Raw genomic sequence first — 55555 nt, 5'->3', positions numbered from 1 at the left:
GCTGCTGCTGGTGCCGGGCGCGGCGGCGCTCACCGTCCCGCTGGTGGCGGGCGGGCTGCTCGCGGCCGCGGGCAGCGCCGCGGCCGCCACCGGGGTGCGCTGGCACCGGCTCGTCGCCGCCGAGGCCCGCACGTCCGCCGCGCCGCCGCTGGACGAGCACAGCCGGACGGCGGCCCGCGCCCTGGCCCGGCTGCGCTACCAGACGTCGGTGGTGTCCGGCTGGACCACCACCGCCAAGCTCGCCGCCGGGCCGTGGCTGCCGGTGGCGGCGGAGGCGGCGCTGACCGGCAGCACCACGGAGGCCGAGCTGCCGCTCGGCGTGCCGGACATCGTCGAGGGCATCAAGCACCTGCTCCCGGCGCGCGGCCCGGCCCTGGTGACGATCGACGAACTCGACAAGATCGAGTCTCCCGAGGAGGCGCGCGCGTTCCTCAACGAGATCAAGGGCATCCTCGACGCCCGGGGCGTCTGCTTCCTGCTGTCGATGTCGGAGGACGCCATCGCCCGCTTCGAGCGGCGCGGGCTGCCGTTCCGCGACGTCTTCGACAGCGCCTTCGACGAGATCCTGCGCGCCCCGCTGCTCGACCACCACCAGGCGCTGTCCATGCTGGACAAGCGGGTCATCGACGTGCCGCTGCCGTTCCTGTCCCTGGCCTACTGCCAGTCCGGCGGGCTGCCCCGCGACCTGCTGCGCGCCGCCGACCGGATGCTCGCCCCGGCCGGCGGGACCGGTCCGGCCGCGGGCGCCGGGGCCGCCCGCGACCTGGCCGCCGTCGCGCGGGAGGTGGTGCACCGCGACCTGGCCGGCAAGATCACGGCGATCAGCTCGGCGATCCGGCCCATCGTCGTCGAGCCCGACGTGTCCGAGGTGCTGCGCTGCCTGCGCGACCTGGACACCTGCGACGGCGCCGGCCTGCGCGGGGCGGGCCCCTGTTTCCGCGACCCGCACTGGCTGCAGCCGTTCGACCGGCTGCCCCCGCTGCTCGGCGCCGACGCCCAGGACCTGCCGCAGCGCCGGGAGCTGTCCCGCCTCACGGTCGAGCTGCTCGGCTACTTCTACTACTGCCGCACGCTGCTGGAGCTGTTCGACGTGGGCACCGACGCGGCCGCCGACCGGCTGGGCGCCGCGCTGCGCGCCACCGGCGGCGGGTGCCTGGACCAGCTCGCCCGGGTCCGCCAGACGTTCGGCGTCAACCCGTACGTGGCCTGGCGGCAGCTCACCGAGCTGCGCTCGTCGCCCGCGGTGAACCTGCTGCCGTTCCCGCTGCCCGGCTCGCTGCTGCCCGCCGCCGCGCCGCCGCCCGGCCGGCGGGCCGGGCCGGCGGCCGGTCAGCCGCCCGCGGCCGCCGCCCGCGGCTGACCCGCCAGCGGCGGGCCGCCCGCCCGCTCGTAGCGCACCGCGTGCGAGTGGCCGATGCGCCGGCCCGCCGGCAGGGTGCGATTCGTCGTCCACAGCAGGGTGCGCATGCGGTCGTTGCGGACCGCGAGCAGGTCGGCCGCCGAGTCCAGCGGGACGCCGGTGCGCCGGCACCACACCTCGACCGCGCGCCAGTACGCGTGCAGCGCCGACCACGCCGCCGCGGAGCGCTGCCCGAGGCCCGCCACGACGCCGCGCTCGCCGGTGAATGCGGCGTCGTCGTGCGAGACGAGGTGCTGCAGGTTCTCCAGGAACGTCAGCACGACGGGGTGGGCGGCCGGGTCGGCGAGCAGCTTCTCCGCGACCGCCAGGGTGTCACCGAGCCTGCCGCCGGCGCGCCGCGCCGCGTGCACCGCCGCGAGGCGGCACAGCTCGGCGTCGGCGGCCTCCCCGGGCAGCCGCGGCCCCCGCGCCGCCATGAGCAGGCGGCGGGCGGGGGTCGCGCGGGGCCACGACAGGGTCGGGGTGTGCCAGGAAACTGCCTTCCAGTTCATCGATGCGAATCCTGTCACCCGGTGTCCGGTTCAGCGCCGCCGGGGACCGCCGCGGGCGCACGCCCGCCCGTCCCGGTCACGGTCGAGGCCCAGCGCGTCGCGGCCGCGCACGGTGAGCGGCAGGTAGTCGCGCTCGCGCAGCCACGCGCACGCGTCGGTGACCTCGGCGGGCAGCCGGCGCGGCACGCACTGGCCCGGGTCGCCGTAGTCGCGGTCGCAGCCGTCGAACCCGCCGGCCACCGCCGCGCCCTTCGGCACGGGCACCCGCGCGGCCGCCCGCGCGCCCGGGGTGGCGGCGAAGTCGTGCACCCGCGGCGCCGCCCGCGGCGTGACCGCGCCCACCTGCACCCAGCGGGCCACCGACGGCACGCCCGCCGCGTCGGTGACGGTGAGCATGTACCAGCCGGGCGGGGCGATGTTCGGGTTGGCCGTCAGGTGCAGGTCGACGGTGGTGTCGTCCACGACGGTCAGCGGCAGGTCCACCGAGCGCTGGTTCGGGTCGGACGAGTGGGTCACCGCGGCGGGCCGGATCAGCTGCGCCCGGGCGACCGGGCGGTCCACCGTGACCCGCTGCGGCGCGCCCCACGCCCACTGCTGCGCGGCGACGCCGGTGATCCGCGGCCGGGCGCCCCGGTGCAGGTACGGCGGCGAGTACAGCGACAGCCGCAGCTCGAACGAACCGTTGCCGGGGTTGTCGCCCACGGACAGCACCCGCCCGTCTGGCAGCAGGATCGACGACGAGTGGTAGCCGCGCGGCACCGGGTCGGTGGCCATGCCCGCCTGGTAGGTGTCGGTGGCCGGGTCGAACATGGACGCCTCGAACACCGGTTCCGCCCGGTTGAACACCGCGCCGCCGGTCTCGAACACCTTGCCGTCGGGCAGGATCACCGCCGAGACGTACATCTTGCCCTCGGCCCCGGTCTGCGGGACGCCGCCGGTGCGGGTGCCCTGCGGCAGCAGCGGCCCGGGCGTGTAGCGCGGCTGCGGCGCCTTCAGGTCGATGAGGTCGGTGAGCCGGTTGGCCGGGATGGCATTCTGGTTGTTGCCGCCGCCCATGGTGAGCACCCGCTGGTCCTGCGCGGGCGGCAGCAGCACGCTGGCCGACTGGTCGCGCTGGTTCTTGTCCTGCAGGCCCGGCACGTCCACGATCGTCTGCGTCTCGTAGTCGTACAGCTTCGCGCCGCCGCCGGGCAGGTTGTCGCCGAACGTGTGGCTGCCGGTGTAGAACAGCCGCCCGTCCTGCAGCAGGATCATCGCCGGGTACAGGCCCCAGAACGACCACGTCTGCTTCGTCTCGGCCCGGCTGAGCCAGCGCTCCTGCGCCGCGTCGAAGTACTCGGCGATGACCGTGCCGCGGCTGTCCTCGCCGAGGCCGCCGAGGCTGATGACGTCGCCGTTGCCGAGGATCGTGGCCGACGGGTACCAGTGGCCGTCCTGCGGGTCGTTGGTCGGGGTGTAGCGGTTGGTGGCCGGGTCGAAGATGTACGACGCCTTCAGGCCCTGGTAGTCGGCGCCCTGCTGCGGGTCGGGGTAGCCCTTGTTGCCGCTGACCACCAGCACCCGGCCGTCGGCGAGCTGCACGTGCCCGGCGCAGAACAGGTCCTCCGGGGTGGGCACGTCGGTGAAGGTGCCGGCCACCGGGTCGAACACGGTGCTGCGGAAGTCGCCCGCCTCGAACATCTCCGGCGAGTTGCCGGAGCCGGCGATGAGCAGCACCTTGCCGTTGTGCAGCAGCACGCTGTGCACGCCGCGCACGGGCGACGGGTACGGCAGCACCTCCCACGACCCGGCGACGCAGGCGGCGCCGGCGGCGCACACCGGCTCGGGCTCCTCCGGGGTGGCGTCGACCATGGCGTAGTCGTCGGTGGTGACCGAGCCGACGCCGTACACCGACACGCCCCAGCTGATCCGGTCGGTGCCCGGCGGCACCTCGGGGGTGCGCACCTCCAGCGCCGCCCAGTCGCCGCTGACCGGCACCGTCATCAGGTCGGTCCAGTACTGCCAGCCGGTGGCGGTGTCGTGCCGGAACACGGTGACCGCCGCGTCGGGCGTGCTGGAGCGGTACCGGACGGACAGGTCGTACTGGCGGCCCGGCGTCACGGCGGGGGCGCAGTCGGCGTTCTCGACGGCGATGAGCTTGCGGTCGCCGTCGGTGCGGGCGGTGAGCGTCACCCGCACGGCGTGCCGGCCGGTGTACGCGTCGCCGACCACCTCGGTGCTGCCGGTGTTGTCGCCCCAGCCGCGGGCGGCCCAGCAGCGCGGCAGGTCGCCGTCGAGGATCTCCAGGCCGGGGTTGTCGAGCAGGTTGCCGGCGGCGAACGCGGCCTGCTGGCCGAGCAGGCCGAGCGGCACGACGACGAGGAACGCCAGCGCGAGGGCCAGCCGGCGGCGCGCGCGGCCGGGCCGCCGGTGGCCGCGGGGGCGCGGCGGGCGGGCGGGCGAGCCGAGGGCCCAGCGGCCGGGGCGGCTCACGGGGCCGTCACCCGGCGCACCTCGATGCGGTCGTCCCCGGCGCCGAAGACCGCCCGGGGGACCGAGTTCGCCACGGCCGCGTCCACTGTGGGCAACGTGCCCTCCTCCTGTCGCACGATGGGGCTGGTGACGACCCAGTCGACGTCGCGCCAGCCGTTGGGCAGCGTCGACGTGACGGCCGGGTCGAGGTCAGCCTTGTAGAACCAGATGACCCCGGTGCCGGGGGTGAAGCCCGCCTCGACGAGGTCGACCCAGATCGCGTCGTCGACGAGGATCCGGGTGTTCGCCCGGTCCGGGATCTCCCGCTCGATCCAGGCGACGGCGTCGGCGTAGCCGTCGTTGGCGGACGCGGTGGCGGCGCGGACGTGCCCGTCGGCCCACCACGGCGCGGCCGCCGCGACGGCCAGCACGACGACGGCCGTCTCGGCCAGGCGGCGCGACCACGGCCGGGCCGCCACCCGGTCGACGGCGGCGGACAGCCACGCGGGCGCGCCGAGGCGCAGCCGCAGCCGCGACGGCGGGCTCAGCCGCAGCCACCACGGCCGCTCCAGCGGCGGGCGGCGCCGCCCGCCGGCCCACGCGGCGGCCAGGCCGGCGAGCCCGGCGAGGCACAGCGCGAAGAACGGCAGCGCCTGGATGACGTACATGGCGGGCAGGTAGCCGCCGGGGCGCAGCGCCATCGCGATGAGGATGACCCCGGCCACCGCGGGGGCCCGCAGGCGGCGGCTGGCCAGCGCCACCAGCACGGCCGCCGCGCCGGCGAGCACGATGACCGGGTCGTGGTACAGCCACGAGTGCAGCAGCTGGTACGCGCCGTCGGCCGGGTCGAGGAAGCTGCCGGTGCCGGCCCGGTCCGCCACCTGGAACAGCAGCGCGCCGAGCAGCGACACGTGGTCGTCGCCCGGGAACAGCTCGCCGTTGAGCAGCGCGTACAGCGGGTACAGCGCGATCAGCGGGACGACCGTGCAGAAGAACGCGGTGAGCGTGAACTTGCGGGTGCTGCGGTGGCTGCCCTGCCACAGCGCGACGAGCAGCGCCGGCAGCACGATGGCGATGGTCTCCTTCGACAGCACCGCCAGCGCCGCGCAGATGCCCGCGGCGGCGTGGTGCCACAGGTTGCGCTGCGGCGAGCGGGCCAGCACGAACGCCGCCAGCATCCACAGCACCGCGAAGTTGTCCAGGTAGATCTGCCGCTGCATGGTGACGGCCAGCGGCGACAGCGCGAACAGCACGACGGCGAGGGCGGCCGTCCACGGGCGCAGGCCGTGCCGGCGGGCCAGCACGAACAGCAGCGCCGCGCTGAGCACGGCGACCAGCAGCATGACGAACCGGGCCGAGGCGACGGCCAGCTCGCCGGGCAGCAGCGCCGCCGGGATCCAGCGCAGCGCGGCGAGCTGCATCCACGCGAACGGCGGGTGGTCGTACCAGTAGGTGTAGTGGGCGAGGCCGTTGCCGGTGGCGACGGCCCAGCCCTGCGCGAGGTAGGTGCCCTCGTCGTCGCTGACCTGCGGGTAGTCGAGGATGTTCCAGCCCTGCACGAGGGCGACGACGGCGAGCAGCCCGGCGAGCAGCAGCCGCTCCCCCACCGGCCGGCGCACCGCCGGGGCGGGCGTCTGCGCGACGCGCAGCACGACGGTCTCGTCCGGCCCGGGCGTGCGCAGCACGACCGTCTCGTCGGGCCCGGGCGCGCGCAGCACGGCGGTGTCGGCCGCGGCCGGGGCGGTCAGCACGGCCGTCTCGTCGGCGGCGGGGGTGCGCAGCACCACGGTCTCGTCCGTCGCGGTCACGCGGCGACCTCCGTGCTATCGCGCGGCGCGGGCACGACGGCGGCGCGCCCGACGGCGGGCACAACGGCCGCTGCGGGCACGGCGGCGTCGCCCAGGTGCGCGCCGATGTGCCGGGTGAGCTCCCAGTCGTTGCGGCCGCGCAGGTGGCGCACCACCGCGCGCACCGCCGCGTACGACAGCACCAGCGTGTAGACGGGCGCGCCGACGGCGAGCAGCACGTAGTGCCGCAGCTTGATGCGCAGCCCGTACTGCACGCCGAAGTCGTGCAGGCCGACCAGCTCGAACAGCAGCGTCGCCAGGGTGGGGATGAACGGCAGGAAGGTGACCAGCGCGACCGCGGCGGGCAGGTCGAACGTCAGCGCCAGCACCAGGCCGAGCGGCGTGACGACCCCGCTGAACGCCTGCAGGAACGGCCCGGACAGCGTGTACAGCGCCAGCGCCCGGCCCCACACGGTCGGCAGCTGCTTCCAGTCGCCCTTCGCGAGCACCTGCAGGAAGCCCTGGTTCCACCGGGTGCGCTGCTTGACGAGCGCGCCGAGCGAGTCGGGCGTCTCCTCCCGGGTGACGATCATCGAGTCGTACGCGACGACGACCTTCTTGCCCCGGCTGCTCAGGCGCACGCCCAGGTCGCAGTCCTCGGCGAGGCAGTCGCCGTCCCAGCCGCCGGCGGCGCGCAGCACGTCGGTGCGCACGAAGACGGTGTTGCCGCCGAGCGGGATGAAGCCCTTCTCGGCGTGCAGGTGCAGCCTGCTGCGGAAATAGAAGAAGTACTCCAGGCAATTGCGCAGGCTGTACCAGCTGGAATGGTAATTGATCAGCTGGACGCCGCCCTGGACCACGTCCGCGCCGGTGGTCGAGAATGCGTGGTCGACGTGGTGCAGCAATTCCGGGTGCACCACGTCCTCGGCGTCGAAGACGCCGACGATCTGCCCGCGGCAGGTGGGCAGCGCGGTGTTCAGCGCCCGCGGCTTGTTCTTCACCGGGTGGTGGTCGACGACGACCCGCACCCGGTCGGGGCGCTGCCGGGCCAGCCGCTCGGCGACCGCCGAGGTGCCCGGGTCGTCGTGGCCGACGATGACGACGATCTCGTACTCGGTGTGGGTCGACTCCAGCATGCGGGTGACGGTGTGGGCGAGCACGCCCTCCTCGTGCCGGGCGGGCAGCAGCAGCGAGAACGACAGCTCGTGGTGCCGGTCGGGCTCCGCGAACCGGGTGCCCGCCAGCGTCTCGGGGGTGCGCCAGGCGTGCACCGTCCACCACAGGGTGACGGTGGCGATGCCCCCGACGAGCACGGACAACACGACGATGACGACGGACATGCAGCGATCTCCCCATCCCGCGCCGCTCCGGCCTGTCCCCGGCCGGGGGCGCACCGCACCACTCGGGCGGGCCGCCGCCCCATACGGCGCTCCCCGGCGACCGGTCGCCCTGTCCCGGCGACCGCCCACCCCCGACCGCGCCCGTCACCGGGCGCGATGCACCGTACACATTAGGCAGTCATCGGGCGCGGTGAAATTGCGGCCCGGTGACGGGGAGATGTCCGGCGCCCGGCGCGCCACGCCATTTCGGCGGCATTGCCGCGTCGCCGCAGGTCAGCCGGATCATTGCCCCGGGCGAATGGTTGAAGGGGGGCCAGAAAAGCGACGGAGGGATCTTGGTCACTGCCCGGTCCCGGCGGATTCCCGGCCGGCCGGGACGGCTGCCCCGCGCGGACCGGGACGCCCGGCCGACACGGTGTGGGGGCATCGTCCGGCACACCAGGGAGAAGCCATGCAGCCCTCGACCACCGTCCCCGTCCCCGCCCCGCACACCGCGCCGGTGACCCGGCCGCCCCGGGCCTGGGCCCTGACCGGCGCGGCCGGGGGCCTGACCGGGCTGGCCGGCCTGTTCGCGTGCGCCGAGCTGACCGCCCCCGCCGAGGGGCTGCTCGGCGACAACGCGGCGCTCGCCGCCACGCTGGCCGGGCGCGGCGGGTACGTGTGGGCGTACCAGGTCGTCTGCGCCGTCACCGCGCTGTGCCTGGCCGTCTTCGCCGCGGGCCTGCGCCGCTCGCTCGCCGCGCACGTGCCGGCCGCCAGCCTGCTGCCCGGCCTGGCGGCGGCGGGCGTGGGCGCGGTCGCCGTGCTGGTGCTGGTCGGCGGCGGGATCGCCACCGAGCTGTTCTGGGCGCTGGACGCCGGCGCCGACCCGGACGCCATCGTGGCGCAGCTGGCGGTCTACGACACCCTGGCGTGGGTGTGGGCGGGCGGTGGCCTGGCCGCGGGCGCCGTCGCGGTGGCCGGTTTCCGGCACGGCGCGGTGGGCCGCTGGTTCGCCGGGACCAGCGCGGCGCTGGCGGCGCTCGTCGGCGCGACGCAGCTCTACCCGGTGCAGTACATCGCGCTCGTCCCGGCCGGGCTGTGGGTCATCCTGGCCGGGGTGGTCTTCGCGGCACGGCCGCGGACGAACTGAGGAGACGCATGCGCGCGACGGTGGCGGGGCCGGTGGCGGGACCGGTGGTGGCCGGCGTGACCGTCCTGCTGGCCGCGGCCGGGGGGACGCTCGCGCTGGGCAACGGGGCGCCGCCGGCCGGGCTCGGCCACCTGCTGTCGGTGGCGGCGTGCGCGGCCGTCGGCGGCCTGGTGCTGCGGCACCGGCCCGGCCACCCGGTGGGGGTGCTGCTGCTCGGCTCGGCCGCCTGCTTCGCGGCGCTGGAGGCGGGCGGCCAGGCCGCCGTGCGCACCGGCGTGGCGGCGCTGGCCTGGCCGCAGACCTGGCTGTGGGTGCCCGCGAACGCGGGGATCGCCCTCGCCCCGGTGTTCTTCCCCGACGGCCGGCTGCCGTCGCCGCGCTGGCGGCCGGCGGCGATCGTGTTCGGTGTCCTGGCCGCGGTGGCGGCACTGACCGGGGCGCTGCGGCCCGGCCCGAACGACCAGGTGGCGACGAGCCGCGTGCCGAACCCGCTCGGGGTGGCCGGTCTGCAGCCGGTCGCCGACGCCGCCGGGGTGGCGTTCACGCTGGCGGCCGGGGCGGTGTTCGTGGCCGGCGGCGCCGCCGTGCTGGTGGCCGCGCACCGCGCGCGGGGGGTGCGGCGCCAGCAGGCCCGCTGGGTGGCGTACGCGCTGGCGCTCACCGCCGCGGTCGTCCTGGGCCGGCTGGCGGCGGGCCTGCTCGACGACCGGCCCGGCCGGGTGTGGCCCGCGCCCGACGGGCCGTGGGACGTGGCGGGCGCGGCCGCCACCACGCTGGTGCCGGTCGCGGTCGGGGTGGCGATCCTGCGGCACCGGCTGTTCGACATCGACGTGCTGATCGGCCGCACCGCCGTGTTCGGCGCGCTGTCGGTGGTGGTGGGCGGCAGCTACCTGGCGGTGGTGGCGGTGCTGGGGGCCGTGGAGGTGGGCGGCCTGCCCGGGTCGCTGGCCGGGGCGGCGGTCGCCGCGGTGCTGTTCGCGCCGGCCCGGCACCGGCTCCAGCGCCGGGTCAACCTGTGGCTGTACGGCGAGCGCGACAACCCGTACGCGGTGCTGCGCCGGCTCGGCGAGCGCCTCGACACCGTCCGCGAGCCCGGGGCGGTGCTGGCCACGGCGGCGGCGACGCTGCGGGAGGCGCTGCAGCTGTCGTACGTGGGCATCGAGGTCGCGGGCGGCCCGTCCTACGGCACCGGACAGCGCCCGGGGCGGGTCGAGGAGGTGCCGCTGGTCGTCGCGGCGGAGACCGTCGGCCGGCTGCTGGTCGGGCCGCGGCCGGGCGAGCGGGAGCTGGGCGGCCGCGACCGGCGCACCCTCGCCGACCTGGCCCGCCCGATCGCCGGGGCCGCGCACGCCGCCCGGCTCACCGCCGACCTGCGCCGCTCGCGTGAGCAGCTCGTCGTGGCGCGCGAGGAGGAGCGCCGGCGGCTGCGCCGGGACCTGCACGACGGGCTGGGGCCGACGCTGGCCGGGCTGACGATGCGCGCCGAGGCCGCGCAGGAGACGCCCGAGCCGGCCGCCGCGCGGCGCCTGCTGGACGAGGTGGTGGCCGACGCCCGCACCGCCGTGGCCGACGTGCGCCGCCTGGTGGACGGGCTGCGGCCGGCCGCGCTGGACACCATCGGGCTGGTCGCGGCGGTGCGCACCCACCTGGCGGGCTGGCCCGGCGGCGGCCCGGCGGTGCGGGTCGAGGCGGCCGGGGAGCTGCCGGAGCTGCCCGCGGCGACGGAGGTGGCCGCGTACCGGATCGCCGTCGAGGCCGTCACCAACGCCCGCCGGCACGCGGCGGCCGGCCGCGTCGCGGTGACGTTCGCGGTGGCCGGCGGCCGGCTGGTCCTGACGGTCGCCGACGACGGGCGCGGCCTGCCCGCGGACCGGCGCGACGGCGTGGGGCTGCCGTCCATGCGCGAGCGCGCCGCCGAGCTGGGCGGCGAGCTGACCCTCGCGGCGCGCCCCGGCGGCGGCACGGAGATCCGCGCGGACCTGCCGGCGGTGATGGAAGGATGACGCGGGTGGAGGCGATCCGGGTGCTCCTCGTCGACGACCACGCGCCGTTCCGGGCGGGCCTGCGCGCGCTGCTCGCCACCGGCGCCGGCATCGAGGTGTGCGGCGAGGCCGCGTCCGGCGAGGAGGCGATCGTCGCCGTGGAGGCGCAGCAGCCCGACGTCGTGCTGCTCGACCTGACGATGCCCGGCATGGGCGGGGTGGCCGCCACCGAGCGGATCGTGCGGGTCAGCCCGCACGTGCGGGTGCTGGTGCTGAGCATGGCGGACGACGACGACTCGGTGTTCGCGGCGCTGCGCGCGGGCGCCCGCGGTTACCTGCTGAAGGGGGCGCGGCGGGCCGAGATCATCCGCTCGGTGCGGGTGGTGGCCGACGGCGAGGCCATCTTCGGCCCTGCCATCGCGGCGCGGCTGACCGGCTACTTCGCCGGGCTGAGCCGGGCGGAGCCGGCGTTTCCCGAGCTGACCGCCCGGGAGCGGGAGATCCTCGGGCTGCTCGCCCAGCACCTGACGAACCCGCAGATCGCCGAGCGGCTGGGCCTGAGCCTCAAGACGGTGCGCAACCACGTGTCGAACGTGTTCGCCAAGTTGCAGGTCGCCGACCGGGCGCAGGCGATCATCCTGGCCCGCGAGGCCGGTCTGCGGCGGTAGGGCTCAGAAGTCGTCGGGGCGGGCCGGCACCGGCGCCACCGGGATGCGCACGATCGTCGCGGTCGCCTCCAGCGCCGCCTCCGCCGCCGCCTCGGCCGCCACGGCGGCCATGTCGGCGATGGTCATCCGCACGACGCCCCCGCGGGTCGCGAGGCCCCGGTCGGAGCCGTACGCCACCACGTCGGCGTGCTCGAGTTCGTCGGCCAGGGCCATCAGGCGCTGCTCGATCCGGGCGGCCAGGCGCTCGTCGAGGGCCTCGTGGTGCAGGGCGGGGATCTGGAGCGTCATGGGCACGTCGTCCTCTCACGCCGGTATCGAATCCGACGTTAGGGGCCGCACCGGGCCGGGGCGGACGGACCGGGCGGGTTCCACCGTGCGGGTGATGAGGGCGCGGCCGATACGGTGCCCTGATGGCATCGACCGCCGAGGGCCTGACCCTGCGCGACCTGGGCGCCCCGGTGTACCTGCCGGCGGGCGTGTTCTGCGTGGGCACCGGGGCGGTCGCGCCGGTGATCGTCCTGTCGGCCACCGGGCTGGGCGCGTCCCCGGCGGTGGCCGCGGCGGTGGTGGGCCTGCTCGGGCTGGGCCAGCTCGCGGGCGCGCTGCCCGCCGGGGCGCTCATCGCCCGGACCGGCGAGCAGCCCGTCATGCTGGGCGCCACCGGGCTGGCCCTGCCCGCCCTGCTCGGCTGCCTGCTCGCCGGGTCGGTGCCGCTGCTCGGCGCCGCGGTGTTCCTGCTCGGCGTGTGCGGGGCGGCGTGGGGCGTCGCCCGGCACGCCTACCTGACCGAGGCGGTGCGCCCGGACCTGCGGGCCCGGGCGATGTCCACCCTCGGCGGCGTCTCCCGGATCGGCACGTTCGCGGGGCCGTTCCTCGGCGCCGCGGCCATGCACGCGATCGGGCTGCGCGGCGCGTACCTGGTGGCGATGGCCTGCGTGGCCGTGTCGGCCGTGCTGCTGCGGCTGCTGCCGCCCGTGCCGCACGACCGGCCGCCCGCCCCGGGCGGCGACCGGCCCGGGGTGTTCGCCGTGGCCCGCGCGCACGCCCGCACCCTGCGCACGCTCGGCCTGGGCATCCTGCTGGTGGGGGCGCTGCGGGCGTCCCGGCAGACGATCCTGCCGCTGTGGGGCGCCCAGCTGGGACTGGACCCCGCCACGCTGAGCCTCGTCTACGGGCTGTCCGGCGCCGTCGACATGCTGCTGTTCTACCCGGCCGGACGGCTGATGGACCGGCGCGGCCGGCGGTGGGCCGCCGTCCCGGCGATGGCGCTGCTCGGGGCGTCGCACGCCGTGCTGCCGCTCGCGGGCGGCGTCACCGGGCTGGCGGTGGCCGCCGCGCTGATGGGCCTCGGCAACGGCCTCAGCGCCGGGCTCATCCTCACCCTCGGCGCCGACGTCTCCCCCGCGGCCGGCCGGGCGCAGTTCCTCGGCGTCTGGCGGCTGTGCGCCGACCTCGGCAACGGCGGCGGGCCGCTGCTCATCGGCGCGGTCACCGCCGCGGTGTCGCTGGCCGCGGCGGCGCTGACGATGGCCGCGGCGGGCCTGCTGGCGGCCGCCCTGCTCCACCGCTGGATCGGCGCGCCGGCGGCCGGCCTCCACCAAAAGTCATAGGACGGGTTCCGTCCCGGGACGGAAGCTTTCCCGGCCGCCGTTCGGCAGATTCAACGCCATGAGACACACGACCCGGCTCGTCGAGTCCGTGGCCGCCGCGGCGGTCATCCTGGTGGCCGTCCTGGCGTCGGCCGGGGCGTCCGGACTGGACGTGCGGCAGGCGGCGGTGGCGCTGCCCGCGTTCGCGGTGCTGAGCGCCGCCGCGTACGGCTTCCACGCCCTCACCTTCGACGAGTTCCGGCTGGCCGGCCGGCGTGCCCGCTCGGCCACGGCGGCGGGGCTGTCCGGCCCTTTTCGGCACTGAGCGTCACGACCAAAAGCCGCAGAACACATCGATCATCCCGAGCGAGCCGAACAACCGGTGAACCCTTCGGCGGCCCCCACCCGTATGCCCTGTCGACAGACGCGGCCGCGGACGGTGCGGCCGGGCTCGACCTCCGGGGAGTGCGGATGTTCCGGCTCATCCAGCTCTACGCCAGCGACGACCACGCCCTCGTCGATGTGGACACCGACGGCTACGCCAGCGAGCTGGCCGCCTGGGCGGAGTTCTACGCGACACCGATCAGCTTCTTCGGCGTCGGCCGCTTCGACGCCGAGGGCCGCCTGGTCGACATCACCGTCGACCCGGTCTGCACGGCGGCCGGCAAGTCCGGCCTGTGCCGCGGCGCCACGGCGGTCGTCGACACCGACGAGTACCACCCGCTGTGCGGCGACTGCGGCGCCTGGCACGACGCGATCAGCCTGCGCGAGCTGGCGAAGCGGCTGGGCGTGCCGGTGCACCCGGCCCGGCGGGCCGCCCCGGCGCACCCGCAGAACGGCGGCGACCCGACCCGCTCGCTCAGCCACCGGATCGCCCGCGAGCTGGCCACGAACGTCGCCGACGCGGCGTGGCGCCGGCACGTGTGCCGCGAGCTGACGATGATCCCGCGCGCCGTCAACGGCCTGTTCATCGGCGTCGGGGCGCTCAGCAACCGGCAGGTGCTGGACCTGTTCCCGGCGCTGCAGCAGCTGGCCGGCGAGCTGCCGGCGGGCATCCACGCCGACCTGCGCCGGGCCGCCGGCAAGCCGCGCTCGCCCGCCGGGCTGGCCGCGCTGCGCCTGGGCCTCGGCGCGAGCTGCCACTGACCGCCTCACCAGCTGCCGGACGCCCCGCCGCCGTCGGAGCCGCCGCCACCGAAGCTCGACCCGGAGCCGGAGCTGTCGGAACCGCTGGACCCGCCGCCGCTGGAGCCGGTGAACGTGCTGTGGTGCACGGGCGACCACGTGGGGGCGATCGCGGTGCCGTCGTGCCGGTGCGGGCCGGAGCCGCCGCCGCCCCGGCCCGCGGCCACGAGGATCAGCAGCAGCGCACCCACGCCGAGGAACACCAGCAGCACGGCGCCGCCGAAGGAGTCGGAGCCGCCGCTGTCGAACGGCTCGTCGTCGTAGTCGCCGCCCACCAGACCGTCGACGTCAGCGGCGGGTACGGGGTCCGATACCGGCGCCACGGTGGGGGCCTGGGCCTGCGCGGCCAGCGCCGTCAGGCGGGCGGCGCGCGGCACGTCGTGGCCCAGCGCCCGGCGCACCTCGTCGAGCCCGGCGAGGATGCCGGCCGCGCGGTCGCCGCGCCGGAACGCCGGGGTGACCACGTCGTCGACGATCCGGGCCGCCTCCGCGTCGGGCAGCCGCCGGGCCAGGCCGCGCCCGGTCTCCAGGCGCACCCGCCGGTCGTCGACGGCCACCACGAGCAGCACGCCGTTGTCCCGGTCGCGCTTGCCGACGCCCCAGGCGTTGAACAGCCCGGTGCTCCACGCCTCGATGGCCGCCTCGCCGGTGCTGGGCACGACGGCGACGGCGATCTCGTCGGTGGTGGCCTTCTCGTCGCGCAGCAGGATCGCGGTGACCCGGGCGCAGAGTGCGCCGCCCAGCACCCCGGCCTGGTCGACGCACCGCCCCTGGGCGCGCGGGTAGGCGGGCGCCGCCGCGGCGGGAACGGCCACGGCGAGCGTCAGCGCCACCGCCGCGAGCACGGCGGCGGACATCGAACGGTGTCTCATGCCGCGTATCGTGCGGCATGAGGTCAAGATCAGTTCTGCTGGATCTTGGTCTTGACCACCTCGGCCAGCTCCGGGGTCCACTCCATCGGCTGGTGGGCCTCGCGGGTGTGCAGCTCGACGTGGCGCAGCAGTTCGTCGCGGTCGGCCGCGGTGAACTGGGCCGGGCAGTCGTTGTTGAAGTCGCTACAGCGAATCGTCAGGGCCATGCCGGGTGCGTACCCGGCTCCGGCGCCGCGTAACGACGTGCGTCGGTTCAGCCGGCGAGCATCAGCTGCTCGACGCGGGCGGGGGCGAAGATGCCGTCGGCCAGCAGCAGGGCCAGCCCGACCAGCCCGGCGCGGGCCTCCAGCCGGGTGGGGACGATCTGCAGGTTCCGGGTGGCCAGCGGCAGCGAGCGCTTGTAGACCATCTCGCGGATGCCGGCGAACAGCTGCTCCTCGATGCGCACGAGCTGGCCGGTCACGACGACGACGCGGGGGTTGAACAGGCTCACCGAGTCGGCGATGGCGCCGCCGAGGATGCGCCCCGCGCGGCGGGCGAGCCGGACGGCGGTGACGTTGCCGGTGCGGATGAGGGTGACGGCGTCGTCGACGGTGGTGACGTCGAGCCCGGCGGCGCGCAGGTCGCGCACGAGCGCCCAGCCCCCCGCGTACGCCTCGACGCAGCCGGTGTTGCCGCACCGGCAGACCGGTTCGTCGTCGGCGTCGGCGACGTGCACCGGGATGTGGCCGATGTCGCCGGCCGCGCCGTCGGCGCCGCGGTGCACGTGCCCGTCGAGGATGAGCCCGGCGCCGACGCCGGTGCCGGCCTTGACCATGAGCAGGTGCGGCACGTCGGGGTGCACGGTGCGCTGCTCGCCGAAGGCCATCGCGTTGACGTCCTTGTCGACGAGCACGGGGCAGTCGTAGTGGGCGGCGAACCAGCCGGGGATGTCGTAGCGGTCCCAGCCGCTCATGATGGGCGGGCTGACGACCTGGCCGGTGCCGAAGTCGACGGGCCCGGGCACGTCGATGCCGACCCCGTACACCTCGGCGGGGGTGCGCCCGGCGGTGCGCAGCAGCGCGGCGAACATCTCCTGGGCGGCGGTCAGCACGCTCTGCGGCCCGTCGGCGACGTCGATCGTGCGCTCGGACTCGTGGCAGACGGTGCCGCGCAGGTCGCACAGGGCGGTGCGCATGCCGGTGGCGCCGATGTCGGCGACGAGCAGCACGCCGCGGGAGCGGTTGAAGGTGAAGCGGCTGGCGGGTCTGCCGCCGGTGGGGGTGCCCTCGCCGCTGGGCACGACGAGCCCGGCCGCGAGCAGGGCGTCGAGGCGCTGGTTGACGGTCGAGCGGGACAGTCCGGTCTGCTCCATCACGTCGGCCCGGGTGAGGCTCGACTGGGTGCGGAACATGCCGAGCACGTCTCCGACGCCGCCGGATGCGGTGGGGCTGGTCGTCACGGCAAGGATCGTATTACGACTAGGCGCAATACGAAAGCCCCAGAACTTTTGCTTGACATCCGTCAGAAGTCGGGACTGTAATCAGTCGTAACTCCCGCGTCATGCGTTCGACTTCATCCGGAAGGACCTCCCCCATGGCACCCCGCTCAGCGCTCATCGGCGGCACGACCGCCGCGCTGCTTCTCCTGACGACGGCCTGCGGCTCCGGCGAGGAGGCCGGCGGCGGCACCGCGACCGAGGGCGGCACCGCCAAGGTCGCGGCCGTCATCAAGGGCCTCGACAACCCGTTCTTCCAGTCGATGCAGCAGGGCATCGAGGAGCAGGCGAAGACCGCCGGGGTGCAGACCACCGTGCAGGCCGCCGCCTCGATCACCGACACCACCGGCCAGGCGGACAAGCTCTCCGGCCTCGCCGGGCAGGACTACTCCTGCTACATCGTCAACCCGATCTCCGGCACCAACCTGGTGCAGGGCCTGGCGCAGCTGGCCGCCAAGAAGAAGACGATCGTCAACATCGACAGCCCGGTCGAGGCCGCCGCCGCCAAGGCCGCGAACGCCAGCCCGGCCACGTACATCGGCACCAACAACGTCTCGGCGGGCAGCAAGGCCGGCGAGCAGATGCTCACCCTGCTGCCGGACGGCGGCAAGGTCGCCGCCATCGGCGGCATCGCCGGCGACGTCACCAGCGGCGCCCGGATCGAGGGCTTCACCCAGGCCACCACCGGCAAGCTGGAGCTCGTGCAGACCGTCGCGGCCAACTGGGAGCGCCAGGAGGCGCTGACCCAGGCCACCAACATCATGCGCGCGCAGCCGGACCTGAAGGGCTTCTTCGTCGCCAACGACGACATGGGCCTGGGCGTCGCCCGCGCGGTCGCCAGCGCCGGCAAGACCGGCCAGATCAAGATCATCAGCGTGGACGGCATCAAGGACGCCCTCGAGGCGGTCAAGGCCGGCCAGGTCGACGCCGTCGTGGCCCAGTACCCGTGGGCGATCGGCCAGATGGGCATGGAGGCCTGCCAGGCCGCCGCCAAGGGCGCCCAGCTGCCGGCCAACGTCGAGGCGCCGGTCGAGGTCGTCACCAAGGAGAACGCCGACGCCGCCATCGCCGCCACGCCGAAGCCGTTCGGCGAGTACGCCGACCCGTTCAAGGCGCTGCTGTCGTGACCACCACCGCCACCGTCGCGGCCAAGCGCGACACCGAACCGTTCAGCCACCGCCTCAAGGACGTCGGCTTCTGGGCCGAGTGGGCCGCCCTCGTCGGCCTGGTGCTGCTGGTGATCGTCTTCGGCATCGCCGACCCGACGTTCCTCAGCAGCGGCAACATCCAGTCCATGCTGGTGGCCGCCGCCATCCTGACGATCCTCGCGGTCGGGCAGACCTTCGTCATCGCCACCGGCGGCATCGACCTGTCCGTCGCGTCCATCATGACCTTCGCCGCGGTGGTGTTCGGCCAGACGTTCGCCGCCGGCTGGCCCCTCGCGGCCTGCATGCTCGCCGCGGTCGTGGCCGGCCTGCTGATCGGCGCGATCAACGGCGCCGTCATCGCCAAGGGCAAGATCACCGACTTCATCGTGACGCTGGGCGCGCTGTCGTTCGCCTCCGGCGCCGCGCTGGTGCTGTCCGACGGCAAGCCCGTCACCGTCATCAACGCCTTCCTGCTGCGGCTGTCCGCGGGCGGCGTCGGCATCCTCGGCTGGTCGGCGATCATCGCCGCCGTCGTCGCGGTCATCGCCCACGTGGTGCTGTTCCGCACCCGGTTCGGCACCCACGTGCTGGCCACCGGCGGCTCGTCCGAGGCCGCCACCGCCACCGGCATCAGCACCGCCCGCGTCAAGATCGCGGTCTACGTCATCAGCGGGACGCTCGCCGGCCTCGGCGCCATCCTGCTCATCGCCCGGGTCGGCGCCGCCGAGCCCGCCAGCAACACGTCCTTCCTGCTCAACAGCGTCGCGGCCGTCGTGCTCGGCGGCGTGAGCCTGATGGGCGGCCGCGCCACCATCACCGGCCCGGTGATCGGCGCCCTGCTGCTCACCGCGCTCACCAACGGCCTGACGCTGCTCGGCGTCTCGCAGTTCTACCAGCCCGTCGCCGTCGGCATCGTCGTGGTGCTGGCCGCCTTCCTGACGAGGTTCCAGCGATGACGACCAGCCCCGCCACCTCCGGCACCGCGATCGACACGCTCGTCACCGTCGACGACGTCTCCCTCTCCTTCGGCAGCGTGCGCGCCCTCGTCGACGTGTCGCTGCACCTCAAGCGCGGCGAGATCACCGCGCTGGTCGGCGACAACGGCGCCGGCAAGTCCACGCTGGTGCGCTGCATCTCCGGCATCCACCGGCCCGACGCGGGCACCATCTCGCTCGACGGCCGCGAGGTCCACTTCCGCAACCCGGAGGAGGCCCGCGAGGCCGGCATCGAGACCGTGCACCAGAACCTGGCGCTGGTCGAGGACCTCACCGTGTGGCAGAACCTGTTCCTCAACCGCGAGCTGGTGCACCGGTTCGGCCCGTTCGCCCTGCTCGACCGGCGCGGCATGCAGCGCAAGGCGCAGGAGATGGTGGCCGGGCTCGCCGTCAACGTGCCCGCGGTCAAGAGCCGGGTGCGGCGGCTGTCCGGCGGCCAGCGCCAGGCCGTGGCCATCTGCCGGGCCGCCGGGTTCAGCTCCAAGCTCGTCATCATGGACGAGCCCACGGCCGCGCTCGGCGTGCAGGAGACCGCCCGCGTCGAGGAGCTCATCCTGCGGCTGCGCGACGAGGGCCACGCCGTGCTGCTCATCAGCCACAACTTCGCGCAGGTCATGCGGCTCAGCAACCACGTGTGGGTGATGCGCGCCGGCCGCTGCGTCGGCGGCCGCCGCACCGCCGAGACGACCGGCGAGGAGATCGTCGCCCTGATCACCGGCGCTAAGAGCGCCTGAAAGGACACCCCATGACCAATCCCCTCGGCGTCCACGCCCTCGTCTGGGCCGGCGACACCTCCCCCGCCTCCGTCACGCACGCCGTCGAGCAGACCGCCGCCGCCGGCTTCGACCTGCTCGAGTTCTCCCTGCACGACTCGCTCAACCTCGACGTGGCCGCCACAAGGGCCCAGCTGGAGGCCGCCGGCCTGCAGGTCGCCTGCTCCCGCGGGCTGGCCTTCGACGCCGACGTGTCCAGCGAGGACACCGCCGTCGTCGCCCGCGGCGAGACCCTGCTGCACGACTCCCTCGCCATCACCGCCGAGATCGGCGGCCGGCACTTCACCGGCGCCCTCTACAGCGCGCTCGGCAAGTACGACCGGCCACTGTCGGCCGCCGGGCGGGCCAACGTCGTCAGCGTGCTCAGCGGCCTGGCGAAGGAGGCGCAGGGCAAGGGCATGACGCTCGGCCTGGAGATCTGCAACCGCTACGAGACCAACGTCATCAACACCGCCGCCGACGCCCTGCGCCTGGCCGACGACATCGGCGAGGACAACGTCACGATCCACCTCGACACGTACCACATGAACATCGAGGAGGACGACCTCGTGCGCCCTGTGCACCTGGTCGGCGACCGGCTCGGCTACGTCCACATCGGCGAGAACCACCGCGGCTACCTCGGCTCCGGGCACCTCGACTTCACGTCGTTCTTCCACGCCCTGCACGACATCCGCTACACCGGCCCGATCACGTTCGAGTCGTTCTCGTCCGCGGTGGTCGCCCAGGGGCTGTCCAACGACCTGGCCATCTGGCGCAACCTGTGGAGTGACGGCGCTGACCTGGCCCGGCACGCCCGCGCCTTCATGGCGAACCACCTGAGCGCCGTACCGGCATGACGGGCTTCGCCGACCTCGTGGCGCGCGCCCGCGGCCTGGCGGACGGCGGGCGCCGCGCCGTCCTCGGCGTCACGGGGGCGCCCGGCGCGGGCAAGAGCACGCTCGCCGAGAAGCTGGTCGAGGCGCTGGCGCCGCACCCGCCGGCCGGGCTGGTCCCGGGGCAGTGGGTGGCGCACGTGCCCGGCGACGGCTACCACCTGGCCGACGTCGAGCTGGACCGGCTCGGCCGCCGGGCCCGCAAGGGCGCGCCGGACACCTTCGACCCGCTGGGCTACGCGGCGCTGCTGCGCCGCCTGCACGACGACGCCGACGAGCTGATCTACGCGCCGGGCTTCGAGCGGGTCATCGAGCAGCCGATCGCGGCGTCGATCCCGGTGCCGCGCGCGGCCCGGCTCATCGTCACCGAGGCGAACTACCTGCTGCTGCCCGACCCGGCGTGGCGGCAGGTCCGCGCGGCGCTCACCGAGGTCTGGTACGTCGAGCTGGACGACGCCGAACGGCTGCGCCGCCTCGTCGGCCGGCACGAGCGCTTCGGCAAGGACCGCGACGCGGCCGTCGCCTGGGCCACCGGCACCGACCAGCACAACGCCGACCTGGTCGGCGCCACCCGCGACGCCGCCGACCTGATCGTCGACGCCGCGGTGCTCCCGCGGCCCGATTCCGCCGTAGTCTGAACGGGTGATCCCGTTCGGCACGTACCCGACGCCGCTGGAGACCGCGCCCCGGCTCGCCGGGGCGCTCGGCCTGCCGGAACTGTTCGTCAAACGGGACGACCTGATCGGGCTGGGCGCCGGCGGCAACAAGGTGCGCAAGCTGGAGCACACCTGCGCCGAGGCGGTCGCGGCGGGCGCCACGACGCTGCTGACCACCGGCGCGCCGCAGAGCAACCACGCGCGGCTGACCGCGGCCGCCGCGGCCCGGCTCGGCCTCGACGCCGTGCTGGTGCTGCGCGGCCGCCCGCCGAACGACGCGCGCGGCAACGTGCTGCTCGACCACCTGCTCGGCGCCACCGTCGTGTGGGCCGACGACCCGCTGCGCGAGGTGGGCCGGCAGGCCGCGGCGGTGCGCGAGCGCGGCGGCGTGCCGCACGTCATCCCGTTCGGCGGCTCCTCCCCCGCGGCGGTGCAGGGCTACGTCGCCTGCGCCGCCGAGCTGCTCGACCAGCTGCCCGACCTGTCGCACGTGGTGGTGGCGGTCGGCTCCGGGGCCACGATGGCGGGCCTGGTCCGCGGGCTCGGCGCCGAGCGGGTCATCGGGGTGGACGTGGGCGCCGTGCCGGACCCGCACACCACCGTGGCGCGCCTGGCCGGCGCCGACGCCGGGTCCCTGGACATCGACACCGGCCGGGTCGGCGCCGGGTACGGCACCCTCACCGGCGAGGTGGCGCGCGCCGTGCGGCTCGCCGCCCGCACCGAGGGCCTGCTGCTCGACCCCGTCTACACCGGCCGGGCCCTGGCCGGGCTCGCCGCCCGCGCCCGCGCCCGCGCCGGCGGGCTGGGGCGCACGGTGCTGCTGCACACCGGGGGCCTGCCGGGGCTGTTCGGGCACCCGTCGGTGGCCGAGCTGGCCTGAGGCGGCCTATCGTTGACACGGCAACAAACCGCGTCACCGACCGAACGGAGCCGCCCGTGCCCACCAAGCCCGACGTCATCTACACCGCCCGCGCCACCGCCTACGGCGACGGCCGCAGCGGATCGGTCACCAGCGACGACGACGTCATCGACCTCAACCTCGCGGTGCCGAAGGAGATGGGCGGGCCGGGCGGCGAGCTCACCAACCCCGAGCAGCTGTTCGCGGCGGGCTACGCGGCGTGCTTCCACAGCGCGCTGAAGATCGTGGGCCGCAAGCTCGGCGTCGACGTCGAGGGCTCCACCGTCACCGCCGCCGTCGGCATCGGCCAGCTCGGCCCGGCGTTCGGCCTCACCGTCGCGCTCGACGTCGCACTGCCCAACGCCGCCGACCGCGACGCCGCCACCAAGGCCCTCGAAGCCGCTCACGAGGTGTGCCCGTACTCCAGCGCCACCCGCGGCAACATCGTCGTCGACCTGAACCTCGTCTGACGTCACCCGGACGGGGCGGTGCGCCGCCGCCGCCCCGTCCCCGCCCGCCCACTACGCTGCCGCCGTGATCCGGACCCGGGGAGGCGTGATGCGCGCGCGATGGCTGATGCCCGCGGTGCTGGCGGTGCTGACGGTGCTGACGACGAGCGGCTGCGGCGAGGACCCGCCGCCCGGACCGCCGCCGGCCACCGCCGCGCCGGTGCTGTCCGACTCGCCCAGCGCGCCGCCCGTCACCGACGGCCGCGAGTTCGTCACCACCGTCCGCGAGGCGCTGCCCGACGTGGCCGCGAACCGCACCGACGACGAGATCGCCGCCCTCGCCACCGGCATCTGCACCGGGCTGGCCGGCGGCGACCCCGCCGACGACCTGGTCGCGACCACCCGGTCGCTGAACACGGCCGACGCCGAGGCCACCGACCACGCCACCGCCCGCGAGCTGATCAAGCTGGCGATCGACGTGGCCTGCCCGGAGCACGCCGCCCGCGCCACCGAGTTCTAGGTCGCATTCCCTTCAGGGTCTCCCCCGTCGGCCGATCGGCCGACCTGTTCCCGGCGAACCCGACCGTGGACAGATGTCCCGCGCAGCGCGCGAGCGCACGCTGGACATCTCGACGACGACGGCCCGGGAGGCAGCGATGACCATGCACGGGATGCTCAGCACCGTCGGGGCGGCCCTCGGCGGCATGATCGGCTGGGACGCCACGGCCGCCCCGCCCGCCGACGAGGCGTCGGTGCGCCGCCTGCTGGCCGACCTCGGCATCGCCGTCGGCGCCGACGGTGACCTGGCCCCGGCGCTGCGCCGGTTCCAGCGCCACGCCGGCCTGGCCGACGACGGCGTGGCCGGCCCGCGCACCGTGCACCAGCTGGCCCGGCACGCCGCCGAGGCCCGCGAGCTGACCGCGCTGCACCTCGCCGCCTGACCCGCGCGGCCACCGTCCGTGGATATAGTGATGACGCTCGTTGCAGCTCCGCTCCCCGCGAGGTGGCCGTGCCCGACCTGTTCCTCGGCATCGACCTCGGCACGGCCAGCAGCAAAGGGATCGTGACCGACGCCACGGGCGCCGTCGTGGCCCAGGCCGCGCGCCCGCACGGCATGGACCTGCCGCGCCCCGGGTGGGCCGAGGTGGACGCCGAGGCCGTCTGGTGGGGCGACGTCGCCGCGCTCAGCCGCGAGCTGACCGGCCGCGTCGGCGCCGACCGCATCGCCGGGATGTGCGTCAGCGGCGTCGGCCCGTGCCTCGTCGCCTGCGACGACGCGCTGCGGCCGCTGCGCCCCGCCATCCTGTACGGCATCGACAGCCGCGCCACCGCCGAGATCACCGAGCTGACCGATCGGCTCGGCGCCGACGCCATCGTCGAGCGCGGCGGCAAGGCGCTGTCCAGCCAGGCCGTCGGCCCGAAGCTGCTGTGGCTGCGCCGCCACGAGCCGGACGTGTGGGCCGCCACCACCCGCTGGTTCAGCTGCAGCTCGTACGCGGTCGCGAAGCTCACCGGCGCCTACGTGCTGGACCACCAGACCGCCAGCCAGTGCGACCCGCTCTACGACCTGCGGACCATGGACTGGGCCCGCGACGTCGCGGCCGGCATCACCGGCGACCTGCCCCTGCCCGAGCTGGCCTGGCCCGGCGAGGTGGCGGGCGCGGTGCACGCCGCCGCGGCCGCCGAGACCGGCCTCCGGCCCGGCACCCCGGTCGTCGCCGGCACCGTCGACGCCTGGGCCGAGGCGTACAGCGTCGGGGTGCGCCGCCCCGGCGACCTCATGCTGATGTACGGCTCCACCGTCTTCCTCGTGCAGGTGCTGGCCGGCCTGCGGGTGCACCCCGGCGTGTGGGCCACCGCGGGCGTCGAGCGCGGGCAGCTCACCCTGGCGGCCGGCACCTCCACCTCGGGCAGCCTCACCGGCTGGCTGCGCGACGTCACCGGCGGGGCGCCGTACGAGCAGCTCGTGCGCGAGGCCGCGGCGGTGCCGGCGGGCGCCGACGGCCTGGTGATGCTGCCGTACTTCGCGGGCGAGCGGACCCCGCTGTACGACCCGCGCGCCCGCGGCGTGATCGCCGGCCTGACCCTGCGGCACGGGCGCGGCCACCTGTACCGGGCGGCGCTGGAGGGCACCGCCCTGGCCATCCGGCAGATCCTGTCCTGCCTCGACGAGGCCGCGGGCGAGCCCGCCCGGCGCATCGTGGCCGTCGGCGGCGGCACCCAGGGCGGGCTGTGGACGCAGATCGTCAGCGACGTCACCGGCCGCGAGCAGCTGCTGCCCGCGCAGGCGGTCGGCGCCAGCTACGGCGGGGCGCTGCTCGCCGCCGTCGGCACCGGCGCGGTCGCACCGGAGACCGACTGGACCACCCAGGCGGGCACCGTGCGCCCCGACCCGGCCACCGCGGCCGTCTACGACGCGTTGTACGACACGTTCACCGAGCTGTACCCGGCGACGCGCACCCAGGTGCACCGCCTGGCCGACCTGCAGGAGCAGACCCCGTGACCGACGTCGCCGCGCACCGCGCCCCGCTGCTCACCTGGGTCGACGACGACGCCGGCGAGCGCGTCGAGCTGACCGCGGCCGAGCTGGGCGACGCCGCGGCCGCCACGGCCGCCCTGCTCACCGACGGCTGCGGGCTGGGCCCGGACGCCACCGCCGCCGTGCTCGCGCCGCCGCACTGGCAGACCGCCGCCGTGCTGCTGGGCGCGTGGGCCGCGGGCGTGCAGGTGTCGTACCAGGGCTGGGCCACCGCCGGGCTGGCCACCCCGCCGCCGGTGGACGTGTCGTTCGTGGCCGCCGCGCGCGCCACCAGCTGGCTGGAGCAGCCGCCCGTGGCCGAGCACCCGTTCGCGCTGTTCGGCGCGGCCGACGGCTACCGCTCGTTCGACGACGAGGTGCGCGCGTTCGCGGCGGCCCGGCCGCCCGCGGTCAACCTGCCCGCCGGGGCGGCGGCCGGCCCCGACGGCGTCACGTACCGGCAGTGGGGCGCGCTGGCCGCCGAGATCGCGGCGCAGCGCGGCTTCGGGCCGGGCGACGTGGTGCGCGTCGGCGCGGACAGCCACGAGCAGCCCGTCACCTGGCTGCTCGCCCCGCTCGCCGCCGGCGCTTCGGTGCTGATCGTCGCGGGCTCCGCCGACCCCGCCGCCGCGCTCGCCTGAGTCGGGTAGGCGGCAGCGGCGTATCGGCCGCCCGCGGCCGCCCCTCCTCCCCTGTGTCACGACAACCGTGCAGGGAGGTACCGATGGCAGAGGCACGAGGTTCCGAGGCACTGATCGCCCGGCTCAGCGAGCAGGACGGCATCACGGCCGAGTTCGCCGCCGACCTGGTGGCGGCGCTCGACGGCGCGCAGCCGCTGGAGCTGACCCGGCGCGGCGCCGGCGTGCAGTTCGTGTTCGCGGGCCGGGCCGACGACGACGAGTGGTCCGGCGCCGCCACCGCGCGGGTGCTCGGGCTGGGCCGCAAGCACGGCGTCCGGTTCGACCTCGACTGGTTCCCGTACGGCATCATCGAGCCGGACCTGCTGCTCGGCCGCATCCGGCTCGCCGAGAACCTCGCCGGGCCGCGGTGACCCTGCCGTGCCCGCGGCGCTGCAGATCCACCCGACCCGGCGGTGCAACCTGTCGTGCCGGCACTGCTACTCCGCATCCGGTCCGGGCGTCCGAGACGAGCTCACGCCCGGGCTGCTGACCGCGGCGGTGGCGGGCGCGGCGGCACGCGGGTACACCGCACTGGCCGTGTCGGGCGGCGAGCCGCTGCTCTACCCCGGGCTGCCGCGGGTCCTCGCGGCAGCCCGGCTGGCCGGCATGACCACCAGCATGGTGACCAACGGCCTGCTGCTCGGCACCCGGCGCTTCCGGGCGGCGGCGCCCCTGCTCGACGCGGTCGCCGTCTCCCTCGACGGCACCCCCGCCGCCCACGACGCGCTGCGCGGCCGCGCCGGCGCCTTCGCCCGGATGCGCGCCGGCCTCGGCGTGCTGCGCCGCGCGGGCCTGCCGTTCGCGCTGGTGCTGACGCTGACCCAGCACAACGTCGACCAGCTGGAGTGGGCGGCGGCGTTCGCGGCGGACCAGGGCGCGGGCCTGCTGCACGTCCACCCCCTGGAACAGTCCGGCGCCGCCGCCGTCCAGCTGCCGCACTCCACACCGGACGCCGTCGAGCTGCTGGTCGCCCGCGCCGAGGCCGACCGGCTGCGCGCCCGGCACCCGGGCCTGGCCATCCACGTCGACGCGGCGGCCCCGGCCGAGCTGCGCGCCCCCGGCGCCCTGCCCGACCCCCTGGTCGTCGAGACCGACGGCACGGTCTCGCCGGTCCGGTACGGCTTCCCCCGCCGGTACGCCCTCGGCAACCTGCACGACCGCCCGCTGCCGGAGCTGCTCGACGCCTGGGACGGCGAACCGCTGCGCCGCCTCGTGGCCGTCCTGCCCCGAACCGGGATCGTCAACGTGGCCGACGCGCTGTCCCGCCTGGCCGAGGCCGCTCAGCCCGCGGCCAGCACCTCGCGCAGCTTCGCCGCGAACTCCGGCGGCTTGCCCGCGTAGCCGAACTCGCCGCCGAGGAAGCCGCCGTGGTGGCTGGGGAACACCGTGGCCTCCTGGCCGAGCAGCGCCGCCGTGCCCAGCGCCGTGCGGGCGGTGTACGTGCCGGCCGACTCCTCGCCGACCGCGATCACGATGCGGGTGCCGGACGCGGCGAGCGCGGCCGGGTCGGGGCGGTAGTCGGTGACGGCCCAGGACGCCGTCGACAGCAGCGGGTCGTCGCGGGTGCCGTCGTCGTCGGCCGGCATGCCGAACATCGCCGGGTCGGGCGCCGGCTGGGCGAAGTAGTCGTCGGTGAACTCGCCCTGCCAGGACGTCATCGTGATGAACGCGGCCATGCCCGCCCCGCGACCCTTCGCCTGGTACGCCTCGTGGAACAGGCCCCGGGCGCGCTCGGCGGCCCCGGCGTCGGGCAGCACCGCGTTGATCGGCGGCTCGTGCGCCACGAGCGTGGCCACGTCGCCGGGGTGGGTGGCGACCAGCTCCAGGGCGGTGACGGCGCCGCCGCTGCTGGCGAACACGTCGACGGGGCCGGCGTCCAGCTCGGCGATGAGCCGGTGCAGGTCGGCGGCCTGCTGCTGCGGGGTGTTGTCGGTCCGGCCGTCGGTGCGCACGCTGCGGCCCAGCCCGCGCGGGTCGTACGTGACGACCGTGCGGTCGGTGAACTCGGCGGCGAGCGCGTCGAAGCCCTCCGCCGACATCGGCTGGCCGACCATGAGCAGCACGGGGCTGCCGCCGGCCGGGGGCAGCGGCCCGCGGACGTCGTACACCAGGTCGGCGCCGTCAACGGCGAGGGTCTTCGTCTGCTTCGTCGTCATGCCCCCGACCCTACGGCCGCGGGGGTCAGGTGTCCGCCGCCTCGTAGCGGCTGATCACCTCGACCTTCTCGGCGGACGCGGAGCTCTCGTCGAAGGTGAGGCCCAGCCACTCGTGCACCAGGTGCTTGGCCAGCTCGGGGCCGACGACGCGGGCGCCGAGGGCGAGGACCTGGCAGTTGTTCGACAGCACGGACCGCTCCACGGAGTAGCTGTCGTGCGCGACGGTGGCCCGCACACCGGTGACCTTGTTGGCGGCGACGGCCATGCCGATGCCGGTGCCGCACACCAGCAGCGCCCGGTCGGCGCGGCCGGCGGCGACGGCCTGCGCCGCGTCGAGGGCCACGTTCGGGTAGGCGGTGTGGTCGGCGGCGTCGTGCACGCCCACGTCGTCGACCACGGACACGCGGTCGTCGGCGCGCAGCAGCTCGGCCAGGGAGTCCTTGAGGGCGAGGCCGGCCTCGTCGGCGCCGACCACGATGCGCAGGGTCATGAGGGTGTCCCGAGGGTGGAGGCCTGGCGCAGGGCGGCGCCGGCGGCGGTGAGGGACTCGGCGAGGGAGACCGCGCCGGGGTCGAGGGTGCCGACGCTGCGGTCGGCGAGGCGGGCGGCGCGCCCGCGGCGGGCGCGCATGTCCTTCGTCGCCTCGGCGGCGGCCCGGGCGGCGGCGGCCGCCGCGGACCAGGCGTCGGTGACGCGGGCGCCGCCGTCGGCGGCGGTGCGGAACTCGCGGACGAACGCGTCCAGCGCGTCCACCATGGTCTTGTCGCCGGGCACGCTGCCGCCGAGCCGGATCACCGCCTCCCGGGCGGCCTCGAACGCGCCGGCCAGGTAGACCGCGCCGGGGCGGTCGTCGCCGGCGGCGCCGAGCAGGGCGCCGACGGTGGTCAGGCCGCTGCCCCACAGCGCGCCGGACGCCCCGCCGGCGGCGTCGGCGAACGCCATCCCGGCGGCGCGCAGCACCGCCGCCGCGTCGGGCCCGGCCCGGTCGGCGGCGTGCAGGGCGGCGTCCATGCCGCGGGTCATCGTGGTGCCGTGGTCGCCGTCGGCGGCCACCGCGTCCAGGTCGCCGAGGTGCTTCTCCAGCTCGTGCAGGCGCTCGCCCATGGCCGCCAGGACGGCGCGGGCGGTGCGCCCGGACGGGGCCAGCTCGCCGGCGGGCACGACGGGCAGCTCGGCGCCGACCTCGGCGGCGTGCGGCCCGAACGGCCGCGGCGCGCCGTCCAAGCCGGGCACCGGCCCGGGCCGGTTGTAGCCCGGGGCGGCGCACGGCGCCGACAGCAGCTCCTCCAGCTCGTCGTCGGTCCACACCAGCGTCACCGAGCAGCCGCCCATGTCCAGGGAGGTGACGAACTCGCCGATCTCCGGCTCGGTCAGCCGCACCCCGGCCTCGTGCAGGGCGGCCGCGACCGCCCGGTACAGGATGAACAGCTCCTCGTACTTGACCCGGCCCAGGCCGTTGACGAGCACGCGGGCCCGGTCGGCGGCGGGCGGGCGCTCGGCGAGCAGCCGGGCCACGAGCAGCCGGCCCAGGTCGTCGGCGGGCAGCAGCGGCATGGTCTGGATGCCGGGCTCGCCGTGGATGCCGAGGCCGAGCACCATCGTGGCCGGTTCGACGGTGAACAGCGGCTCGTCGCGGCCGGGCACGGTGAGCCCGTCGAACGCCACGCCGATGGTGCGGGTGGCGTCGTTGCAGTGCCGGGCGGCCCGCTCCACCTCGTCGAGGCTGTCGCCGCGGTGCGCGGCGGACGCGGCGGCGCGGAAGACGAAGAAGTCGCCCGCGATGCCGCGCCGCTCGCCGGCCCGCTCGGGCGGCGCGGAGGCGATGTCGTCGGTGACCAGCACGATGCGGGCGTCGATGCCCTGCTGCGCGCGGGCCAGGTCGGCGGCGAGCCCGAAGTGCATGACGTCGCCGGCGTAGTTGCCGAACAGCATGAGCACCCCGGCGCCGCCGTCGACGGCCCGGATGGTGCGGTGCGCCTGCTCGGCGGACGGGCTGGTGAAGACGTCGCCGCAGACGGCCGCGTCGGCGAGACCGGGCCCGACCAGGCCGGCGAACGACGGGTAGTGGCCGGAGCCGCCGCCGACGATGGTCGACACCCGGCCGGGCTCGGGCGCGCTCACCGACGCCACCGCCGACGTGCCGGGCACCCGGCGCAGGTAGCGGCCGTACGCCGCGCACAGGCCGTCGATCGTGTCGTCCTTGAAGGCGCGTTCGCTGTTGTAGACGTAGGTCATCGGATCCGCCCCCCGCTGTCGGTGTCGAACAGGTAGACCCGGTCGGGCCGGGCCGCGATGCGCCGGATGTCGCCGCGGCGCCAGTGCACGCCGTGCGGGGTCTGCACGACGATCCGGCCGTCCACGCCGGCCACCTCGACGGTGGCGAGCCCGAACTCCATGAAGTCCTCGTAGACGGCGACCTCGGCGGGCACGCCGGCCTCGTCGTCGGCGGCGGGGCGGGCGTCCTGCGGGCGCAGGCCCACGGTGACCGGGCGGCCGTCGTCGGCGTCGCCGACCGCGGTGCGCAGCGTGCCCTCCCGGCCGACGCGCACGTGCACGTCGCCGCCGCGCCGCTCGACCGTGCCCTCGAACAGGTTGATCTTCGGCTCGCCGACGAAGTCGGCGACGAACACGTTGGCCGGGTTGTCGTAGATCTCGTCGGGGGTGCCGAACTGCTCGACGACGCCCGCGTTCATCACGGCCATCCGGTCGGCCAGGCTCAGCGCCTCCAGCTGGTCGTGCGTGACGACGATCGTGGTGTAGCCGAACTCGCGCTGCAACACCTTCAGCTCGCGGCGCACCCGCTGGCGCTGGGCGGCGTCCAGGTGCGACAGCGGCTCGTCGAGCAGCAGCACCCGCGGGTTGCGGATGAGCGCCCGGGCCAGGGCGACCCGCTGCTTCTGGCCGCTGGACAGGCTCGCCGGGCGCAGCTCCAGCAGCTCGGTCATCTCCAGCCGCTCGGCGATGCGCCCGACCATCTCGCGGGCGCCCTTGACGCCGCGCGCCTTGAGCCCGTACGCCAGGTTCTCCCGGACGCTGAGCGGCGGGTACAGCGCGTAGCTCTCGAAGCCGACGCCGATGTCCCGCTTGCCCGGCGGCAGGTCCTGCACCACCCGGTCGCCGATCTTGATGTTGCCGGCGGTGACGGTCTCCAGCCCGGCGATCATCCGCAGCGTGGTGGTCTTGCCGCAGCCGGACGGCCCGAGCAGGGCGATCAGCTCGCCCGGCCGGATCTTCAGGTCCATGCCCTTGACGGCCTCGAACGGCTCCCGCCCGCGCGCCACGTACGTCTTGCGCAGGTTCTCCAGGGTGAGCGAGGCCGGCTCGGCGGTGGTCGTGGTCATCGGGCCCTCCCGGTGGCGGGTTCCTCGGCGGGGCGGCGCTGCCGCGGGACGCCCCCGCCGAGCCGCGGGGTGTCCTCGCCGGGCGCGCCGGCGGCGAAGACGTGCACGTCGGCCAGGTCGACGTGCAGGTCGACCAGGTCGCCCTCCTCGGCGGCGTGGTCGCTGGACGCCACCATGATCAGTTCGGTGTCGCCGACGTGGACGGCCAGCTCGACGAGCCGGCCGAGCCGCTCGGCGAGGTGCACCCGGCCGCGGACCGCGAGGTGCCCCGGGGCGGGGCGGTCGTCCGGGCCGGCGCGGTCGATGTCGCGCGGCCGGATGCCGAGCCGGACCCGCTCCCCCGCCGCCAGGTCGAGCCCGGCGGGCACCGGCACCGCGACCGCGCCGCCGGCGCCGGCGCCGACCAGGCTGCCGTCGTCGACGACGGCGTCGAGCAGGTTGATCTCGGGCTGGCCGAGCGCCTTGGCGACGAACGTGTCGGCGGGCTCGCGCCAGATCTGCTCGGGCGTGCCGACCTGCACGAGCCGGCCGTGCCGCAGCACGGCGATCCGCTCGCCCAGGTCGAGCGCCTCCTGGTAGTCGTGGGTCACGTACAGGGCGGTGGTGTTGGACTCCTCGCCGAGCTGCTTGAGCTCGGCGCGCATGGCCGCCCGCAGCTTGGCGTCGAGGTGGCTCAGCGGCTCGTCCAGCAGGTACACGTCGGCGGGGCGCACCAGCACCCGGCCCAGCGCGACCCGCTGCCGCTGGCCGTTGGACAGCTCGCGGGGGAACCGCTGGAGCAGGTGGTTGATGCCGAGCGTGGTGGTGACCAGCTCGATGCGCCGCTCCTGGTCGGCCTTCGAGTAGCTGCCGGTGCGCCCGGAGCGCAGCGGCGACGCCAGGTTCTCGAAGACGGTCTTCTGCGGGTACAGCGCGTAGCTCTCGAACGCCATCGCCACGTTGCGGTGGTACGGCTCCACGCCGGTCAGGTCGCGCCCGGCGATGGCCACCCGGCCGGCGTCGATGTCGACGAGCCCGGCCACGCTCTTGAGCGTCGTGGTCTTGCCCGCGCCGGACGGCCCGAGCACGACGAAGAACTCGCCGTCGCCGACCGACAGGTCCAGGTCCTCGACGCCGACGACCTTGCCGTAGCGCGTCGTCACCCCGGTGATCTCCAGCGTGGCCATCAGGCCTTCACCGCCCCGAACGACAGGCCCCGCACCAGGTAGCGCTGGATGGTGAGGGCGAGCAGCAGCGGTGGCAGGGCGCCGATGAGCGCAGCCGCCGCCGTGAGGTTGTAGTAGGCCTGCCCGCCGCCGCCGAGAAACTTGGTGACCGCGACGGTGACCGTGGTGGCGTTGCTGTCGGTGAGGATCAGCGGGAAGACGTAGTTGTTCCAGGCGAAGATGAACGCCAGCAGGGCCGCGGCGGCGATGCCGGGGCGCACCAGCGGCAGCGCCACCATGACGAACGCGCGCCGCCGGGTGTAGCCGTCGAGCAGCGCCGCCTGCTCCAGTTCGGCCGACAGGTCCTGGAAGTACGAGCGCAGGATCCACACCACCAGCGGCATGGTGACCAGCTGCAGGACCCAGATCATGCCGTACGTGGTGTCGAACAGGCCGGTCTGGTTGTAGATGACGAACAGCGGGACGACGACCATCAGCTCCGGCGCGAACCGGAACGACAGCATCTGGAACATCAGGTCCTCGCTGCCGCGGTACTTCCACCGGCCGGCGGCGTACGCGGCGGGGATGCCGATGAGCAGGCTCACCAGCACCGCGCCGCCGCAGTTGAGCACGCTGCTGACCAGGGCGCCGGCGAAGTCGACGCTGGTCAGGTCGGTGCCGCGCTGGCTCATCACGGTGCCGAAGTTGTCGAACGTCGGGCTGAAGGCGAAGTAGGTGGTGGTCTGCTCGGTGTCGGTCTTGAGCGCCAGCAGCACCATCCAGGCGATCGGGAACAGCGAGAACACGAACCAGAAGACGAGCAGCAGGTCCGCGCCGACGCTGCCGAGGGTCAGCCGCTTGCGGCCGGGCTTGATCTCGGTGGCCATGACTACCCCTCCGCCCCGGCGGCCCGGCGCTGCGCCTTGCCGAGCACGCTCACCAGGTACCGCGCGACCGCGAACACGAGGATCCAGAGCAGGAACATGTACGTGGAACCGCGCGAGTAGTTGAGGTTGGTGATGGAGTCCTCGAACGCGCCGACCTGCAGCGTGCGGGTCGCGTCGCCGGGGCCGCCGGCGGTGAGCACGTACACGATGTCGAAGATCTTCAGGCAGTCCATCAGCCGGAAGATGACGGCGACCAAAATGTACGGCCACATCATCGGCAGCATGAGCCGGCGGAACATGTAGAACCAGCCGGCGCCGTCCACCTCGGACGCCTCGAACGGCTCCTTCGGCAGCGAGCGCAGCCCGGCCAGCACGAGGATCGCCACGAACGGCGTGTAGATCCACAGGTCGACCAGGATCGTCGACCAGAGCGCCCGGTCGCGGCTGAGCCAGTCGAACGTGGAGCCGAGGCCGAGCACGTGGTTGAGCACCCCGAACTGGGGGTTGAACATGAGCTTCCAGATGACCGCGGCGATGACCGGCGCGATCATCAGCGGCAGGATCAGCACCTTCTCGAAGATCCGGCCGACGATGCTGGAGCGGTTCAGCAGCAGCGCGATGCCGATGCCGAGCACGGTCTCCAGGCCGGTGGCCACGAACGCGTAGGTGGCGGTGACCCGCACGCTGGTCCAGAACTCCGGGTCCGACAGCACGCTGCGGAAGTTGTCGAAGCCGACCAGCACCGGGTTGGGGTTGACCGCGGAGTAGTTGAGGAACGCGTAGTACACGCCCAGGAAGAACGGGTACAGGATGCCGATGATGATCGCGACCGCCGGCACCGACAGCAGGTACGGCCGCAGCCGGCGCCGCCAGCGCGGCACGACCGGGGGCGTGCCGTGCTGGGCGGGCCCGGCGGGCGGCGCCTGGCGCGAGGGGGCGGTGGTCGTCACGACGCGAGCTTCTTCGTGTTCGACTCGGCGAGCGCGTCCAGCCTCGCCTTCGCGTCCTGGCCGGCGTAGATGTCCTGCAGCGCGACGGCCCAGTCCTCGGTGGTCTCGAAGAACTTGGTCTGCGGCGTGAACTGGATCTTGGTCTGGTCGACGACCTTCTCGAACGTCTCCAGGTAGCCGGGGAAGCCGCCGAGGGTCTGCTTGAACGAGCCGTCGAACACGCTCTTGCGGGTCGGGTCGGCGAACGCGCTCTTGGTGGCGTTGCTCATGGCTTCCTTGCCGGTGGCCCACTGGATGAACAGCCAGGCGGCGAGCTTCTGCTTGCTGGCGGCGTTCATGGCCAGCGACCAGGTCCACAGGTTGGTGGCGTAGCTGCCGTCGGGGCCGGGCGGGCCGGGGTGCCAGGCGAGGTTGCCGGCCTCCTTGCTGGCGCCGGGGCGGTTCTTCGGGTACGTGGCGGAGTCGGCGTCGTACACCATGACGGCGTTGCCGTTGCCCAGGTCGCGGGTGGCGTCGGGGTACTCGTAGGTGGTCCACGAGGTGGGGCCGGCGGCCTTGGCGAGGTTCACCCACTTGCGGGTGAACTCGACGGCCTGCGGCGAGTTCATCGCGGCGACCAGCTTGCCGCCCTCGGCGGTGTAGTCCTTGCCGCCCTCGCGGCTGAACTGGGTCATGTAGCCGGGATGGATGGACGCCCAGCTCTTGGAGCCACGGAAGGCGATGCCGTACTGGTTCTTCGACCGGTCGGTGAGGTCCGTGGCGAGCTGGATCAGCTCGTCGAAGGACTCGGCGGGCTTGATGCCGCGCTGGTCGAAGATGCGCTTGTTGTACGCCAGCACGTTGGTCTCGAAGCCCCACGGGATGGCCCACTGGCCGCCGGTGCCCAGCGGGCTGCCGGGCTTGAAGTCCCACCGGGTGGAGGTGCGCAGGCCCTCGTAGATGTCGTCGAAGTCGTAGTCGGGGCTGGTCGCGGACGTGTTCTGCAGCCAGGGGTTGAGGTCCTCCATCCAGCCGGGCGGGCCGTATTGCCAGATGAAGTACGCGCCGGTCATGAACACGTCGTGCGCGCCGGTGCGGCCGGCCAGCTCGGTGTTGAGCTTGGTGAAGTAGTCCGCCTCGGCGACGAGGTCGGCCTGCACCTCGATGCCGGTGAGCGCGGTGAAGTCCTTGAGCAGCGGCTGGAACGCCTGCTGGTACGGGTGCGGGGTCTGCAGGATCTTGAGCTTGGTCCCGCTGGCCTTCTTCCAGTCGAAGCCACCGGTGACCTCGCCGGCGGCGTCGCCGGAGTTGTCGGCCGTCCCGCCGCCCACGCCGCAGGCGTTGAGCACGGGCAGGGAGGCGGCGCCGAGGCCGGCGGCGAGAAGAGAACGCCGAGTAGTCATGAGGGTCTCCTGGGGAGGGAGGAGGTGCTCAGGCGGGGATGAGGGTCACCTTGATCGACTTGGTGCCCTCGGCGACCAGATCGAGGCCCTGCTGGAAGTCCTCCAGGGGCAGCTGGTGCGTGCAGATCTGGTCCATCGGCAGCTTCCCGGACTCGATCATCCGGATGGCCGCCGGCCAGCAGTCCGGCCCGAGGTGCGCGCCGCGCACGTCGAGCTCCTTGTCGTCGCTGATGATGCTCCAGTCGACGCTGACCGGGTCCTTGAAGACGCTGTACTCGACGAAGGTGCCGAGCTTGCGCAGCAGGTTCAGGCCCTGCGGCACGGCCGACGGGTGGCCGGTGCCCTCGAGGTAGACGTCGGCGCCGTAGCCGTCGGTGAGGTCCTTGACGGCCTGCACCACGTCGGTCCGGGCGATGTTGAGGGTGACGTCGGCGCCGCACAGCTTCGCCAGCTCCAGCTTGGCGTCGGCGACGTCGAGCGCGATGACGCGGGCGGGGCTCTTGGCGGCGGCGCCGGCGACCATGCCGAGGCCGATCGGGCCGCACCCGGCGACGACGACGGTGTCGCCGAACCGGATGTCCGCGCGGTCGACGGCGTGCAGCGAGCACGACAGCGGCTCGGTGAACGCGGCGTGCGCGGGCGGCAGGTCGCGGCTCACCTTGTGGACGAGCGCCTCGGCCGGATAGACCATGTAGGACGCCATCGCCCCCGGGGTGCGGCGCTTGAAGCCGTACAGGTCGTGCGGGGCGCACATGTGGTAGTTGCCGCTGAGGCAGTAGCGGCACTTCCAGCACGGGACGATCTGCTCGCTGACGACGCGGTCGCCGACCGCCACGCCCCAGCGCGCGGCCGCCTCGTCGTCGATCTGCTCGATGGTGCCGGCGAACTCGTGGCCGGGCACCACCTCGGTCTCGGCCCACGCGGGCCGGTTCTCGTCGCCCCAGAACTTGGCGGCGCCCAGGTAGCACTTGAGGTCGCTGGCGCAGATGCCGACCGCCTCGACGCGGACGAGCGCCTCGCCGGGGCCGGCGACGGGCTTGGGGATTTCTTCCAGGCGGTAGTCGCGGGGTCCGTGACACACGACGGCCTGCATGGTTTCCGGCACTGAGTCCTCCAGGGGGTTCGGCGTAACGCCGTTGACTCACCGCTGTAACTGCCGTCACTCTATGGAGGGACTGAACATCTGTCCAGAACACTAGTGCAGGTATCTGAAAATCCGTTCCGAACGGATCTTCACCCGCACGGTAGAGTGCCGGGCCAGGAAGGGGTGCGCCCGTGGATAGTCTTGATCTCATGCGCGACCGCCTGGCCCTGCCCAGCGAGGGCCCCCGGTTCTCCCCGCAGCTGCTCTACACGGCCGCGACGCTGTACTACGTGGAGGACGCCACCCAGGCGGAGATCGCCGACCGGCTCGGCACCAGCCGGGCCACCGTCAGCCGGCTGCTGTCCGAGGCGCGCCGCCTCGGCATCGTCAAGATCGAGGTCATCGAGCCCGTCGAGACCGACACCGCCGCGCTGGCCGGGCGCGTCGCCGAGGCCCTCGGCCTGACCGCCGTGCACCTGTCCACCGTGCCCGCCGTCGCCGCCGCCACCCCGGGCGCCGCCCTGGCCCCCGCGGCCGCCGCCGCCCTCGCCCAGGCCGGCCTCACCCACGGCGACGTGCTCATCGTCTCCTCGGGACGGACCGTCTTCGAGGTCGCCCAGGCCAGCCTGCCCGCCCTGCCCGGGGTGCGGGTCACCCCCACCGTCGGCGGCCAGGACGACCCCAACGCCTGGTACCAGACCAACGAGATCACCCGCATGGTCGCCGCGAAGATCGGCGGCTCCCCCACCTTCCTGTACGCCCCGGCGCTGCCCGGCCCCGACCTGCACGGCCGCCTGCTCGAGGACGACAGCGTCCGCCGCGTCACCCACCTGTGGGAGCAGGCCCGCTGCGCCCTGCTGGGCGTCGGCGCCCCGCCCGCCACCCGCCGCTCCATCCCGGCGTTCGTGCCGATCCACGCCGTCGCCACCGCCGTCGGCGACATCTGCAACCACTTCTTCGACCGCGACGGCAACGACGTCCCGTTCCCCGGCGACGACCGCCTCATCGCCACCAGCCCGGAGCTGCTGCGCCGCATCCCGGTCGGCATCGCCGTCGCGGGCGGCCCGGAGAAGGTCGCCGCCATCGCGGCCGGCGCCCGCGCCGGCTACTTCAACCAGCTCGTCACCGACGTGCCCACCGCACAGGCCCTGCTGACCCTCGGAGTGACCGGTGCCCGCACCTGACCTGTCCGGCCGCCGCGCCCTCGTCACCGGCGCCTCCCGCGGCATCGGCGCCGCCGTCGCCGACGCCCTGGCCGCCGCGGGCGCCGCCGTCGTCCTGCACGGCCGCGACGCCGCCCTGCTGACCGAACGCGCCCAGGCCATCGCGGCCGCCCACGGCGCCCGCACCACCACCCTCACCGCCGACCTCGCCGACCCGGCCGCGGTCGAGCGCCTCGCCGGCGAGGCCTGGGACGCCCTCGGCGGCCTGGACATCCTCGTCAACAACGCCGGCATCACCTTCCCGGCCCTCGCCCACGACCAGACCCTCGCCGAGTGGGACACCACCATGGCCGTCAACCTGCGGGCCCCCGCCCTGCTGGCCGCCCGCCTCGGCGCCCGGATGGCCGACGCCGGCGGCGGCAGCATCGTCAACGTCTCGTCGCTGGCCGGGCTGCGCGCCCTCACCGAGCACTACGCGTACTGCGCCAGCAAGGCCGCCCTGCAGATGGCCACCAAGGTGCTGGCCCTGGAGCTGGGCCCGCGCGGGGTGCGCGCCAACTCCGTCTGCCCCACCGTCGTGCTGACCGAGATGGGTCAGCAGGTGTGGGGCGAGCAGGCCAAGGCGGCGCCGATGCTGGCCCGCATCCCGACGGGGCGCTTCGGGGCGCCGGCCGAGGTGGCCGCGGCGGTGGTGTGGCTGTGCTCGGACGCCGCCGGCATGGTCAACGGCGCGGAACTCGCCCTCGACGGCGGCTTCTCCGTCGCCTGACCGCCGCCCGGCCGGCTCTACAGTGCCGGGTATGACGGAGACCGGAACGGACTGGCGGGTCCTCGACGGCGTGGCGACGGCGTGGTTCGCCGCGCCGTCCCTGACCGCGGGCGCCGCGCTGGCCGGGCGCATCGGGCAGCTGACCGGCACCGCCGCGGTCGACCTGCGCGCGTCCGGCGTGCGGGTGCGCCTCGACGCGCCCAGGCACGCCGCGGCGGTGTCGGCGGCCGCGCGGGACGCCGGGCTGGCCGCGGACCCGGCCGCGCTGCAGCAGCTGAGCGTCGTCGTCGAGTCCGCCGACCCGGCCGCGGTGCGGCGGTTCTGGCAGCCGGTGCTCGGCTACGCGCCCGGGCCGGACGGCGCCGGGCTGACCGACCCGCTGCGGCGCGACCCCGCGCTGCGGATCCGGGCGTCGGACCAGCCGCGGCCGCTGCGCCACCGCGTCCACCTCGACGTGGTGCGGCCCGCCGCGGTGGTCGAGCGGGTGCGCCCGGGCGCGCCGTCGGGGCCGTACGGCGTGCGGCACGGCGACCCCGACGGCAACGAGGTCGACCTGGTGCCGGGCGGGGCGCTCGGCGAGGACCCCGCGACCGCCGACTGGCAGGCGGTGTTCAGCGCGATGGCGTGCTACCGCGTCGGTTCGCCGGCGCAGCAGCGCGACCTGGCCGCCGCCGTGGCGGCGCTGGCCGGCGACGCCGGCTTCCCGTTGCTGGTCGACCTGCGGCCCGGGCTCGTGGTCGTCGACAGCGGCAAGGACCAGTGGGAGGCCGACGCCCACGGCCTCGCGCTGGACTTCACCGCCCTCGCCGCGGACGTCCAGGCCGCCGCGCGCGACCTCGGGGCCGTCGCCGACCCGGAGCTGCCGCGCTTCGCCCAGCTGTTCCTCGACGCCGCCGACGTCGCCGCCGTGCGCGCGTTCTGGGCCGCCGCCCTCGGCTACACGCCCGACCGGCGGGCCGGCGCCACCGACATCCACGACCCGCGGCGGCTCGACCCGGTGCTGGTGTTCCAGCAGCTCGACGCCGCGGAGACGGACCGGCGCCGGCAGCGCAACCGCATCCACGCCGAGCTCGCCGTGCCGGCGGACCACGCCCGGGCGCGCCTGGCCGCGGCGGTCGCGGCCGGCGGCCGGCCGCTGGCCGAGCAGGCCGGCCGCGTGCGCATCGCCGACCCCGAGGGCAACGAGCTGGTGCTCGTCAGCGGGGCGTGACGACCTGGATCATGTTTCATGGATCCGGTTCGATGGGTAGTGAGCGGCCGCCGTTCAACCACTGAGGAGCCATCACACATGTCCGCCCAGGCCGTGCTCTACATCATCGCCATCATCCTGCTCGTGCTGGCCGCCCTGCCGATCACCGTTCCCCGCGTCTCGCTGGGCATCCTCGGCGCGGCGTTCGCGCTGGCCGCCTACGCCTGGCCGGTCATCACCGCCTGACCACACGCGACACGCGGGCCCACCCGGTTGTTCCGGGTGGGCCCGCGCACGTCAGGCGTCAGGCCTCGGGCGTCAGGCCAGGCCGAGCTGCTGCAGGCCCGTCAGGCTCAGGTCGGCCGGCCGCGGGCGGCCGGTCCAGCCGGCCTCGTAGTCCTCGGCGGCGAAGTCGCTCGGGCTGACGCCCGTGATGAACGCCTCGCCGCACTCCCGGGCGTACGCCGCGTTCTTGTCGCACCACGGGCTGGCCGGGATGTACATGACGTTGCCCCAGCCCTGCTGGTCCTGCACCGGCCCGACCGAGTGGATCATGTCGCCGTGCCACCAGACGGTGTCGCCGGGCTCGACCGCCGGGATCGGGGTCAGGGCCGGCATCAGCACCGGGTGCCAGCGCGCGCTGATGGGCAGGGCCTGGCCGTTGGCGGCGCCGCACAGGTCGTCGTCGGCGACGTCGTCCTGCAGGGCGCGCAGCAGCAGGTAGGCCATGGCGTTCGGGATGGGCACGACGTGCAGCACACCCTCGGTGGGCTGCATGTCCGACAGCGCCGTCCAGCCCTGGAAGGTGCGGAACGCCGAGCACATCACGGTCGAGTCGTACTCGTGGACCTCGGTGCGGAAGGCGCCGTCCCACGGGTCGTACGCCGCCGGGTCGCCGGCGAAGACGTGCCGGAAGACCTGCTGGTACGCGGGCAGCAGCCAGCGCTCGATCGAGCCGGAGTCGGTGTGCGCCGACAGGCCGGCCGAGTTGCTGCCGGGCTCGCGGCGGCGGACCCGGTCGGGGTACGCGGTGTCGCGGGTCGGGTCGAACCAGACGCGGCCCTCGGACTCGTGCTTCCAGAACGAGTTGAGGAAGCCGCGCACGTTCACCATGGCCTCGTCCTCGCGGGCCTCCATCTGCGGCTTCGACCAGTAGATGGGGAAGATCGACGGCTTGCCCGCGGCGAGGCCGCCGAAGATGCCGTCGTCGAGGTAGCGGTACTGCCCGGCGAAGTCGTTGCGCTCCAGGTAGTCGACGAGCTCGCGGTCCCAGCCCTCGGCGCGCTCGCGGCCGAACGTGCCCTTGACGACGGCGCAGCCGCGGCGGCGCACCGCCTCGACCTGCTCGGCGGGCACGGTGCCGGCGGCGATGTCGGCGTAGCGGACGACCGGCCAGACGTCCTCGCCCCGCTCGCGCTGCCGGACGACCTCGGCGACCTCGGCGCGCATGAGTTCCTCGGCGGCCTTGAACGCGACGGCGACGTCGCCGATGCGCTCGCGCAGCGCGGCCTTGGTCTCGCGGATGGCGGCGGGGACGTCGGCGGGGGCGGGGTGGGACATCGGGGACCTCCCGGAACGATTTGATTAGGTGACCTAACTAGAACATTGGTAATGTAGGCCGGGCGGGTCGAAGATCACAAGGGGTGGCCGTGAACGAGGTGCGCACCGCGGCCCGGCCGCTGCCGCAGACGGTGCTGCGCGAGGCCACCGACCGGCGCCTGCTCGACGAGACCATCCGGCGCGGCCGGGCCACCCGGGCCGAGCTGGCCGACGCCACCGGCTACTCCCGGCCGACCGTCTCCGAGGCGGTGAAACGCCTGGTCGCGGCCGGCCTGCTGGACGCCACCGGGCTGCAGGAGACCGGCCGGCGCGGGCGGGTCGGCACGTTCCACTCCCTCGGCGCCCGGGCCGGCTGGGTGCTCGCCCTGGAGCTGGACCAGTCCGGCCCGCACGCCCGCGCCGCCGACCTGGCCGGGCGCCCGCTGGCCGACCACCGCCGCCCGCCCACCGCGCCCGGCGACGTCGCCGCCCTCGTCGCGTCGGCGCGGGCCGTGGTCGCGGCGCTGACCGCCGAGGTCGGCCCGCACCGGGGACCGCTGCGCGCGGCGGGCGTCTCCGTCGCCAACCCCGTCGACCCGCGCACCCACGAGATCGTCGCGCTGCCGGGCACCCCGTTCCCCGAGGGCGTGCTCAGCCCCGCCGAGCTGCTGGGCGACCTGGGCGCGCCCGTGCTGGTCGACAACGACGTCAACCTGGCCACGCTGGCCGAGCACCGGGCGGGCGCGGCCGCCGGGGCGGAGAGCTTCGCGTACGTGTTCGTCGGCGCCGGCCTCGGCGTCGGGCTGTACCTGGGCGACCGGCTCGTCCGCGGCGCGCACGGGCTGGCCGGCGAGATCGGCTACCTGCCCGCGGCCGGGCCCGTCACGCTCGCGGGCGAGCTGGCGGCGGCGGGGTTCGGCCGGTCCGACGCCCCGTCCAACGACATCGCCGCCGCGCTCGCCGTGCTCGACCGCGGCCCGGCCGACCCGGCGCTGGCGCACCTCACCGGCGCGGTCAGCCGGGCCATCGCCTCGGTGGCCGCCGTGGTGGACCCCGAGCTGATCCTGCTCGGCGGGCCGGTCGGCACCCACCCGGCGCTGCTGCCGCCGGTGCGCGACGCGCTGCGCGGGCTGTTCCCCGGCCCCACCCGGCTGGCGCACGGCGCGCTCGGCACCGGCGCGCCGCTGCAGGGCGCGCTGCACCTGGCGCTCGACCACGCCCGCGCGGCAGCGGTGGCCCCGCAACCCTGATGGTGCATGCTGGCGGCGTGCAGGACGCGTGGCCGGAGATCTCCGCGGTGGTGGCGGCGGCGCCGTACCGGGTGCAGGTGCTCCCGGTCGACGCCGGGCGCGCCGAGCGGTGCCGCACGGCGCTGGGCCTGACCACGCAGTCGTGGCTGGGCGCGCTGGTCACCCACACCGGCGGGCTGCTCGTCGACCAGGGCTGGCTGCGGGTGCTCGGCGGCGGCCACGCCGGCCTGCCGGACGTGGCCGAGGCCGCCGACCCGGCCGCGCAGCTGCTGACGGTCGCCTACGACGTGCTCGGCGGGCGGTTCGCGTGGACCCAGGCGCGGCCGGACGCGCCGCCGACCGTGCACTACTTCGGGCCCGACGTGCTCGCCTGGGAGGACCTCGGCCAGGGCTACGCCGACTGGCTGTACGCGATGCTGGCCGGCTCGGTGACCGAGTTCTACGCGTCGCTGCGCTGGCCGGGCTGGGCCGAGGAGGTCGCCGCGCTGTCTCCCGGCGAGGGCCTGCACACCTCCCCGCCGCCGTCCACGGTGGAGGGCGCCGACCTGTCCCGGGCGGCGCGCCGGCCGGTGCCGCTCACCGGGCTCGTCGCCCACCACGGCGGCCGGGGCTGAGCGGGCCGCCCTCAGGCGGGGCGGGCCAGCACCAGGGTGGTGCGCAGGTCCATGGTGACCGAGCCGCCGAGCCCGTCGAGCATGCCGACCAGCCGGGCCTCGACCGCCGCGCGCTGCTCCGGCGACGCCCGCCGGTACGGCCCGAACGTGCGCACCAGCGCCAGGTAGCGCTCCGCCTCGAACACCGGCGCCCGGCGCGCGACGTGCGTGGTGACGTCGGCGAACAGCCCGCTGCGCGCGACGTCGTCGCGGAACCAGCCCTCGGGGCGCTCGGTGACGGTGGCGTCGACGGTGTGGACGGCGGCGAGCAGCGCGCGGCCGTGCGCCGGGTCGGCGTGGCCGTAGTGGTGGGCCACGAGGGCCAGCGTGCCGCCGGGGGCGAGGGCGGCGTGGGCCAGCCGGTTGCGCCGGGCCGGGTCGAGCCAGTGCCACGCCATCGCGCAGGCCAGCAGCGGCACCCCGCCGGGCGGCGGCGCCCAGTCCTCGAACGCGACGCCGAGCACCGTCGCGGCCGGGAAGCGCGCGCGCAGCACGGCCGCCATGCCGGGGTCGGGCTCCAGGCAGGTGACCGGCGCGCCCAGCCCGGCCAGCAGCGCGGTGCCCTTGCCGGTGCCCGCGCCGATCTCGGTGACCGATTCCGGCACCCCGCCGTGGTACGCCACGATCGCCGCCCGCAGCTCGTCCGGGTAGCCGGGGCGCACCGCGTCGTACTCGCCGGCGACGGGCCCGAAGACGCCGCTCACCGGGCCGCCGCCGGCCCGGTGCTGCCGCGCACCACCAGGCGCGGGGTGAGCACCACCTCGCGCCGCCGGGTGCGGCCGCCGTCGAGGCGCTCGACGGCCGCGGCGACCGCGTGCCGGGCCTGCGCCCGGGCGTCCTGGTCGACGCTGGTCAGGTCGACGTGGACGAGCCGGGCGAGCGTGCTGTCGTCGTACCCGACGATCGAGACGTCGCCGGGGACGTCGAGCCCGGCGCGCACGAGCGCGTCCTGCAGGCCGACGGCGCAGCGGTCGTTGCTGGCGACGACCGCGGTGGGCCGGTCGGCGGCGGCGAGCAGCGCGCGGCCGGCCCGGATGCCGCCCTGCTCGGTGTGGTCGCCGGGCACCACCCGGGCGGTCAGGCCCGCGCGGCGCACCGCGGCGCGGTAGCCGCGGCGCCGGGCGGCAGCGACCGCGCCGCGGCCGCCGTCGACGAACGCGATGTCGGAGTGTCCGAGACCGATCAGGTGGTCGAGGGCGGCGGCGACGCCCGCGTCGTCGGCGGAGCGCACCGAGTCGACGGCGTCGTCGCGGCGCCCGACGGCCACGACGGCCACCTGCGCGGCCAGCTCGGCGAGCCGGGCGGACGGCAGGTCGGGGCCGAGCAGCAGCATGGCCTCGCAGCGGAAGTCGAGCAGGGACGCGACGGCCCGTTCCTCGTCGCGGCCGGTGGCCAGGGTGGACAGCACAACCTCGTACCCTATGCGGTCCGCCTCGGCGTGGATCGCGTCGACCAGCTCGGCGTGGAACGGGTTGCGCACGTCGAGCAGCACCCCGAGCAGGTGCCGGCGGCGGCGGGCGAGCAGGCTGGCCGCCCGGTCGGCGCGGTAGCCCAGCTCGGCGGCAGCCTCCAGCACGCGGCGGCGGGTCTCGGCGCTGGGCCCGGGCTCGCCGCGCAGTACCAGCGACACCGACGCGGTCGAGACGCCGACCCGGGCGGCCACGTCGTCGAGGCGCGGTCTGGCACCCATCGCGACTCCTCCCGTCACGGCCTTGACACGCAGCGTGATCGACTCGGATGCTACCCGAACTTAAAGCGCTTTAAGAAGCGAGGTGCACCCCCGATGACCGAACCCTCCATCGGCGTGGCCGTGATCGGCGCGGGCATGGCCGGCCGCGCCCACGCCAACGGCTACCGCGCCGCCGGCACGGTCTACGACACCGCCCGCCCCGCCGCCCGCCTGGTCGCGATCGCCGACACCCACGAGCCCTTCGCCGCCGACACCGCCCGCCGCTACGGCTACGCCCGCGCCGAGACCAGCTGGCAGGCCGTCGCCGAGGCGGGCGACGTCGACGCCGTCAGCGTCGTCGTCGCCAACCCGCTGCACCGCGAGATCGTCGAGGGGCTGCTCGCCGCCGGCAAGCACGTACTCTGCGAGAAGCCGCTCGCGCCCAGCGTGGACGACGCCCAGGCCATGGTGGACGCCGCCGCCGCGCACCCCGGCCAGGTCGCCGCCGTCGGCTTCACGTTCCGCCGCTCCCCCGCGATCAACGCCATCCGGCAGGAGGTCGAGCGCACCCTCGGCCCCGTGCGGCACGTCGTCGGCAACTACTGGACCGACTACGGCCACGACCCCGGGCGGCCGATGAGCTGGCGCTACCTCGGCGGCCCCGGCTCCGGCGTGCTCGCCGACATCGGCAGCCACATGATCGACCTGGCCGAGTTCTTCTGCGGCCCCACCACCGGCGTGCAGGGCACCACGATGAGCACCGTCGTCACCTCCCGCCGCAAGCCGCTCGGCGTCGCCGTCGGCCACAAGGGCGGCGTCGCGCTCAGCGACGAGCGCGTGCCGGTCGAGAACGAGGACCTCTGCACCTTCACCACCACCTACGGCGGCGGCGCGGCCGGCACGTTCTCGCTGTCCAGGATCGCCTACGGGCACGCCAACACGCTGCGCCTGGAGCTGTTCTGCGAGCGCGGCACCGCCTCGTTCGACCTGACCCGGCCGGGCGAGTTCACCGTCGTCGACGGCGCGGCGCCCGGCATCCGGCGCATCTGCGTCGGGCCCGAGCACCCGTACGTCGCGGGCGGCCTGCCGATGGACTTCCCCACCGTCGGGCACGGCCAGAACGACTTCTTCGTCTTCCAGGCCCGCGCGTTCCTCGACCAGATCGCCGGCGTGGGCGACCTGCCGCCCGTGCCCAGCCTGGCGCACGGCCTGCACAACCTGCGCGTGCTCGACGCCGTCGTCGCCGCCACCGACAAGCCCGTCACCCTCTGAGCAGAACGGACCCCTCCCCATGAAGCTCGGCGCGTACACCGCCTGCCTGCACGACCGCTCCCTGGACGAGACCCTGAAGATCCTCGGCGAGCTCGGCCTGACCGGCGCGGAGATCAACGCGGGCGGGTTCGTCCCCGCCCCGCACCTGCCGATCGACGACCTGCTCGGCAGCGCCGGCGCCCGCGAGGACTACCTCGGCCGCTTCGCCCAGGCCGGCATCGCCCTCACCGGCCTCAACGTCAACGGCAACCCGCTCAACCCCGACCCGGCCGTCGGCCCCCGGCACGCCGCCGACCTGCACCGCGCCATCGAGATCGCCGCCCTGCTCGGCGTCGACCGCGTCGTCACCATGTCCGGCGCGCCCGCCGGCGAGCCCGGCGGCGGCGTCGTGTCGTGGGTCGTCAACCCGTGGGACAGCCAGTACCTCGACCAGCTCGACCACCAGTGGAACGACGTCGCCGTCCCCTTCTGGACCGACATCGACGCCCGCGCCCGCGATGCCGGCGTCAAGGTGTGCCTGGAGATGCACCCGCAGAACCTGGTGTTCAACCCGGCCACGCTGCGCCGGCTCGTGGAGCGCACCGGCGCCACCCACATCGGCGCCGAGCTGGACCCCAGCCACCTGTTCTGGCAGGGCATGGACCCCGTCGCCGTCGTCGAGCACCTGGGCGAGCTGGTCTTCCACGCCGCCGCCAAGGACACCCGCATCAACGCCGAGAACGTCAAGCTGTACGGCGTCCTCGACGACCGGTTCACCCGCTGGCCCGCCGACCAGCACCCCGTCGGCCTCGGCGGCCGCAACACCCTCAACCGCTGGCCCGAGGACCCCGCGTGGGAGTTCGTCGCCGTCGGCCGCGGGCACGACCAGGACTTCTGGGCACGGTTCCTGCGCGCGCTCGCCGCCGTCGACCCCGGCATGGCCGTCAACATCGAGCACGAGGACCGGGAGTTCGACCAGGTGGAGGGCCTGCGGCTCGCGGCGGAGAACCTGCTCGCCGCCGCCCGCGCCGCCGGCGTCTGAGCACACTGGACATTGACAGGGGTCCATCGCGCGCGGATGCTCGGCAAACGCTCTCCCCACCGAGGAGCATCCCATGCGCGTCCCCCGCCTCACCGGCGCCGCCCTCGCCCTCGCCTGCGTCGCCGCCGCCCTCGGCCACGCGGTCACCACCGCCCCCACGGCCGACGCCGCCGCCACCACCGCGGCCCCGCCGGCCACCACCGCCCGCACCGGCCTGCGCGCCGCCGACCCCAGCGTCATCCGGGTCGGCGGCACGTACGTCTCCGTGCAGTCCATCGACGACCACTCGCTGCACGTGCGCCAGGCGTCCACCCCGGACGGCCTCGCCGCCGCCCCCGCCCGCCAGGTCTGGTCCGACACCCGCGGCCTCGGCGAGGTGTGGGCCCCCGAGATCGTCCGCGACGGCGGCCGGTACTGGATCTACTTCGCCGCCGGCCGCGGCGCCGCCCACCGCATGTACGCCATCAGCTCCGCCTCCCCCGACACCGGCTACACCGCCGAGACCCGCCTCGCCCTGCCCGACGACAAATGGGCCATCGACGGCGTCCCGTTCGTCTTCAACGGCCAGCGCTGGTTCGTCTGGTCCGGCTGGGCCGGCGACACCGACGTCGAGCAGAACCTGTACGTCGCCCGGATGAGCGGCCCCACCACCGTCACCGGCGCCCGCCACGTCATCTCCCAGCCCCGCGAGCCGTGGGAACGCGTCGTCGGCAACCCGTACATCAACGAGGCCCCCGAACCGATCCGCGACCCCGACGGCCGCCTGCACGTCGTCTACTCCGCCAACGGCAGCTGGAGCGACCAGTACTGCGTCGCCGACCTGCGGCTGCGCGCCGGCGGCGACCCCGCGCACGTGTGGGACTGGTACAAGTCGAACGGCTGCCTGTTCGGCTCCCACGCCGCCACGATGATGCCGGGCTGGACCCCGACCGTCCACGCCGACGGCCCCGGCCACCACACCTTCGTCCTGCTCGACGGCGACATCGCCACCAGCCCGCCGGCCGGCCCCCGCTTCCCGCTGCTCTACCACGCGGTGCCGAAGGGCATGCCGTACTCATGGGCGAACCGCCACTGGCACACGGGCACGTTCTGCTGGTGGGGCGCCACCACCTACCGGCGCGCGAACGTCCCCGGCGCGACGTCCGACACCGGCTTCGGCCTCAAGTTCTTCGAGTGACGGCGCGCTCGACCCAGCGCCGCTGCCACGGTGTCTCCACCGCGCGCCGGTCGTAGCGGGCCCGGACCCACGCCACCGCCTCGCCGGGCGGCACCCCGTCGAGGACGGCCAGGCAGGCCAGGGCCGTGCCGGTGCGGCCGCGGCCGCCGCCGCAGGCGATCTCGGTGCGTGCGGTGGCGGCGCGGTGCAGCAGGTCGCGCAGGGCGGTGACGGCGGCCGGGCGGTCGGCGGGCAGGCGGAAGTCGGGCCAGCGCAGCCACGCCGACGGCCACGGCACGGGTGCCGGGGGTGCGCCGAGCAGGTACAGGCCGAACTCGGGGGGCGGGCCGGGCGGCAGGGGGCGGCGCAGGGCGCGGCCGCGGACCAGGATGCCGGACGGCAGGCGCAGCACGCCGGCGCCGTCCGGGTCCCACGTCACGGGTCCAGGGTAAGGCCGTGCTTCGTGGCCAGCTCGCGGACCCGGGCCAGGTTGACCCGGGCGGAGTCCTCGGCGCGTTCCTCCCAGGCGAAGACGCAGACGGTGGCGATGCCGTCGAAGCCGATCTCGGCGAGGGTGGCGAACATGGTGTCGAAGTCGACCTCGCCCTGGCCGACGTCGAGGTGCTGGTGCACGCGGGCGGTGGAGCCGGGCGGGTTGACGATGTAGCGCAGGCCCGACGAGGCGCGGTGGTCGAAGGTGTCGGCCAGGTGCAGCTGGGTGACCAGCGGGCCGGCGTGGCGCAGGATCGCGGCGACGTCGCCGCCCTGGTGGAAGGTGTGCGGGGCGCAGTACAGGAAGGTGACCAGCGGCGACTCGATCGCCCGGATCAGGTCGACCGCGGCGACGCCGTCCTCGCAGAAGTCGTCGGGGTGCGGTTCGAGGACGAGCCGCACGCCCTCGCGCTCGAACACGGGCAGCAGCTCCTCCATGCTGCGCCAGAACTGGGCCTCGCTGGCCTCCGGCGCCTCCGGCCGGCCGTTGAACTCGGAGTTCATGACGTCGCAGCCGAGTTCGGCGGTGATCCGGACAGCGCGCTTCCAGTAGCGGACGGCGGCCTGCCGCTCGTCTTCGCCGGGTCCGGACCACCGGTACAGCGGCAGGACGGACGCGACGGAGACGCCGGCGGCGGACAGCGCCGTGCGGAACGCGGCGACGCCGGCCGTGTCGGCGCGCGGGTGCAGGAAGAACGGCAGGAAGTCGGTGCGCGGGGACAGCTCGATGTGCTGGTAGCCCAGGCGGGCCACCAGGTCGGGCAGCTCGCGCAGGGGCGTGTGGCGCAGCATGTGCGGGTCGAGGGCGATCCTCACGACGCCACCAGCCCGTACAGGGCGGGGCGCTCGCCGAGCGACACGCCGACCCGCTCGCCGGTGCGCAGCGCCTCCAGGCAGGCGTCGGCGACGACGGTGGCGGCGTAGCCGTCCCAGGCGGTCGGCCCGGTGGTGGTGCCGCCGGCCACGGCGTCGACCCAGTCCTGCAGCTCGACGTCGTAGGCGCGCAGGAAGCGTTCGCGCCAGTCGGCCGGGACGGCGCCGCCCCACCGGCCGCCGCTGCGCACCACGACGCCGCCGGCCTCGGCCAGCGCGGCGGTGCCGCCCTCGGCGACGACCTCGCAGCGGATGTCGTAGCCGTAGCCGATGTTGACGCTGACCTCCACGTCGACGAGCGCGCCGCCGGCCATCTCCAGCATCACGACGAGCGGGTCGACGAGGTGCGGGGCGGCCCGGCTGTTGCGCCGGGGCCGCAGCACCCGGGCGGCGACGATCTCCTCGTCGAGCAGCCACCGGACGATGTCGATCTCGTGCACCGACGTGTCGTTGATGGCCATGTCGCTGGTGTACAGCGACGGCACGGTGGCGTTGCGGTGCGCGCAGTGCACCATCAGCGGCGCGCCCAGCCCGCCCTCGGCCAGCGCCGCCTTCAGCGCCCGGTACGAGGCGTCGTAGCGGCGCATGAAGCCCACCATGACGAACCGGCGGCCGGCGGCCTCCTCCGCGTCGAGGATGCGCCGGCACGCCTCCCGGGTGGTGGCCAGCGGCTTCTCGCAGAACACCGGCTTGCCGGCGGCGACGGACGCCAGCACGTACTCCTCGTGGGTGGGGCCCCAGGAGGTGACCACGACGGCGTCGACGGCGTCGTCGGCGATGACGTCCTTGCCGGTGGCGAGCACCCGGGCGCCGGGCACCCCGGCCGCGACCTCGGCGGCCCGCGCCGGGTCGACGTCGGTCACCGCGACGACGGCCGCCCCGTTGAGGACGTGCGTCAGCCGCCGGATGTGCTCGGTGCCGATCATCCCGGCGCCGATGACGCCCACGCGGACCGTCATGCGATCCCCTCCTTCGTCAGGTAGGCCCGGGTCCGGGCGGCGATGGGGGCGGGCTTGTCGAAGTCCACCGGGTACATGTCCTGCTCGACGATGACGAACGTGTCGGCGCCCCGGTCGCGCAGCGCCTTGACCACCGTGGGCAGGTCCGGTTCGCCCGCGGGCGGCTCGCAGCTGGCGCCCAGGGCGACGGCCTGGCCGAACGCGAGGTCGTCGGCGCGGGCCCGGGCGACGACCGCCGGGTCCATCTGCTTGATGTGCACGTAGCCGACCCGGTCGGGGCGGTCGGCGATGAGGGTGGCCGCGTCGCCGCCGCCGTACGCGAGGTGCCCGGTGTCCAGGCACAGCGACACGAACGCCGGGTCGGTGCCGTCGAGCAGCCGGTCGATCTGCGGCCGGGTCTCCACGTAGGAGTCGGCGTGGTGGTGGAACTGCAGCCGCACCCCGTACTCCTCGGCCAGCGCGCGGCCGAGGTCGTTGGTGCTGCGCAGCAGGGTCCGCCAGCCGTCGTCGTCGAGCGCGCCCGGCTCGAGGTAGGCGCCGGTGACGTCGTCGCGGTAGCCCGGCACCGGCACGAACACCAGGTCGCGCGCGCCGACGGCGGCGGTGAGTGCGGCGACCAGCCGGGTCCGGGCGAGGATCTCGGCGAACTCGCCCGGCCGGTGCAGGCCGCTCCAGCCGTGCATGGTGCCGCCGGCGACCCGCAGCCCGCGGCGGGCCAGCTCGTCGGCGAGCCGGGCGGGGTCGGTGGGCAGGTAGCCGTACGGGCCCAGCTCCAGCCACTCGTAGCCGACGCCCGCCAGCTCGTCGAGGAACCGTTCCCAGGGCGTCTGGCGCGGGTCGTCCGCGAACCAGACGCCCCAGGAGTCGGGGCAGCTGCCCAGGCGCAGCCGGGTCACGGGGTGCTCCCGGGGGTGATGCCGAGCTCCTTGCTCTCCTGCTCCAGCATCTTCGCCGCGGCCGCCGCGACGCCGCCGCCGCCGCGGTCCAGCTCGTGGCTGAGTTCCTCCAGCTCGGCGCCGCCGGCCATCAGGGCGGTCAGCTCGTCGCGGGAGATCTCGTCCTTGCGGTAGTAGCCGAGGCTGCGGCCGCGCTTGAGCAGCAGGAACCGGTCGCCGACGGGGAACGCGTGGTGCGGGTTGTGGGTGATGAAGATGACGCCGAGGCCGCGCTCACGGGCCTGCAGGATGTAGCGCAGCACCACGCCGGACTGCTTCACGCCGAGCGCGGCGGTGGGCTCGTCGAGGATGAGCACCTTGGCGCCGAAGTAGACGGCCCGGCTGATGGCGACGCACTGCCGCTCGCCGCCGGACAGCGTGCCGATCGGCTGCTCGACGTCGCGCAGGTCGATGCCCATGTCGAGCAGCTCCTGCTTGGCCGTCTTGCGCATGAACGCGCTGTCCATGCCGAGACCCTTGCGTTTCTCCTGGCCGAGGAAGAAGTTGCGCCAGACCGGCATCAGCGGCACGACGGCCAGGTCCTGGTAGACGGTCGCGATGCCCTCGTCGAGCGCCTCGCGCGGCGAGTTGAAGTGCACCTCGCGGCCGTTGACCTCGTAGGTGCCGGACGAGTGCTGGTGCAGCCCGGCGATGATCTTGATGAGGGTGGACTTGCCGGCGCCGTTGTCGCCCAGCACGCAGGTCACCTCGGACTCGCCGACCTCCAGGTCGATGCCCGACAGCGCGGTGATGTTGCCGTAGTTCTTGCCGACACCGGTCAGCTGGACCAGGCTCATTTTCTCGTCTCCGCCCGTCGTCGCACGTACACGTTGAGCAGGGTGGCGCCCAGCAGCATCGCGCCGAGGAAGAACTTGAACCAGTCGGCCTCCCAGCCGGCCAGCACGATGCCCTGCTCGGTCATGCCGAAGATGAACGCGCCGATCGCGGCGCCCACCGCCGAGCCGTAGCCGCCGGTGAGCAGGCAGCCGCCGACGACCGCCGCGATGATGTAGAGGAACTCGTTGCCGGGGCCCTGGCCGGACTGCACCGTGTTGAACGAGAACAGGATGTGCATGCCGGTGAACCAGCACAGGAACGACACCGTCATGAACAGGCCGATCTTGACCTTCTTGACCGGCACGCCGACCGCGCGGGCGCTGGCGTCGGCGCCGCCGACCGCGAAGATCCAGTTGCCGAGGTGCGTCTTGAGCAGCACCCAGGTGGCGATCGCGACGAACACGATCCACCACAGCAGCGTGATGCGCAGCGAGACGCCGCCGACGTCGAACGACTGGGCGAAGATGGCCTGCGCGCTGGCGAAGCCGTCGATGTCGCTGATGTCCTTCGTCGCCACGCCGCCGGAGATGAGCTTGGTCAGCGCCAGGTTCAGGCCGGTCAGCATGAAGAACGTGGCGAGGGTGACCAGGAAGCTGGGCAGCTTGGTGCGCACCAGCAGGTAGCCGTTCAGCAGGCCGATCGCCAGGGCGACGACCAGCGACACCAGCACCCCCACCCAGACGTTCACGCTGAGCTGGTACGCGGTCATCGACGCCACCAGCGACGACGAGATGACCGCGACGCCGGCGGACAGGTCGAACTCGCCACCGATCATCAGCAGGGCCACGCCGACGGCCGGGATGCCGTACAGCGAGCTCTGGTAGAGCACGGTGGCGATCGACGGCGCCTCGCGGAACGGCGGCGCCACGACGAAGAACAGGATGAAGATGACGACCGCGCCGACCAGCGCGCCGATCTCCGGGCGGCCGGCGAGCCGGCTGAACGCCGACTGGCGGGCCAGCCGCTCGTCGCCGCGCGCCGGGGGCGCGGTCAGGGTGGCGGTCATCGGGTGCCGGCCTTGGCGTACTTGCTGACGTTCGCGATGTTGCTCTTGTCGATGAACGACGGGCCGGTCAGGACCTCCTGCCCGCCGCCGAGCGTGTTGCCGTTGCGCAGGTAGAACGCGGCGGCGGTGACCGACATGTAGCCCTGCAGGTACGGCTGCTGGTCGACCGCCCAGGCGATCTCGCCGGACTCGATCTTGCCGACCAGCTCGGCGTTGGTGTCGAACGTGACGATCGTGGCCTTGCTGCCGGCCGTCTGCTTGGCCTGCGCCGCGGTCAGCGCGAACGGGGCGCCCAGCGTCATCACGTGGGTGATGGCCGGGTCCTGGCGCAGCTTCGACTCCAGCGTCGAGCGCACCGACGTCAGGTCGGTGCCCGTGACGTTGATGTTCTCGACCTGGCCGCCGAAGCCCTCGCGCACACCGTTGCAGCGCGCCTCGAGCTGCGACTGCCCCTGGGCCTGGATGACGCACAGGACCTTGCCGGCGCCCTCGCCCTTGAGCCGCTCGCCGGCCGCCCGCCCGGCGATGGTCTCGTCCTGGCCGAAGTACATCATGGCGCCCCAGTCCTTGAAGGTCTCGCGCCCGGCGTTGAAGCCGACGACCGGGATGCCCGCCGCCACCGCCTTCTGCACCGCGCCCTTGACCGCCTCGGGCGCCGGCACCGACACCAGCAGGGCGTCGGGCTTGGCGTTGACCGCGTTCTCGATGAGCACGGCCTGCCGGGTCGGGTCGCCGTCGTTGGAGTAGGTGTACTCGACGTTGTTGGCCGCGGCGGCCGCGTCCGCGCCCTTGCGGATGATGTCGAAGAACGTGTCGCCCGCCGGGGCGTGGGTGACCATCGCCATCTTGAGCTGCGGGCCGGCGCCGGAGTTCGTGCCGCCACCGGAGTTGGTGTCGGCCTCCTCCTGGGCGCCGCCCTGGCTGCTGCAGGCGGCGCCGGCGAACGCGAGGCACGCGGCGGTGACGAGGGCCAGTGAGCGTCGAACTCGTCTGGACATGGGGGGGACTCCGTTCAGACAGCGGTCGGGAAGTGTAGGTGGGTCCGGTGGTGCTCGCCGTACGCCGCGTCGGGCCAGCGGCTGGTGACCGCCTTGGCCCGGGTGTAGAAGCGCACGCCCTCGGCGCCGTGGATGTGGGTGTCGCCGAACAGGGAGTCCTTCCACCCGCCGAAGGAGTAGAAGGCCATGGGGACGGGGATGGGCACGTTGATGCCGACCATCCCGACGGTCACCCGGCGCTGGAACCGCTGCGCCGCGTGCCCGCTGGAGGTGAAGATCGCCGTGCCGTTGCCGTACGGGTTGGCGTTGACCAGGTCGATCGCCTCGTCGAGACTGCCGGCGCGCAGCACGACCAGCACGGGGCCGAAGATCTCGTCGGTGTAGACGTCCATGCCGGTGCCGACGTGGTCGAGCAGGCTGGGCCCGACGAAGAAGCCGTCGGCGTGCCCCGGGACGGTCAGCCCGCGGCCGTCGACGACCAGGTCGGCGCCCGCCCGCTCGCCGCGGTCGACGTAGCCGACGATGCGGTCGCGGGCGTCGGCGGTGATGACCGGGCCCATCTCGCTGTCCGGGTCGGTGCCCGCGCCGACCCGGATCGCCCGGGCCCGGTCGCGCAGCCTTTCGACCAGGGCGTCGCCGGCCGCGCCGACGGCCACCACGGCCGAGATGGCCATGCAGCGCTGCCCGGCGGAGCCGTAGCCCGCGGCGGTCAGGTGGTCGGCGGCGAAGTCGAGGTCGGCGTCGGGCAGCACGACGGCGTGGTTCTTGGCGCCGCCCAGGGCCTGCACGCGCTTGCCGGACGCGGACGCCCGGCCGTGCACGTACCGGGCGATCGGGGTGCTGCCGACGAACGACACGGCGGCCACGTCCTCGTGGTCGAGCAGGGCGTCGACGGCGGTCTTGTCGCCGTGCACCACGTTGAACACGCCGTCGGGCAGGCCCGCCTCGGCGTACAGCTCGGCGACGAGCATCGACGCGGACGGGTCGCGCTCGCTGGGCTTGAGCACGAACGTGTTGCCGGTGGCGATGGCCATCGGGTGCATCCACATCGGCACCATCACCGGGAAGTTGAACGGGGTGATGCCGGCGCACACGCCCAGCGGCTGGCGGAACGCGTACGCGTCGACGTCCGTCGAGACCTGCTCGGAGAACTCGCCCTTGAGCAGCTGCGGGATGCCGCACGCGAACTCGACGACCTCCAGGCCGCGCACCACCTCGCCCTTGGCATCCGACAGCACCTTGCCGTGCTCCTCGCTCACGATGCGCGCGAGCCGGTCGACGTTGCGGTGCACCAGTTCCCGGAACGCGAACATGATGCGCGCCCGCCGGCTCAGCGACACCTCCCGCCAGCTCTCGAACGCCTTGGCGGCGCTGCGCACGGCGGCGTCCACGTCGGACGGCTCGGCGAGCAGCACCTCGGCCTGCCGGCGGCCGGTGGCCGGGTCC

57 protein-coding genes (2 of these 57 cut by a window edge) are annotated in these 55555 nt (G+C 74.8%); 29 read left to right on the top strand and 28 right to left on the bottom strand.

The features are described from left to right. Positions 1 to 1360, top strand: the end of a protein-coding gene (locus Sya03_RS19050) for a macro domain-containing protein (RefSeq protein WP_203939681.1). 1982 nt of this gene lie to the left of the window's left edge; 1360 of the gene's 3342 nt are visible here — the last part of the coding sequence; the start codon falls outside the window, past its left edge; it ends in the stop codon at positions 1358 to 1360. On the opposite strand, the gene Sya03_RS19045 is transcribed toward Sya03_RS19050, so the two are convergent. From Sya03_RS19045 to Sya03_RS19030, 4 genes are read right to left on the bottom strand one after another with little or no spacing between them, the layout of a single operon-like run. Next, on the bottom strand, positions 1330 to 1911 hold the full coding sequence (locus Sya03_RS19045) for a hypothetical protein (protein WP_203939680.1): 582 nt from the start codon (positions 1909 to 1911) through the stop codon (positions 1330 to 1332). The two genes, Sya03_RS19050 and Sya03_RS19045, sit on opposite strands and share 31 nt — an antisense overlap. Positions 1912 to 1941: 30 nt before the next feature. Beyond that, a complete protein-coding gene (locus tag Sya03_RS19040; protein ID WP_203939679.1) occupies positions 1942 to 4383 on the bottom strand; it encodes a galactose oxidase early set domain-containing protein in 2442 nt (813 codons plus the stop codon). After that, complete coding sequence (locus Sya03_RS19035) at positions 4380 to 6170, bottom strand: ArnT family glycosyltransferase (protein WP_203939678.1); 1791 nt, start codon at positions 6168 to 6170, stop codon at positions 4380 to 4382. Before Sya03_RS19035 ends, Sya03_RS19040 begins: the two co-directional genes overlap by 4 nt. Continuing rightward, positions 6167 to 7489 carry a glycosyltransferase gene (locus tag Sya03_RS19030; protein ID WP_239107676.1) on the bottom strand — a complete coding sequence of 441 codons (1323 nt, stop codon included), beginning with the start codon at positions 7487 to 7489 and terminating at the stop codon, positions 6167 to 6169. Before Sya03_RS19030 ends, Sya03_RS19035 begins: the two co-directional genes overlap by 4 nt. A gap of 451 nt (positions 7490 to 7940) precedes the next feature. On the opposite strand from Sya03_RS19030, the gene Sya03_RS19025 reads away from it, so the two are divergent. Genes Sya03_RS19025 through Sya03_RS19015 form a run of 3 tightly spaced genes read left to right on the top strand, consistent with a single transcriptional unit; the run spans position 7941 to position 11271 of the window. After that, positions 7941 to 8621 carry a hypothetical protein gene (locus Sya03_RS19025; protein ID WP_203939677.1) on the top strand — a complete coding sequence of 227 codons (681 nt, stop codon included), beginning with the start codon at positions 7941 to 7943 and terminating at the stop codon, positions 8619 to 8621. Between the two features lie 8 nt (positions 8622 to 8629). Then, positions 8630 to 10624: a sensor histidine kinase gene (locus Sya03_RS19020; protein ID WP_203939676.1), complete on the top strand. Its 1995-nt coding sequence runs from the start codon at positions 8630 to 8632 to the stop codon at positions 10622 to 10624. Continuing rightward, on the top strand, positions 10621 to 11271 hold the full coding sequence (locus Sya03_RS19015; protein ID WP_239107675.1) for a response regulator: 651 nt from the start codon (positions 10621 to 10623) through the stop codon (positions 11269 to 11271). The genes Sya03_RS19020 and Sya03_RS19015 overlap by 4 nt, the downstream gene beginning before the upstream one ends. A 3-nt stretch (positions 11272 to 11274) precedes the next feature. Here Sya03_RS19015 and Sya03_RS19010 read toward each other — a convergent pair whose 3' ends face one another. Further along, entirely contained in the window at positions 11275 to 11559 is a 285-nt protein-coding gene (locus tag Sya03_RS19010) for a hypothetical protein (protein ID WP_203939675.1), read from the bottom strand. A 122-nt stretch (positions 11560 to 11681) separates the two neighbouring features. Between Sya03_RS19010 and Sya03_RS19005 the strand changes: the two genes are divergently transcribed. The 3 genes from Sya03_RS19005 (at position 11682) to Sya03_RS18995 (ending at position 14006) form a co-directional block, all read left to right on the top strand. After that, positions 11682 to 12881, top strand: coding sequence for an MFS transporter (locus tag Sya03_RS19005; RefSeq protein ID WP_203939674.1), 1200 nt, complete (start codon positions 11682 to 11684; stop codon positions 12879 to 12881). 58 nt (positions 12882 to 12939) lie between these two features. Further along, entirely contained in the window at positions 12940 to 13185 is a 246-nt protein-coding gene (locus tag Sya03_RS19000; RefSeq protein WP_203939673.1) for a hypothetical protein, read from the top strand. A 146-nt stretch (positions 13186 to 13331) separates the two neighbouring features. Continuing rightward, complete coding sequence (locus Sya03_RS18995) at positions 13332 to 14006, top strand: hypothetical protein (protein WP_203939672.1); 675 nt, start codon at positions 13332 to 13334, stop codon at positions 14004 to 14006. A gap of 5 nt (positions 14007 to 14011) precedes the next feature. Here the strand turns inward: Sya03_RS18995 and Sya03_RS18990 are convergent, their stop codons facing one another. The 3 genes from Sya03_RS18990 to Sya03_RS18980 are packed head-to-tail and all read right to left on the bottom strand — an operon-like array spanning position 14012 to position 16358. Then, the gene (locus Sya03_RS18990) at positions 14012 to 14917 is read right to left on the bottom strand and encodes a TPM domain-containing protein (RefSeq protein WP_203939671.1); all 906 of its coding nucleotides are present in this window, start codon (positions 14915 to 14917) and stop codon (positions 14012 to 14014) included. Between the two features lie 29 nt (positions 14918 to 14946). After that, positions 14947 to 15123 (bottom strand): DUF1059 domain-containing protein, encoded by a 177-nt coding sequence (locus Sya03_RS18985; protein WP_203939670.1) that lies wholly within the window; start codon positions 15121 to 15123, stop codon positions 14947 to 14949. 47 nt (positions 15124 to 15170) lie between these two features. Beyond that, complete coding sequence (locus tag Sya03_RS18980; RefSeq protein ID WP_203939669.1) at positions 15171 to 16358, bottom strand: ROK family transcriptional regulator; 1188 nt, start codon at positions 16356 to 16358, stop codon at positions 15171 to 15173. 134 nt (positions 16359 to 16492) lie between these two features. Here Sya03_RS18980 and Sya03_RS18975 point away from each other — a divergent pair, with 134 nt between their 5' ends. The 13 genes from Sya03_RS18975 (at position 16493) to Sya03_RS18915 (ending at position 26724) form a co-directional block, all read left to right on the top strand. Beyond that, positions 16493 to 17521: a substrate-binding domain-containing protein gene (locus Sya03_RS18975; RefSeq protein ID WP_203939668.1), complete on the top strand. Its 1029-nt coding sequence runs from the start codon at positions 16493 to 16495 to the stop codon at positions 17519 to 17521. Next, on the top strand, positions 17518 to 18498 hold the full coding sequence (locus Sya03_RS18970) for an ABC transporter permease (protein WP_203939667.1): 981 nt from the start codon (positions 17518 to 17520) through the stop codon (positions 18496 to 18498). Before Sya03_RS18975 ends, Sya03_RS18970 begins: the two co-directional genes overlap by 4 nt. Further along, entirely contained in the window at positions 18495 to 19271 is a 777-nt protein-coding gene (locus Sya03_RS18965) for an ATP-binding cassette domain-containing protein (RefSeq protein ID WP_203939666.1), read from the top strand. Before Sya03_RS18970 ends, Sya03_RS18965 begins: the two co-directional genes overlap by 4 nt. Before the next feature lie 11 nt (positions 19272 to 19282). After that, positions 19283 to 20146, top strand: a complete 864-nt coding sequence (locus Sya03_RS18960) for a sugar phosphate isomerase/epimerase family protein (RefSeq protein WP_203939665.1) — start codon at positions 19283 to 19285, stop codon at positions 20144 to 20146. Then, complete coding sequence (locus tag Sya03_RS18955; protein ID WP_203939664.1) at positions 20143 to 20820, top strand: nucleoside/nucleotide kinase family protein; 678 nt, start codon at positions 20143 to 20145, stop codon at positions 20818 to 20820. The genes Sya03_RS18960 and Sya03_RS18955 overlap by 4 nt, the downstream gene beginning before the upstream one ends. Before the next feature lie 4 nt (positions 20821 to 20824). Continuing rightward, positions 20825 to 21718, top strand: a complete 894-nt coding sequence (locus tag Sya03_RS18950) for a pyridoxal-phosphate dependent enzyme (protein WP_203939663.1) — start codon at positions 20825 to 20827, stop codon at positions 21716 to 21718. A 56-nt stretch (positions 21719 to 21774) separates the two neighbouring features. Beyond that, positions 21775 to 22206, top strand: a complete 432-nt coding sequence (locus Sya03_RS18945) for an organic hydroperoxide resistance protein (protein WP_203939662.1) — start codon at positions 21775 to 21777, stop codon at positions 22204 to 22206. Between the two features lie 88 nt (positions 22207 to 22294). Continuing rightward, the gene (locus Sya03_RS18940; RefSeq protein ID WP_203939661.1) at positions 22295 to 22705 is read left to right on the top strand and encodes a DUF732 domain-containing protein; all 411 of its coding nucleotides are present in this window, start codon (positions 22295 to 22297) and stop codon (positions 22703 to 22705) included. 73 nt (positions 22706 to 22778) lie between these two features. Then, positions 22779 to 23126, top strand: coding sequence for a peptidoglycan-binding protein (locus Sya03_RS18935; RefSeq protein ID WP_239107674.1), 348 nt, complete (start codon positions 22779 to 22781; stop codon positions 23124 to 23126). Positions 23127 to 23194: 68 nt separating this feature from the next. Then, entirely contained in the window at positions 23195 to 24688 is a 1494-nt protein-coding gene (locus tag Sya03_RS18930; RefSeq protein WP_239107673.1) for an FGGY-family carbohydrate kinase, read from the top strand. Beyond that, positions 24685 to 25344 (top strand): TIGR03089 family protein, encoded by a 660-nt coding sequence (locus Sya03_RS18925; protein WP_203939659.1) that lies wholly within the window; start codon positions 24685 to 24687, stop codon positions 25342 to 25344. The genes Sya03_RS18930 and Sya03_RS18925 overlap by 4 nt, the downstream gene beginning before the upstream one ends. Before the next feature lie 83 nt (positions 25345 to 25427). Then, the gene (locus tag Sya03_RS18920) at positions 25428 to 25754 is read left to right on the top strand and encodes a hypothetical protein (RefSeq protein ID WP_203939658.1); all 327 of its coding nucleotides are present in this window, start codon (positions 25428 to 25430) and stop codon (positions 25752 to 25754) included. 7 nt (positions 25755 to 25761) lie between these two features. Further along, positions 25762 to 26724: a radical SAM protein gene (locus Sya03_RS18915; RefSeq protein ID WP_203939657.1), complete on the top strand. Its 963-nt coding sequence runs from the start codon at positions 25762 to 25764 to the stop codon at positions 26722 to 26724. Here Sya03_RS18915 and Sya03_RS18910 read toward each other — a convergent pair. The 9 genes from Sya03_RS18910 to Sya03_RS18870 are packed head-to-tail and all read right to left on the bottom strand — an operon-like array spanning position 26664 to position 36361. Next, positions 26664 to 27539: an alpha/beta fold hydrolase gene (locus tag Sya03_RS18910; protein ID WP_203939656.1), complete on the bottom strand. Its 876-nt coding sequence runs from the start codon at positions 27537 to 27539 to the stop codon at positions 26664 to 26666. The genes Sya03_RS18915 and Sya03_RS18910 overlap by 61 nt on opposite strands. A 25-nt stretch (positions 27540 to 27564) precedes the next feature. Further along, on the bottom strand, positions 27565 to 28029 hold the full coding sequence (locus Sya03_RS18905; protein WP_203939655.1) for a ribose-5-phosphate isomerase: 465 nt from the start codon (positions 28027 to 28029) through the stop codon (positions 27565 to 27567). Next, positions 28026 to 29774 carry a dihydroxyacetone kinase family protein gene (locus Sya03_RS18900; RefSeq protein WP_203939654.1) on the bottom strand — a complete coding sequence of 583 codons (1749 nt, stop codon included), beginning with the start codon at positions 29772 to 29774 and terminating at the stop codon, positions 28026 to 28028. The genes Sya03_RS18905 and Sya03_RS18900 overlap by 4 nt, the downstream gene beginning before the upstream one ends. Continuing rightward, positions 29771 to 30880 (bottom strand): ABC transporter ATP-binding protein, encoded by a 1110-nt coding sequence (locus Sya03_RS18895; protein WP_203939653.1) that lies wholly within the window; start codon positions 30878 to 30880, stop codon positions 29771 to 29773. Before Sya03_RS18895 ends, Sya03_RS18900 begins: the two co-directional genes overlap by 4 nt. Continuing rightward, positions 30877 to 32046, bottom strand: a complete 1170-nt coding sequence (locus Sya03_RS18890) for an ABC transporter ATP-binding protein (protein WP_203939652.1) — start codon at positions 32044 to 32046, stop codon at positions 30877 to 30879. The genes Sya03_RS18895 and Sya03_RS18890 overlap by 4 nt, the downstream gene beginning before the upstream one ends. Beyond that, complete coding sequence (locus Sya03_RS18885) at positions 32046 to 32912, bottom strand: carbohydrate ABC transporter permease (protein ID WP_203939651.1); 867 nt, start codon at positions 32910 to 32912, stop codon at positions 32046 to 32048. Before Sya03_RS18885 ends, Sya03_RS18890 begins: the two co-directional genes overlap by 1 nt. Before the next feature lie 2 nt (positions 32913 to 32914). Then, the gene (locus Sya03_RS18880; RefSeq protein ID WP_203939650.1) at positions 32915 to 33862 is read right to left on the bottom strand and encodes a carbohydrate ABC transporter permease; all 948 of its coding nucleotides are present in this window, start codon (positions 33860 to 33862) and stop codon (positions 32915 to 32917) included. Then, a complete protein-coding gene (locus Sya03_RS18875) occupies positions 33859 to 35244 on the bottom strand; it encodes an ABC transporter substrate-binding protein (protein WP_203939649.1) in 1386 nt (461 codons plus the stop codon). Before Sya03_RS18875 ends, Sya03_RS18880 begins: the two co-directional genes overlap by 4 nt. A 28-nt stretch (positions 35245 to 35272) precedes the next feature. Continuing rightward, entirely contained in the window at positions 35273 to 36361 is a 1089-nt protein-coding gene (locus tag Sya03_RS18870) for an alcohol dehydrogenase catalytic domain-containing protein (protein WP_203939702.1), read from the bottom strand. A gap of 176 nt (positions 36362 to 36537) precedes the next feature. Between Sya03_RS18870 and Sya03_RS18865 the strand changes: the two genes are divergently transcribed. The 4 genes from Sya03_RS18865 to Sya03_RS18850 all read left to right on the top strand — a co-directional run bounded on the left by Sya03_RS18865 (position 36538) and on the right by Sya03_RS18850 (position 39695). Next, complete coding sequence (locus tag Sya03_RS18865; protein WP_203939648.1) at positions 36538 to 37512, top strand: sugar-binding transcriptional regulator; 975 nt, start codon at positions 36538 to 36540, stop codon at positions 37510 to 37512. Next, positions 37499 to 38260, top strand: coding sequence for an SDR family NAD(P)-dependent oxidoreductase (locus tag Sya03_RS18860; protein WP_203939647.1), 762 nt, complete (start codon positions 37499 to 37501; stop codon positions 38258 to 38260). The genes Sya03_RS18865 and Sya03_RS18860 overlap by 14 nt, the downstream gene beginning before the upstream one ends. 31 nt (positions 38261 to 38291) lie before the next feature. After that, positions 38292 to 39470 carry a VOC family protein gene (locus Sya03_RS18855; RefSeq protein WP_203939646.1) on the top strand — a complete coding sequence of 393 codons (1179 nt, stop codon included), beginning with the start codon at positions 38292 to 38294 and terminating at the stop codon, positions 39468 to 39470. Positions 39471 to 39548: 78 nt separating this feature from the next. Then, entirely contained in the window at positions 39549 to 39695 is a 147-nt protein-coding gene (locus Sya03_RS18850) for a hypothetical protein (protein WP_203939645.1), read from the top strand. Between the two features lie 72 nt (positions 39696 to 39767). Here Sya03_RS18850 and Sya03_RS18845 read toward each other — a convergent pair whose 3' ends face one another. After that, positions 39768 to 41009 carry a DUF1479 domain-containing protein gene (locus Sya03_RS18845; protein WP_203939644.1) on the bottom strand — a complete coding sequence of 414 codons (1242 nt, stop codon included), beginning with the start codon at positions 41007 to 41009 and terminating at the stop codon, positions 39768 to 39770. 89 nt (positions 41010 to 41098) lie between these two features. On the opposite strand from Sya03_RS18845, the gene Sya03_RS18840 reads away from it, so the two are divergent. Both Sya03_RS18840 and Sya03_RS18835 read left to right on the top strand, forming a co-directional pair. Continuing rightward, positions 41099 to 42238 carry an ROK family transcriptional regulator gene (locus Sya03_RS18840; protein ID WP_203939643.1) on the top strand — a complete coding sequence of 380 codons (1140 nt, stop codon included), beginning with the start codon at positions 41099 to 41101 and terminating at the stop codon, positions 42236 to 42238. 17 nt (positions 42239 to 42255) lie between these two features. Next, positions 42256 to 42852 (top strand): DUF2625 family protein, encoded by a 597-nt coding sequence (locus Sya03_RS18835; protein ID WP_203939642.1) that lies wholly within the window; start codon positions 42256 to 42258, stop codon positions 42850 to 42852. 11 nt (positions 42853 to 42863) lie between these two features. Here the strand turns inward: Sya03_RS18835 and Sya03_RS18830 are convergent, their stop codons facing one another. Next, a complete protein-coding gene (locus Sya03_RS18830) occupies positions 42864 to 43595 on the bottom strand; it encodes a class I SAM-dependent methyltransferase (RefSeq protein WP_203939641.1) in 732 nt (243 codons plus the stop codon). Next, positions 43592 to 44581: a LacI family DNA-binding transcriptional regulator gene (locus Sya03_RS18825; protein ID WP_203939640.1), complete on the bottom strand. Its 990-nt coding sequence runs from the start codon at positions 44579 to 44581 to the stop codon at positions 43592 to 43594. The genes Sya03_RS18830 and Sya03_RS18825 overlap by 4 nt, the downstream gene beginning before the upstream one ends. Positions 44582 to 44674: 93 nt before the next feature. Between Sya03_RS18825 and Sya03_RS18820 the strand changes: the two genes are divergently transcribed. The 3 genes from Sya03_RS18820 (at position 44675) to Sya03_RS18810 (ending at position 48030) form a co-directional block, all read left to right on the top strand. After that, positions 44675 to 45832 carry a Gfo/Idh/MocA family protein gene (locus Sya03_RS18820; RefSeq protein WP_203939639.1) on the top strand — a complete coding sequence of 386 codons (1158 nt, stop codon included), beginning with the start codon at positions 44675 to 44677 and terminating at the stop codon, positions 45830 to 45832. 19 nt (positions 45833 to 45851) lie between these two features. Further along, positions 45852 to 46853, top strand: a complete 1002-nt coding sequence (locus tag Sya03_RS18815) for a sugar phosphate isomerase/epimerase family protein (protein WP_203939638.1) — start codon at positions 45852 to 45854, stop codon at positions 46851 to 46853. A gap of 73 nt (positions 46854 to 46926) precedes the next feature. Next, complete coding sequence (locus tag Sya03_RS18810) at positions 46927 to 48030, top strand: glycoside hydrolase family 43 protein (RefSeq protein ID WP_203939637.1); 1104 nt, start codon at positions 46927 to 46929, stop codon at positions 48028 to 48030. Here the strand turns inward: Sya03_RS18810 and Sya03_RS18805 are convergent. The 8 genes in view from Sya03_RS18805 to Sya03_RS18770 are tightly spaced (at most 14 nt apart) and all read right to left on the bottom strand, a layout consistent with a single transcriptional unit that may run on beyond the window. Further along, positions 48014 to 48448 (bottom strand): phosphatase domain-containing protein, encoded by a 435-nt coding sequence (locus Sya03_RS18805; RefSeq protein ID WP_203939636.1) that lies wholly within the window; start codon positions 48446 to 48448, stop codon positions 48014 to 48016. The two genes, Sya03_RS18810 and Sya03_RS18805, sit on opposite strands and share 17 nt — an antisense overlap. Then, the gene (locus Sya03_RS18800; protein ID WP_203939635.1) at positions 48445 to 49317 is read right to left on the bottom strand and encodes a sugar phosphate isomerase/epimerase family protein; all 873 of its coding nucleotides are present in this window, start codon (positions 49315 to 49317) and stop codon (positions 48445 to 48447) included. The genes Sya03_RS18805 and Sya03_RS18800 overlap by 4 nt, the downstream gene beginning before the upstream one ends. Then, positions 49314 to 50333 carry a Gfo/Idh/MocA family oxidoreductase gene (locus Sya03_RS18795; RefSeq protein ID WP_203939634.1) on the bottom strand — a complete coding sequence of 340 codons (1020 nt, stop codon included), beginning with the start codon at positions 50331 to 50333 and terminating at the stop codon, positions 49314 to 49316. Before Sya03_RS18795 ends, Sya03_RS18800 begins: the two co-directional genes overlap by 4 nt. Then, positions 50330 to 51229: a TIM barrel protein gene (locus Sya03_RS18790; protein WP_203939633.1), complete on the bottom strand. Its 900-nt coding sequence runs from the start codon at positions 51227 to 51229 to the stop codon at positions 50330 to 50332. Before Sya03_RS18790 ends, Sya03_RS18795 begins: the two co-directional genes overlap by 4 nt. Beyond that, the gene (locus Sya03_RS18785; protein WP_203939632.1) at positions 51226 to 52065 is read right to left on the bottom strand and encodes an ATP-binding cassette domain-containing protein; all 840 of its coding nucleotides are present in this window, start codon (positions 52063 to 52065) and stop codon (positions 51226 to 51228) included. The genes Sya03_RS18790 and Sya03_RS18785 overlap by 4 nt, the downstream gene beginning before the upstream one ends. Next, a complete protein-coding gene (locus tag Sya03_RS18780) occupies positions 52062 to 53111 on the bottom strand; it encodes an ABC transporter permease (protein WP_203939631.1) in 1050 nt (349 codons plus the stop codon). The genes Sya03_RS18785 and Sya03_RS18780 overlap by 4 nt, the downstream gene beginning before the upstream one ends. Further along, positions 53108 to 54109 (bottom strand): substrate-binding domain-containing protein, encoded by a 1002-nt coding sequence (locus Sya03_RS18775; RefSeq protein WP_203939630.1) that lies wholly within the window; start codon positions 54107 to 54109, stop codon positions 53108 to 53110. The genes Sya03_RS18780 and Sya03_RS18775 overlap by 4 nt, the downstream gene beginning before the upstream one ends. Before the next feature lie 14 nt (positions 54110 to 54123). Beyond that, positions 54124 to 55555, bottom strand: partial view of a CoA-acylating methylmalonate-semialdehyde dehydrogenase gene (locus tag Sya03_RS18770; protein ID WP_203939629.1) — the 3' portion only. It continues 71 nt past the right edge of the window; 1432 of the gene's 1503 nt are visible here — the last part of the coding sequence; its start codon lies off the right edge, out of view; its stop codon occupies positions 54124 to 54126.

This window comes from Spirilliplanes yamanashiensis (assembly GCF_016863475.1).
Taxonomy (GTDB): domain Bacteria; phylum Actinomycetota; class Actinomycetes; order Mycobacteriales; family Micromonosporaceae; genus Spirilliplanes; species Spirilliplanes yamanashiensis.
Note: the sequence above shows the minus strand (reverse complement) of the source record. Positions and strands in the feature narration are given on the sequence as shown.

Coding starts and splice junctions, on each gene's coding strand:
- Sya03_RS18865 (WP_203939648.1), top strand. CDS start 36,538: ATGCGCGACCGCCTGGCCCTGCCCAGCGAGGGCCCCCGGTTCTCCCCG.
- Sya03_RS19045 (WP_203939680.1), bottom strand. CDS start 1,911: ATGAACTGGAAGGCAGTTTCCTGGCACACCCCGACCCTGTCGTGGCCC.
- Sya03_RS18855 (WP_203939646.1), top strand. CDS start 38,292: ATGACGGAGACCGGAACGGACTGGCGGGTCCTCGACGGCGTGGCGACG.
- Sya03_RS19030 (WP_239107676.1), bottom strand. CDS start 7,489: ATGTCCGTCGTCATCGTCGTGTTGTCCGTGCTCGTCGGGGGCATCGCC.
- Sya03_RS18885 (WP_203939651.1), bottom strand. CDS start 32,912: ATGGCCACCGAGATCAAGCCCGGCCGCAAGCGGCTGACCCTCGGCAGC.
- Sya03_RS18935 (WP_239107674.1), top strand. CDS start 22,779: ATGTCCCGCGCAGCGCGCGAGCGCACGCTGGACATCTCGACGACGACG.
- Sya03_RS18960 (WP_203939665.1), top strand. CDS start 19,283: ATGACCAATCCCCTCGGCGTCCACGCCCTCGTCTGGGCCGGCGACACC.
- Sya03_RS18845 (WP_203939644.1), bottom strand. CDS start 41,009: ATGTCCCACCCCGCCCCCGCCGACGTCCCCGCCGCCATCCGCGAGACC.
- Sya03_RS18780 (WP_203939631.1), bottom strand. CDS start 53,111: ATGACCGCCACCCTGACCGCGCCCCCGGCGCGCGGCGACGAGCGGCTG.
- Sya03_RS19010 (WP_203939675.1), bottom strand. CDS start 11,559: ATGACGCTCCAGATCCCCGCCCTGCACCACGAGGCCCTCGACGAGCGC.
- Sya03_RS18775 (WP_203939630.1), bottom strand. CDS start 54,109: ATGTCCAGACGAGTTCGACGCTCACTGGCCCTCGTCACCGCCGCGTGC.
- Sya03_RS18850 (WP_203939645.1), top strand. CDS start 39,549: ATGTCCGCCCAGGCCGTGCTCTACATCATCGCCATCATCCTGCTCGTG.
- Sya03_RS18900 (WP_203939654.1), bottom strand. CDS start 29,774: ATGACCTACGTCTACAACAGCGAACGCGCCTTCAAGGACGACACGATC.
- Sya03_RS18795 (WP_203939634.1), bottom strand. CDS start 50,333: ATGACGGTCCGCGTGGGCGTCATCGGCGCCGGGATGATCGGCACCGAG.
- Sya03_RS18975 (WP_203939668.1), top strand. CDS start 16,493: ATGGCACCCCGCTCAGCGCTCATCGGCGGCACGACCGCCGCGCTGCTT.
- Sya03_RS18920 (WP_203939658.1), top strand. CDS start 25,428: ATGGCAGAGGCACGAGGTTCCGAGGCACTGATCGCCCGGCTCAGCGAG.
- Sya03_RS18785 (WP_203939632.1), bottom strand. CDS start 52,065: ATGAGCCTGGTCCAGCTGACCGGTGTCGGCAAGAACTACGGCAACATC.
- Sya03_RS18910 (WP_203939656.1), bottom strand. CDS start 27,539: ATGACGACGAAGCAGACGAAGACCCTCGCCGTTGACGGCGCCGACCTG.
- Sya03_RS18955 (WP_203939664.1), top strand. CDS start 20,143: ATGACGGGCTTCGCCGACCTCGTGGCGCGCGCCCGCGGCCTGGCGGAC.
- Sya03_RS18875 (WP_203939649.1), bottom strand. CDS start 35,244: ATGACTACTCGGCGTTCTCTTCTCGCCGCCGGCCTCGGCGCCGCCTCC.
- Sya03_RS18985 (WP_203939670.1), bottom strand. CDS start 15,123: ATGGCCCTGACGATTCGCTGTAGCGACTTCAACAACGACTGCCCGGCC.
- Sya03_RS19000 (WP_203939673.1), top strand. CDS start 12,940: ATGAGACACACGACCCGGCTCGTCGAGTCCGTGGCCGCCGCGGCGGTC.
- Sya03_RS19005 (WP_203939674.1), top strand. CDS start 11,682: ATGGCATCGACCGCCGAGGGCCTGACCCTGCGCGACCTGGGCGCCCCG.
- Sya03_RS18995 (WP_203939672.1), top strand. CDS start 13,332: ATGTTCCGGCTCATCCAGCTCTACGCCAGCGACGACCACGCCCTCGTC.
- Sya03_RS19020 (WP_203939676.1), top strand. CDS start 8,630: ATGCGCGCGACGGTGGCGGGGCCGGTGGCGGGACCGGTGGTGGCCGGC.
- Sya03_RS18825 (WP_203939640.1), bottom strand. CDS start 44,581: ATGGGTGCCAGACCGCGCCTCGACGACGTGGCCGCCCGGGTCGGCGTC.
- Sya03_RS18990 (WP_203939671.1), bottom strand. CDS start 14,917: ATGAGACACCGTTCGATGTCCGCCGCCGTGCTCGCGGCGGTGGCGCTG.
- Sya03_RS19025 (WP_203939677.1), top strand. CDS start 7,941: ATGCAGCCCTCGACCACCGTCCCCGTCCCCGCCCCGCACACCGCGCCG.
- Sya03_RS18820 (WP_203939639.1), top strand. CDS start 44,675: ATGACCGAACCCTCCATCGGCGTGGCCGTGATCGGCGCGGGCATGGCC.
- Sya03_RS18940 (WP_203939661.1), top strand. CDS start 22,295: ATGCGCGCGCGATGGCTGATGCCCGCGGTGCTGGCGGTGCTGACGGTG.
- Sya03_RS19015 (WP_239107675.1), top strand. CDS start 10,621: ATGACGCGGGTGGAGGCGATCCGGGTGCTCCTCGTCGACGACCACGCG.
- Sya03_RS18815 (WP_203939638.1), top strand. CDS start 45,852: ATGAAGCTCGGCGCGTACACCGCCTGCCTGCACGACCGCTCCCTGGAC.
- Sya03_RS18965 (WP_203939666.1), top strand. CDS start 18,495: ATGACGACCAGCCCCGCCACCTCCGGCACCGCGATCGACACGCTCGTC.
- Sya03_RS18895 (WP_203939653.1), bottom strand. CDS start 30,880: ATGACCACGACCACCGCCGAGCCGGCCTCGCTCACCCTGGAGAACCTG.
- Sya03_RS18905 (WP_203939655.1), bottom strand. CDS start 28,029: ATGACCCTGCGCATCGTGGTCGGCGCCGACGAGGCCGGCCTCGCCCTC.
- Sya03_RS18810 (WP_203939637.1), top strand. CDS start 46,927: ATGCGCGTCCCCCGCCTCACCGGCGCCGCCCTCGCCCTCGCCTGCGTC.
- Sya03_RS18890 (WP_203939652.1), bottom strand. CDS start 32,046: ATGGCCACGCTGGAGATCACCGGGGTGACGACGCGCTACGGCAAGGTC.